Here is a 57,671-nt window from a genome sequence, read left to right on the forward strand (position 1 = left end):
GCCTTTTCCGGCACCGGCACGCCGAACGGCCAGGCCGCCAGCCCAGTCAAGGACGTCACCATCGACGGCGACGGCATTGTTTACGCCAAGTATGAAGACGGCAGCACCAAGCCGCTCTATCGCATCCCGCTGGCCAACGTCGCAAGCCCGGACAAGCTGACGCTGATGAGCGGCAACGTCTACAGCGCCAACGGCCAGTCGGGCGTCACCGTCACCGGCTTCCCGCAGACCAACGGCCTCGGCACGATCAAGTCAGGCGCTCTCGAAGGTTCGAACGTCGACCTCGCCGGCGAGCTGACCGAAATGATCGAAGCGCAACGCAGCTATACCGCCAATTCCAAGGTGTTCCAGACGGGGTCCGACATCATGGACGTCCTCGTCAACCTCAAGAGATAATCAGGGTAACGGCTAAGCCATGTCGCTCACGTCAGCACTTAATACCGCGCAGAGCATATTCAACAATACCGGCACGCAGAGCAGTGTCGTATCGAACAATATCTCGAATGCGGGCAACAAAGATTACGTGCGCCGGCAGGCGATGCTTACCACGTCCTTGAACGGCGCCCAGGTCGTCAAGATAGACCGGGCGCAGGAAGATGCCTTGCTGCGCCAGTATCTGAAGACATCCTCTCAGGACAGCGCCCAGCAGGCCTTGCTCGGAGGTCTCGAGGACCTCAAGTCGATCATGGGTGGCAACGACTACGAAACGTCGCCATCCACCTATCTCGGTGTTTTCCAGCAAAAGCTTCAGGCCTTCCGCACGACGCCGGGCAGCACGGTCGCCGCCCAGGGCGCCATCACCGCTGCACAGGATGTGGCCAACTCGCTGAACAACGCCTCGCAATCCGTTCAGGATGTCCGCGCCAGCGCCGATAAGCAGATCGCCACCGACGTTGAAACGCTGAATACGCTGCTGAGCCAGTTCGAAGAGGCCAATAATGCGGTAAAGACCGCCACGGCCTCGGGTGCGGATGCCTCCGGCGCCCTCGATGAGCGCGAGAAGGCGCTCAAGCAGATTTCGAAGATCGTCGGCGTCAGCGCGACGACGCGCGACAACAACGACATGGTGCTGAGCACGCCCGACGGGACGATCCTCTTCGAGACGGTTCCGCGCACCGTGACCTTCAAGTCTCAGGATATCTATACCGCCTCCACCGTCGGCAATTCCGTCTATATCGACGGTGTTGCGCTGCCGCTCGGCAGCGGATCGACCACGACGGGGATGGGAAGCCTTCAGTCGCTCCTGCAGGTCCGTGACGATATCGCCCCCAACTTCCAGAAGCAGCTCGACGAAATCGCCCGCGGTCTGGTCTCGATCTTCAAGGAAGATAACTCGTCAGGCACCCCGGCCTACGTGCCCGGCCTTTTTACCTGGAGCGGCGGCACGGTCGATACTGGCGGCACCGCCGTCGCCGGCATGGCGTCGACCATCACCGTCAGCAGCCGTGTGATCACCTCGCAGGGCGGAGACCCGATGCGCCTGCGCGATGGCGGCATCAACGCCACCGGCGTCGTGGTGAACACTACAGGCGAAAGCGGCTATACAGACGAACTTGATCGCCTCTATACGGCGTTGGGCTCCGATATGGATTTCGACCCGGCAACGGGAACGACTGTCGGCTTCGACGCCACGACGGGCATCGATTCGAACGTCAGCATCATGGAATACGCCACGAATTCCCTCGGCTGGCTCGAGCAGTATCGCAGCAACGCCACGACGGCGGCGGAAAATACCTCGGCGGCGCTTTCACGCTCCGACGAAGCCTATTCCAACGAGACGGGCGTCAACCTCGACGAGGAGCTGACGCTGCTCCTCGACATAGAGCAGTCCTACAAGGCGGCGACGAAGATCCTGAACGCCGTTGACGAAATGTTGAAGTCATTGCTGGATATTGCGAGTTAAGCCATGAAGAGCTCATTTATTTCAAGTTCAGCCATTCAGAACGCGATGCGCCTGACGATCCGTCAGGGGCAGAACCAGATGACCAAGGCAACGATGGAAGCGACGACGGGTGTCTATGCGGATATCGGTGTCTCTCTCGGCGGCAACGCCGCCAGGAGCGTGGACTTCACCCGCGAGACCGACAGGATAGCCTCGATCAAATCAAGCAATTCGCTTGTCGCCGCGCGCATGGAATCCTCGCAGCTCGGCCTTTCCAAGATGAAGGACGTCGGCGACGGCCTGGTTTCGAAGCTGACGGCACTCCAGGGCAGCCACGATCCCGGCAGCATCACCGTCGCCATCCAGTCGGCGACCAGTGCGCTCTCCACGATGATGGACACCGCCAACACCATGGTGAACGGCGAATATCTGTTCTCCGGCATCAATACCGATGTGCAGCCGCTGACCGATATGACCGCAACGACGAGCGCCGCCATCGTCACGGAACTGAACACTTATGCGACCGGCCTCGGCAAGGCGGTCAGCGATTTGACCGGCGCTGAAATGGAGACCTTCATAACGTCGACGGTCGAGCCGATGTTCAGCGAAGCGAACTGGACCGATGCGACGACCGGCTGGTCGCAAGCGTCGAGCCAGAACATGACGAGCCGTATCAGCAACTCGGAAGTGATCGAATCCTCGACCAACGCCAATTCCGAAGGCATGCGCTACTTCGCGCTCGCCTCGGTGATGACCTCGGCGCTTCTCGACCAGGGCCTCAGCAGCGATGCAATGAGCACGGTGTCCAAGCAGGCGATCAGCTATACGACGAAGGCGACCAGCGGCCTCGTGACCCAGGCAAGCCAGCTCGGTCTTTCCCAGGAGCGCGTCAAGAAATCCAACGACGCCCTCGACGCCCAGTCGAACATCATCAAGAACAAGCTCGTCGATCTGCAGGGTGTCGATCCCTACGAGGCCTCGACGCTCGTCAAGACTTTGGAAACGCAGCTTGAAACCGCTTACACGATCGTCTCGAAGATCCAGCAGTTGAGTCTCGTAAACTACCTTTGATGATCAAAGGCGCGCAAAGAAGGATGCATGAATGTATCAGTTCTCATATGCCGAAGTCATGCAGGACTCGGTGGCCGACGCGAAAGAGCGGGAATGGCAGGTTCTTGACCGGTCCATAGATCTGCTTTCGCAGGCGCGCGAAAAGGAAAAATACGGCCGGGAAGCCATTGAAGCCCTGTTTTATACGCGCCGGGTGTGGATCAGCTTCATCGAAGATCTGAAACATCCCGACAACCAGCTGGAGATCGAGCTCAGGGCCAACCTCATCTCGATTGCGATCTGGATATTGAAGGAATGCGACAGGATCAGAAAACGTCAGTCTAATAACTACCAGGGCATCATCGACGTTACCACCATCATCAGGGATGGACTTAAATGAAAAGTACACTTCGCATTTCTCTGAAAGCCGGAGAAAGAATCTTCATCAACGGCGCCGTCCTGCGCGTCGACCGCAAGGTCGCGCTGGAATTCCTGAATGATGTGACGTTCCTTCTCGAAAACCACGTCCTGCAGCCGGAAGGCGCCACCACGCCCCTGCGTCAGCTCTATTTCATCGCGCAGATGATCCTCATCAATCCCGAGGGCAAGGACCACTCGACGGCGATGTTCCGCAAGTCGATCACCATGCTGCTCACCTGCTTCAAGAACGAGGAAATCCTCGCCGAACTGAAGCGCATCGACGCGCTCGTGTCGACCGGCCGCGCCTTCGATGCATTGAAGGCGATCCGCGGCCTCTACGCGATCGAAGACAGCATCCTCAACAATCACGAAATGCCGCCAACGATGGTCGAGCAGATTCGCAGGGAGATTGCACCATGGCGGTAGATGCAACAACAAGCGCGACCTCAACGACCTCGACGACCTCCTCGACGAGTTCGAGCTCGAAGTCGGCGACACTGAACTACGACAACTTCCTGCAGCTGCTCATCGCGCAGATGAAGAACCAGGATCCGACCGATCCGATGGATGCCAGCGAGCAGGTGGCGCAGCTGGCAACCTTCTCGCAGGTCGAGCAGACCATCCAGACCAACACCAAGTTGGACACGCTTCTGGCAAGCTCGAGCCTCACCCAGGCCAGCAGCTACGTCGGCAAATACATGGAAAGCGCCGACGGCACCGTCAAAGGCATCATCGATTCCGTCAAGGTTTATTCCGATGGTATCATTGCGACGACCAAAGATGGCGATAAGATACTCGTGCAGACGGGAATCACTGTTGCCGACGAGGCGCCGAGCAGCAGCTCCTGATGCGAACGGCGCCAACGCGCCTGTTTGACGCCAACCAAGCGCGGTCCGGCCAAGGCGGGGCCGCTTCAAGGCGATATGAGGTTGCCTTCGGATGAATGAAGCTGATGCATTGGATCTGTTCCAGGCCGCGATCTGGACCGTGCTGATTGCCGCCGGTCCCGCGGTCATCGCCGCGATGGTGGTGGGTCTCGTGATCGCCCTGATCCAGGCGCTGACCCAGGTGCAGGAAGCGACGCTGACCTTCGTGCCGAAGATCGTCGCGGTGCTGATCACGGTCGGCGTCACCGCGCCTTTCGTCGGCTCGCAGATCTCGATTTTCACCAATCTGGTCTTCTCGCGCATCCAGTCTGGTTTCTGAGCCACCTTCGCGCAAGCTTCGCCATTTAAGTCTCGATTCGAATTGGGCGGCCTCATATCCGCCTCCTCTCATGAAGAGACGGAATCGTCATGGCGCAACCACCTGCACTCCCCATTCCAAAAGTCGCCCCGAGCCTGCGCGATGTCGGTTTTGCCCTCGGCATCGTCGGCATCATCTGCATTCTCTTCCTGCCGATCCCGCCATTCCTGATCGATATGGGCCTGGCCTTCTCGATCGCCTTCTCGGTTCTGATCCTGATGGTCGCGCTGTGGATTCAGAAGCCGCTCGATTTCTCGTCCTTCCCGACCATTTTGCTGATCGCGACGATGACCCGGTTGGCGCTGAACATCGCGACGACGCGCGTCATCCTGTCCCACGGTAATGAAGGCCACGACGCGGCCGGCGGCGTCATCGCCGGTTTCGCAAGCCTGGTCATGTCTGGCGACTTCGTCATCGGTCTGATCGTCTTCCTCATCCTCATCACCATCAACTTCATCGTCATCACCAAGGGTGCCACGCGTATCGCCGAAGTCGGCGCGCGTTTCACCCTGGACGCGATCCCCGGCAAGCAGATGTCGATCGACGCCGATCTTTCGGCCGGCATCATCGACGAAAAGGAAGCCCAGCGTCGGCGCCGGGAACTCGAGGAGGAAAGTTCCTTCTTCGGTGCGATGGACGGTGCCTCGAAGTTCGTGCGCGGCGATGCCGTCGCCGGCCTCATCATCACCGCCATCAACGTCTTCGGCGGCATCATCATCGGCTATTTCCGCCACGGCATGCCGATCGGCGAAGCGGCTGACGTCTTCGTCAAGCTCTCCGTCGGCGACGGCCTCGTCTCGCAGATGCCGGCGCTCATCGTCTCGCTCGCCGCCGGCCTTCTCGTCTCGCGCGGCGGCACCACCGGCTCCACCGACCAGGCTGTTGTCAACCAGCTGAGCGGCTATCCCCGCGCACTCTCGGTCTCGGCCGTGCTGATGTTCGTCCTGGCCTTGATGCCCGGCCTGCCGTTTGTCCCCTTCGTGATCCTCGGCAGTCTTCTTGCCTTCGGCGCCTGGTTCATCCCGCGGCAGGTCGAGGCGGAAAACAAGCTTCGCCGCGAGCAGGAGGAAAAGAAGGTCGTCCAGAGCAAGGAGCTGGAAAAGGATTCGGTCAAGTCGGTGCTGCGCACCTCCGAGATCGAGCTCGCACTCGGCAAGATGGTCTCGACGCGCCTGCTCGGCGCCCACCAGGAGCTCGCCTTCCGCGTCGGCAAGATGCGCAAGAAGTTCGCCACGCAATACGGTTTCGTCGTGCCCGAGATCAAGGTCACGGACGATATCGCCATCGCCGAGAAGTCTTACCAGATCCGCATCCACGGCACGACGGTCGCCTCCAATCTCTTGCGCGTCGGCGAAGTCCTCGTCGTCACCGGCGCCGGCCGCCGGCCGAGCATTCCCGGCGACGAAATCCGCGAACCCGCTTTCGGCATGCCGGCCGTCTCGATCCTCGAAAACTTCGCCGACGATCTGAAACGCGAGGGCTTCCAGCCGATCGACAACGTCTCGGTCGTGCTCACCCATATGAGCGAGGTCATTCGCAACAACCTGCCGCAGCTTCTGTCCTACAAGGACGTCAAGGTGCTGATCGATCGGCTCGACCCCGAATACAAGAAGCTCGCCGACGAGATCTGCTCGTCGCACATGTCCTATTCGGGCCTGCAGGCGGTGCTCAAGCTCCTGCTTGCCGAACGCGTCTCGATCCGCAACCTGCACCTCATTCTCGAAGCGGTGGCCGAGCTTGCCCCGCATGTCAGGAAGACCGAGCAGATCGTCGAGCACGTCCGCATCCGCATGGCCCAGCAGCTTTGCGGCGATCTTGCCGACAATGGCGTGCTGCGCGTGCTCAGGCTGGGCAGCAAATGGGATCTGGCCTTCCACCAGGCGCTGAAGCGCGACGCCAAGGGCGAGGTGATTGAATTCGATATTGATCCGCGCAGCCTTGAAGAGTTCAGCGAGCAGGCCACCAAAGTTATCCGTGAGTTCATGGATCGCGGCCTGCCATTCGCCCTTGTCACATCGCCCGAAACACGCTCCTATGTGCGTATGATCATCGAACGTTTGTTCGCCACGTTGCCTGTCCTGTCGCATGTCGAACTGGCCAAGGGCATCGAGATAAAGATTTTGGGCTCTATTTCATGATAACAGACCCGCAAGGGACCGTTCTGGCGCTGTTTCTGGTTTTCTGCCGGATCGGTGGCTGTGTGCTGGCTCTTCCGGGTTTCTCCTCGGCGCGCGTGCCCGAACAACTGCGCGTCTTCATTGCCGGCGCGCTGTCTATCGCCGTCATGCCGCTGCTTTGGGATACTGTCTATCCGGCCGTTCACACCGGTTCTGCAACCTATATCGGCCTGATCTTCAGCGAATCGCTGATCGGTGTGATGTATGGCATGCTGGCGAGGATCTATACGCTCGGCATGCAGTTCGCCGCCTCGATCATGGCCATGATGGTCGGCTATACCCAGCCGGGCTCCACCGACATCATCGAGGACACGTCGGAGAACAGCCTTTCGGCCTTTGTCACCTTTGCCGGCATCATGATTCTCTTCATCATGGATTTCCATCACATCGTCTTCCGCGCGCTGATCGATTCCTACACGACCATGCCATTCGGCGGCCTGATGCAGATGCGCGCGACGCTGATCTCCTTCACCGACACGCTGGAGCAGACCACCTACATCATGCTGCGGCTGTCGAGCCCGTTTTTGATCTATGGCATGATCTTCAACGTGTCGATCGGCTTCATCAACAAGCTGGCGCCGCAGATCCCGGTCTACTTCATCTCCACACCTTATCTGCTGATGGGCGGCCTCTTCCTGATCTATTTCTCGATTGCGGCGATGGTCAGCCAGTTCGGCCAGTCCTTCGGCTCGATTTATATCGGGCGATGAGGCGATGACCGAAAAGACGCGCTCCCAGAAACTCAAGCGACTGCTCTCGGTGCAGCGGCATATCGAACGGGTAGCCGAGAACGACCTGGCCGAAACCAGCCGCCAGCGCGTCGAGGTCAATGCGGCGATGGACGACGTCATCCTCGCGCTCGGCTCGATGGACCCGGTCCACCACGCCTTCTCGCAGAGCTACGCCGATCGATTCGGCAGGCTCACCATCAAGGACAAGCAACTGACCGGCATGCAGGAGGTCCACGAGATGCGGCTGGCGCGCGAGCGCGCCAAGGGCGATCGTTTCGAAGAGGGCATGAAGGAAGCCCTCGAGGCCGAGCGCCGCGAGGCCGACGACAATGCCGTCTACGATGTCATCGATCAGCAATTCGCAACGCCAGCCTCCAGCAAGCTTCAAAAACCATAGTCGTTACGATCTTAATTCAGAGGATTCTAACGTGGCTATTTCGCCCCCCAGTGATCTGGTCCTGGACGTTGTCAAAGCTGCCGACCCCATGGAGGTTCAGGCGGCCCAGGAAAAATTGAAGGCAAATCGTGCGGCCTTTGCCGCAACGAGCCTCGCCGAAAACGGCAAGGGCTTCTCCAATACGGTCGATGTTCTCGATCATATCGGCCAGAAGAGCGGCCTCGCCGACATCCAGAACCGCACCAAGGCCGAGGAAGTTCCGGAAAGCTACCGGAAGTTCGAGGCCATGGTTCTGCAGAATTTCGTCAAGTCCATGTTGCCGAGCGAAAGCGAAGACGTATACGGCAAGGGCGCGACCGGCGATATCTGGAAAGGCATGATGGCCGAGCAGCTCGGCAACACCATGGCCAAGGGTGACGGCATCGGAATCGCCAAGCAGATGTACAGCGAACAACTGCGCCGGCAGGAAGGCAAGATCGTCAATGCCTCGACCGACAACGATGACCGCAACACCGCGATCAGCATGATCGACGACTTCCAGCGTAAGACCTTTGGCACACCGACCGCCGAAGCCAAGACCGATCGAACAGGATGATTTTAGGCCCGTTGGCCTGAAATCTGAATCCTGTTCTCAATTAAAATCAGAGCATGGTGTCGTCCGAAAACCGCGCACACTTTTCGGCGCCATGCTCTAAGCGACGCATAACCGAGGGTACAATGGAAATAGTTTCGAACGAATACAGGATCAAATCCGTTCTCGGACGCCTCGAAATGATAATCGACAATGAGAACACCCGGATCGGCAGCGATCCGCAATTCGATCTCAAGGTCTCCAATGCGCATAAGAGCCGCTGCCTCTACGAGCTGTCGATGCTTTTCCGCGATACCGATCCGGCCGAGCTTGCCGCTGCCCATCTCGATCAGCTGCATGGCTTGAAGAAGAAGCTGGTTCTCAATGCCCGCCGCGTCGAGGCGCATCTCGAAGCGGTGCGTGCCGTCGCCGACCTCCTGAAGAACGCCGTTCAGGATGCCGATGCCGACGGCACCTATTCCCAGGAACAATTCGCCATGCGTGGAAACTGATGATCAAGCTCGTCCTCACCGGTGTCTGGGTTTGCGCCATCACCTTGGCATCGGTCTATTTCTCGGTGTACCTGGCGACCGCGCCGGCGCCTGCGGCAACCGATTCCAAGCAGAGCGCGCTCGAACTGGTGAAGGGCGAAACGATCACGGTACCGATCATCGGCAACGGCGCAGTCACCGGCTACTTCCTCGGCCGCGTTTCGTTCATGATGAACAAGGAGATGCTGAAGGGCGTGACGCTGCCGCTGTCCGAGATGACGACGGATGAGCTTTTCAGCCTGCTCGTCGGCAACAAGATGGTCGATATCGCCCACATCAAATCCTTCGATCCGAAGGCCTTCCGCGAAGAGATCAAGAAGGGCATGAACGAGCGCCTGGGTGGCGAATACGTCGCCGAAGTGATGCTGGAGCAGCTCGACTATCTCTCCAAGGAAGATGTCAAGGAAAGCTCCGCCGGCCAGCCGAAGAAGGTGGGCACACCCGTCAAGATTGTCGAGACCGCACCGGCCGGCGAAACGCCGGCGCCTCCTGCGCATTAGGCGACATCCGATCATTGACGACAAACGGCGCCACAGGGCGCCTTTTTTCGTTGGCGCCCATGGTTAATAAACCACTTATGCGAGCATTGAAATTCAAGGAATTTTCCTAAGGGTTGTTTGAAACCATCCTGTTATATCAGGTCTCACAGCTTGGCTTGCGCCGCCTTCCGGGATCGGGGTGACGCCGTCCCGGCGTCACGCGACCGGTTCTTTCGAGACCTCCGGTGCGGAAATATGGGCTTGTTTTCCGGGATGTCGGGCGCATGCAGCACCCTCGGCAGGAGGTAGGAATGAATCTGATTGCAAACTTCGCGGTGCTCGCATCGCGGCGGACGATTTTCGATCTGCCGGTCTGCGATCTCGGCTGGGACGACGCCCTCGTTTTCATCAACGAGCTGGCCTCCATTCCCGTCGGCCAGACCGTGGTTTGCTTCGTCAACGCCCACAACATGCTGACGGCGCTGCGCGACGACGAATATTACCGGATCATGTCGCATAATCTGGTGCTGCCGGACGGCATCGGTCTCAACATCGCATCGCAGATCGCCCATGGCGCGCCATTTCCCGCCAATCTGAACGGCACCGATTTCGTGCCGGCCTTCCTCACCTTCATGGAGGCCCCGCGCCGCATCGGTCTGATCGGCGGCACGCGCTCGGTCGTCGAGGCGGCGGCGGAAAATTTCCGCAGGCATACGCCCTGGCATGAATTCGTCGTCATTTCCGACGGTTATTTCGATAAGGTCGATTCCTCCGTCGTCACCGAGGAGCTGGAGCGCCAGAAAGTCGATATCCTGATCGTCGGCATGGGAACGCCGCTGCAGGAGAAATGGGTCCACGACAATATCCGCGCCGATCATGCGCGCCTGGTGCTGACGGTGGGCGCTCTCTTCGACTTCGTTTCCGGCGCCGTCCCGCGTGCGCCGAGGACGGTGAGGATGATGCGCCTGGAATGGGCCTATCGCCTGCTGCAGGAGCCGACGCGCCTCTGGCGCCGTTACGTCATCGGCATCCCGGTCTTCCTCTTCCATGTCCTGCGCTACCGCTTCCGCCGGCGCGAAAGGATCCTCAGCTACCCGGAAGAGCACGGCACCGCGCTGCAGCCGCGGTCGGAGCATAAGAAAGCGAGCTAGAGCGCGTCGCGCCAAAGGGCCGCGGTTTTGCCTAAAAACCAAGAGCTAAAGCGCAGGAAGCGAATCTGAAAGACGCGAAGCGCTTTTAGCTGACCCCAGTTTTTTACACGCTGCGGTTAACCATTTCTTTGCCATGAATATTTAGATTGGTTTAATCATCGGCCTCCGTGCGGATGAACGAAGCCGGCCATCATGTGCATGAGATGTGGCGCAAATGTACGATATCAGGGCCAGAAGCAGTTTTCACGATCGCGCAGCCGCTGAGCCGCGTGCCCATGACGATTCGTATCGATCGCCCCGATCGAAGCGGGCCGGTATCGCGCCGCCCGAGGCCGAACTGCTGCGCGCCATCGGCCGCGCGCTGGAAGAGCAGCGCGCCATGGCGGCGCACGCAGCACCGCTGGTCGACCGCATCGAAACCATCCTCGGCAACCGCCTCCGGGCCGCCAATGATGTCGGCCATCTGCTTTCTGAGGAGCCGGCGCGCCACGAGGAACTGGCTGCTCCGGCCGGCGAGCCGGTGCGCTCACCCGAACTGCTGGCCGTTATCCGTGAAGAACCCGCAGCGCCTCGGCCGGCCAGGCCGCGCCGTCGTCTGAGCGGCATTGGTCTTGCAATGACGATCGCCGTCCCGACGGTCGTCGGAGCGGGCCTGCCGGCGCTGATGCCGGCGTCGCCAACCCTCTACCGTGCCGAAGCGACGCTTGCGGTGAAGACAGATGCTGCAAGCCGCGCTGCCTTTACCCAGGCCGCGGCAAAGGGGCTGCTGACGGCGCGCATGGTTGCTTCGACGGTGGCCGCCCTGAAACTCGATCGCGATCCCGAATTTGCCGGCCCCGGCGCCAATGCGCTTGGCGTTGCGCTCGATCTCCTCTCGGCGACCGGTGCGGCTGCCGATCCGGCCTCGCGCGCCGAGGCGACACTGAAGCATGCGGTCGAGATCCTGCCCGATGCCGCCGCCGGCACGATCCTCCTGAGGGTGACAACAGGCGATGGCGGCAAATCCATGCGCATCGCTGCAAGGCTTGCCGAAACGGTTTCCGCAGCAGACCGACCCGGCGGCAACGGCGAAACCGACACCGCTTTGCGCAAGGCCTATGACGAGGCGAAGGCGGAGCTTGCCGCCTTCACGACCAAGAGCGGCGAGGGCAACGTCAAGGTGGCGATCGACCTTCGCCGCCAGATCGACGGGCTCGATGCCGATCTGAAACAGGCCGACCAGAACATCCTTTCCGCCAAGGCGCAGGCCGACCGGCTCAAGGCGGCGAAACTTGCCGAGGTGCTCGACGGTTCATTGCCCTCCGATATGCTCTCGCCGGCGCTGCAGGACTGGCGCGACAAATATGCCGTCGCCAGAACCGCGCTTGCCCAGCTTTCTGCCGAGCTTGGCCCGCGCCATCCGCGCCTCCTGCAGCAGCAGGCTGAAACCGATGGTCTGAAGGAGAATATGGGCAAGGAACTGACCCGTCTTGCCCAGACCGCCAATGTCGCCGCCAAGGCCGCCGTCGATGCGCGCAAGGGCCTGAATGACCGCCGCAACACGCTGATCGCCCAGAGCCGGGATACCGGCGTCGATCTTTCCCGGCTGACCGAACTCGGCGAGAAGGCCAATGCCGCGCGTTCGCGCCTGGAAGATGCGGATTCCGCATCGGCGGCAACGGCTGCCGACGGTCATATCACGCTGATGAAGCCGGCGCTGGCAACAGCGGTGTCGGCGAGGGATGGCTGGATTGGCCGCTTGCTGGCTGGCGCTGCCATGGGTCTGGCGGTCGGTCTTGCCGCGGCTTTCCTGCTGCGCCTGCGCCGGCCCATCGCTGCTGCCGCGCATGCGGAAATGCCGCTATCCCGGCCGCAGGCCTCGCCGCCGCCGGTACTTCCGCCCGTTCCCGCACCGGTCGACGAGATGGAGGTGTTGCGCTCCGAGATCGCCGGGCTGCGCGACCGGCTTCGTGTTCATGCGCTCGAAGCGCGGCAGCCGCTGCGCTGACGAACATTTCCTTGCATTTTTGATATTGCCTTGCTGCTTTCCGACAGGATAGGGCGTTAGCGGGCATTTGACGCTCGCCGACTATCCATAGATTGACGCGAAACAGGGCGGAGAGACGTGTGACGACAGTAATCGACGGCAAGAACGTAGCTGCATCGGTAATTCAGACGGTCAAGAGTGCGACGGCAGCGCTGGAAAAGAGCAGCGGCGTCACCACCGGCCTTGCGGTCGTCATCGTCGGCGACGATCCGGCAAGCCACGCCTATGTCAGCTCCAAGAGCCGCATGGCCAAGGAATGCGGCTTCAAGTCCGTCCAGCACACGCTGCCGGCCGAAACCAGGCAGGAGGAGCTGGCAGCCCTCGTCGCCACCCTCAATGCCGATCCCTCGATCCACGGCATCCTGGTGCAGCTGCCACTGCCGAAGCCGCTCGACAGCGAGCCGATCATCCAGTCGATCCTGCCCGAAAAGGATGTCGACGGCTTGAGCGTCGTCAATGCCGGCAAGCTCGCCACCGGCGACCTGAAGACCGGCCTGGTCTCCTGCACGCCGGCCGGTGCCATGGTCTTCGTCCGCCGCACCCATGGCGAGGATCTCTCCGGCCTCAACGCCGTCGTCATCGGCCGCTCCAACCTGTTCGGCAAGCCGATGGCGCAATTGCTGCTCAACGCCAATGCGACGGTGACGATCGCGCATTCCAGAACGAAGAACCTTTCCGAGGTCTGCCGCAATGCCGATATCCTGGTCGCCGCCGTCGGCCGGCCGGAAATGGTCAGGGCCGATTGGGTAAAGCCAGGTGCGACGGTCATCGACGTCGGGATCAACCGTATTCCGGCACCCGAAAGAGGTGAGGGCAAGACCCGGCTGGTCGGCGACGTCGCCTTCCAGGAAGTCTCGGCGGTCGCCAGCACCATCACCCCGGTTCCCGGCGGTGTCGGGCCGATGACCATCGCCATGCTGATGGCCAACACCGTCATCGCCGCTCATCGTACCGCGGGACAGACGCCGCCGCAGTTTTGAAGTTCGGGATGCTCTAAACCTGGGGAACAGGGCCGGTCGAGGCCCTGACGATCAGTTCGGTCTTCCAGAGCTCCTGGTCGGGGAAGGGGCCGGCTTGCTTTACCGTGCCGATCAGCCGCTGGGCGATACGGACGCCCGCAGCCCGCAACGAAGAGCGTGTCGTCGTCAGCGGCACCGAGAAGTTTTCCGGTTTCAGCAGCGGCAGCACGTCGTCATGGGCGATCAGCGAGATATCCTCCCCGAGCCGCAATCCCGCCTGGTTGACCGCGCGGATCGCGCCGAGCGCCAGCACCGTGCTGGAGCAGAGGATTGCCGTCGGGCGCTCCGGCAATTGCAGGAAATGTTCCATCGCCAGCAGGCCTTGTTCGTCCGTCATCAGCGTATGGCTCATGCTGCCCTCGTCGAGCACGAGTCCGCGTTCGGCAAGGGCTGATATGACGCCGTTCTTCCTGCGGATGGCGAAATCGAGATGCATCGGTCCGTTCATCAGCGCAAAGCGCGTATGGCCGAGCTGCAGCAACAGCCGCGTCGCATCGTAGAAGGCCGCTTCATTGTCGATATCGAGATAGGGATAGTCGGGCTCGGAACCGAAGGAGCGGCCGTGCACGACATAGGGCATGGAGAGCGATTTCAGCATGGCAAGCCGCGGGTCGTGCCCGCGCATATAGGCGACGAACATTGCATCGACATTGCCGCTGATCGCCAGGCGCCGGAGCGCGCCCACCTCGTCATCCGGATCGGCCGGCATGATGACGAAGTGGAAATCGTGGCGCACGGCCTCTTCGCCGAGCCCGGCCAGGAATTCGCCGAAATGCACGTCGGACTGGTGGCCGGGCGCCGTCGGCATGACGAGGCCGATCGAGCCTGCCTTGCCGGTCGCAAGCCGCTGCGCCGCCTTGTTCGGCCGGTATCCGGTTTCCTTGACAGCCTGGAGCACGCGCTCCCGGGTCGCCTCGTTGACCTCGGGATAACCATTGAGCGCTCGGCTCACCGTCGTCTGCGACAGCCCCAGCAATTCCGATAGCTGTTTGAGATTCACCTGTTATGCTTCCTCCGGGCCCGCCCTGCGGCCGTCTTGAAAAGGCCTGCCGCCTCCCAGCGACATTCAAAGCGCTTTCAAATATGTAGCATTTGGCGCGCTTGACTCAAGAAAAATCGCTCCATATTTCCCGAGAGGCGTCGCTGCGCTGCGATACCCCGCGTGTTCACGGCGGGTTTTCGCGAAATGACTTGACTCCATTCCACCGAAAGTGAAATGAGTTGGGTGTCAAAGCGCTTTGAAATTTCCATTTAAGGGAGTTCGGCGCAGTTGGGATTGTGATGGGAGGTTGATCACATGAAAAAGTCATTTTTGATGGGCGTTGCCGTGGCAGCGCTTTTTGCCGGTACTGCGTCTGCAGCCGATCTGAAATTTGCGCCGGGGCAGGATTCCAAGTTCAACTGGAAGAGCTATGACGAATTCAAGGCCGCTCATGCCGATCTGAAGGGGCAGCCGCTGACGATCTTCGGGCCGTGGCGCGGCGAGGACGAGGCGTTCTTCCAGAGCGTTCTTGCCTATTTCACCGAAGCCACCGGCATCGATGTCAAATACTCCTCTTCCGAAAATTACGAACAGCAGATCGTCATCGATACGCAGGCAGGCTCGCCGCCGAACATTGCCGTTCTGCCGCAGCCTGGCCTCCTGGCCGATCTCGCCAGCAAGGGCTTCCTGACACCGCTCGGCGATGACAACTCCAAGTGGATCAAGGACAATTACGGCGCCGGCGACAGCTGGGTCGGTTACGGCACCTACAAGGGCAAGGACGGCAAGGAAGCCTTCTACGCCTTCCCTTATAAGGCCGACGTGAAATCGCTCGTCTGGTATGTTCCGGAGAATTTCGAGGAAGCCGGCTACAAGATCCCGACGACTATGGAAGAGCTGCATGCCCTGACCGACCAGATCGTCAAGGATGGCGGCGTTCCCTGGTGCATCGGTCTCGGTTCCGGCGGCGCCACCGGCTGGCCGGCGACCGACTGGGTCGAAGACCTGATGCTGCGCATGCAGCCGCCCGAAGCCTACGACAAGTGGACGACCAACGAGCTGAAGTTCACCGATCCGGCCGTCGTTGCTGCGATCGACGAATTCGGCAAGTTCGCCAAGAACGAGAAATACGTCGATGGCGGCGTCGCCGCGGTGGCCTCGACCGATTTCCGCGACAGCCCGAAGGGCCTCTTCGCCGTTCCGCCGAAGTGCTACATGCACCATCAGGCCTCGTTCATCCCGTCCTTCTTCCCTGAGGGCACGAAGCTGGGCCAGGATGCCGACTTCTTCTACATGCCGACCTATGCGTCGCATCCCGAGCTTGGCAAGCCGGTTCTCGGCGCCGGCACGCTCGTCTCGATCGCCAAGGACTCGAAGACGGCCCGCGCCTTCATCGACTTCCTGAAGACCCCGATCGCGCATGAGGTCTGGATGGCGCAGTCGAGCTTCCTGACGCCATATAAGGGCGTCAGCACCGAGGCTTATGCCAACCCGCAGATGAAGAAGGAAGGCGAGATCCTGACCTCGGCCACCACCTTCCGCTTCGACGGTTCCGACCTGATGCCGGGCAAGATCGGCGCCGGCGCCTTCTGGACGGGCATGGTCGATTTCGTCGGCGGCAAGTCCGCCGAAGAGGCCGCTGGCGAAATCCAGAGCGCCTGGGACGGCATCAAGTAATCTTCAAATTATGCCGCCGGCTTGCCGGCGGCATGGCTTGCATGACTGGCCGGGCTCGAAAAGAGCCCGGCCATCGCAGGATATATTGTGATTGGGCAATACAAAGAGATTGACCATGACCGGCGTTGACCCGTCAGCATAAAAACCGGTTGGGATAAGATCAGGGGAAGCAGGGGAGGGACGAAATGCTGTCGCAGATAGTGTCCGCTTTGGGCGTCGTGGTCGTCGCCGTTTTCGCGTGCTCGGCCTATTTCTATTTTTCGAACAAGATTCTGGATCTCGCTCTGCCGGTGAAGGATGGCGACATCCGCGCCGCATCGCGCAATCTCAACCGCCGCGCGCTGATCCGGCCGTGGTTGTTCATCGGCCCGGCGCTCTTCCTGCTCATCGTCTATCTCGTCTATCCCGTCGTTGCGACCTTCATCCTCTCCTTTTACGACCGTGCAGGTCTGCAGTTCGTCGGCCTCGCCAATTACAAATGGGCGATCGGCGACCGCGAATTCCGCCAGTCGATCTTCAACAACATCCTCTGGCTCGCCGTCGTGCCGGCCGCCTGCACCTTCTTCGGCCTCGTCATCGCGGTGATGACCGATCGCATCTGGTGGGGCAATATCGCGAAAAGCATCGTCTTCATGCCGATGGCGATCTCCTTCGTCGGCGCGTCGGTCATCTGGAAATTCATCTATGAATATCGCGGCGGCAACGACGTTCAGATCGGCCTGCTGAACGCCATCGTCCAGACTTTCGGCGGCACGCCGGAGGTGTGGATCTCCATTCCCTTCTGGAACAACTTCTTCCTGATGGTCATCCTGATCTGGATCCAGACCGGTTTCGCCATGGTCATCCTGTCGGCCGCTCTGCGCGGCATCCCCGAGGAGACGATCGAGGCCGCCGTCATCGACGGCGCCAATGGCTGGCAGATCTTCTGGCGCATCATGGTGCCGCAGGTCTGGGGCTCGATCGCCGTCGTCTGGACGACGATCACCATCCTCGTCCTCAAGGTCTTCGACATCGTGCTGACCATGACCAACGGCCAGTGGCAGACGATGGTGCTGGCGAACCTGATGTTCGACTGGATGTTCCGCGGCGGCGGCGATTCCGGCCGAAGTGCGGTTATCGCCATCATCATCATGCTCGCCGTCACGCCGATCATGGTGTGGAACGTGCGCCGCGCCAATCGCGAACTGAAGGGGCACTGAGATGACCGCTGCCGGAAGCTACTTCAAGATCGGCCCCGCCCGTCTCTTCGTTCACGCCGCCGTTCTGCTGATCGTCATCATCTGGCTGATCCCGACGCTCGGCATCTTCGTCAGCGCGCTGCGCGACAAGGACCAGATCGTCGTCTCCGGTTGGTGGACGGCCTTCGTCGGCTCGACGCAGACCGTCGCCGTCCGCTTGGGCACGCCGGACCAGCAGCAGCAGGAAGGTGCGGCCTACGTCATTGCAGGCAATGTGCTGGAAGGCCAGACCGGCCGCTCGGTGAAGGCCTTCGGCAACCGGGTGCAGCAACCCGCCGCCTACAAGGCCGGCGAGACCGCCGATCTCGGCGACGGCGAAACCCTGCAGATCAACAGCGACGGCAGCTACCGCTATGTGAAGAACGCCGCCTTTTCGCCCGACCAACGCCCGCGGCGCATTTATGCATCCGTCTCGGCGCCGCCGGAATTCACCATGCAGAACTACAACACGGTTCTAACAGGCGAGGGCATCGGCCAGTCCTTCATCAACTCGCTGACCGTGACGATTCCGGCGACGATCATCCCGATCCTGATTGCCGCTTTTGCCGCCTACGCCCTGAGCTGGATGGAGTTTCCCGGCCGCGGCCTGCTGATTGCGCTCGTCGTCGGCCTCATCGTCGTGCCGCTGCAGATGTCGCTGATCCCGCTGCTGCGCCTCTACAACGAGATCGGCGGCATGCTCGGCCAGCCGTCGAAGACCTATCCCGGCATCTGGCTGGCCCACACCGCCTTCGGCATGCCGCTCGCCATTTATCTCCTGCGGGCCTATATCGCCGGCCTGCCGAAGGAGATCATCGAATCCGCCCGCGTCGACGGCGCCAGCGACTTCGAGATCTTCGTCCGCATCGTATTGCCTCTGTCCTTCCCGGCACTCGCCTCCTTCGCCATCTTCCAGTTCCTGTGGGTGTGGAACGACCTGCTCGTCGCCATGGTCTTCCTCGGCACCGACAAGGACCACCTCGTGCTCACCGGCAGCCTGAACGCGCTGCTCGGCTCGCGCGGCGGCAATTGGGAGATTTTGACGGCGTCGGCCTTCGTCACCATCATCGTGCCGCTGCTCGTCTTCTTCGGGCTGCAGCGCTACCTGGTGCGCGGTCTGCTGGCTGGCTCGGTCAAGGGAGGCTGACCATTCCCGAACGTGACTTCAAACAGGATATTCCATGAACGTGGCTTCCCAATCGATCTCGACCCCCGACAAGGACTGGTGGCGTGGGGCGGTGATCTACCAGATCTACCCGCGCTCCTACCAGGATTCGAACGGAGACGGCATCGGCGACCTGAAGGGCATCACCGCCCGCTTGCCGCATGTGGCAAGCCTCGGCGTCGATGCGATCTGGATCTCACCCTTCTTCACCTCGCCGATGCGCGATTTCGGTTATGACGTTTCCGACTACGAGAATGTCGATTCGATCTTCGGGACGCTCGTGGATTTCGACACGATGATCGCTGAGGCCCACCGCCTCGGCATCCGCGTGATGATCGACCTCGTCATCTCCCACAGCTCGGATCAGCATCCCTGGTTCGTCCAGAGCCGCTCCAGCAAGACCAATGCCAAGGCCGACTGGTATGTCTGGGCCGACGCCAAGGCGGACGGTACGCCGCCGAACAACTGGCTGTCGATCTTCGGCGGCTCGGCATGGGCGTGGGATCCGACCCGCATGCAATATTACCTGCACAATTTCCTGACCTCGCAGCCGGACATGAACCTGCATAACCCGGAAGTTCAGGACCGTCTGCTCGATGTCGTGCGCTTCTGGCTCAATCGTGGCGTCGACGGCTTCCGCCTCGATACCATCAATTTCTATTTCCACGACACGCAACTGCGCGACAATCCCGCGCTCGCTCCCGAGCGCCGCAACGCTTCGACGGCGCCGGCGGTCAATCCCTATAATTTCCAGGAGCATATCTACGACAAGAACCGCCCGGAGAACCTTGCCTTCCTGAAGCGCTTCCGCGCCGTTCTCGAGGAATTCCCGGCAATTGCCGCCGTCGGCGAAGTCGGCGACAGCCAGCGCGGCCTCGAGATCGTCGGCGAATACACTTCCGGCAACGACAAGATGCATATGTGCTACGCCTTCGAGTTCCTGGCGCCCGATCCCCTGACGCCGGAGCGCGTCGAGGAGGTGATGGAGGATTTCGAAGCTGCCGCGCCAGATGGCTGGGCCTGCTGGGCCTTCTCCAATCACGACGTCATGCGCCATGTCAGCCGTTGGGGCGGGCTGGTTGCCGATCACGACGCCTTCGCCAAGCTTTATGCCTCGTTGCTGATGACGCTGCGCGGTTCCGTCTGCCTCTATCAGGGCGAGGAACTGGCCCTGACCGAGGCCGATCTTGCCTACCAGGATCTGCAGGACCCCTATGGCATCCAGTTCTGGCCGGAATTCAAGGGCCGCGACGGCTGCCGCACGCCGATGGTCTGGGACAGCCAGGTCGCCCAGGGCGGCTTCTCCAGCGTCAAGCCTTGGCTGCCGGTGCCGGTCGAGCATATCCTGCGCGCCGTCAGCGTCCAGCAGGGCGACGAGGCTTCGGTGCTGGAGCACTATCGCCGCTTCATCGCCTTCCGCAAGCTGCACCGGGCTTTTGCCAAGGGCGAGATCGAATTCGAGGAGCAGCAGGGTGATGCCCTGGTCTTTACGCGCGAATACGGCAATGAGAAGCTGCTCTGCATCTTCAACATGAGCCCGGCCGAGGCCGCCGTCACTCTGCCGGCGGGAGAATGGCAGGCATTGACGGGCCATGGCTTTACCAGCAACAACTATGGCGACAAGATCGATATTCCGGCCTGGGGGGCGTATTTCGCCCGTCTGGCCTAAGGAACCGAACATAGGGGAGAGAAAAATGACTGGACTGACGCTGAAGGATATTCGCAAATCCTACGGTTCCGTGGACGTTCTCCACGGGATCGACCTCGACATCAAACAGGGCGAATTCATCGTCTTCGTCGGTCCGTCCGGCTGCGGCAAATCCACGCTTCTGCGCATGATCGCCGGCCTTGAGGCGATCACCGGCGGCGAGATGTATATCGACGGCCATCTCGTCAATGACGTGCCGCCCTCCAAGCGCGGCATCGCCATGGTGTTCCAGTCCTATGCGCTCTACCCGCACATGACCGTCTTCGACAACATGGCTTTCGGCATGAAGATCGCCGGCGAAAGCAAGCAGGAAATCGACCGCCGTGTCCGGGCGGCGGCCGAGAGCCTGCAGCTGACCAAATATCTCGATCGCCTGCCGAAGGCGCTTTCCGGCGGCCAGCGCCAGCGCGTGGCGATCGGCCGCGCCATCTGCCGCGATCCGAAGGTCTTCCTGTTCGACGAGCCGCTGTCCAACCTCGATGCCGCGCTGCGTGTCGCCACCCGCATCGAGATCGCCCGCCTGAACGAACAGATGGCCGATACGACGATGATCTACGTGACCCACGACCAGGTCGAGGCGATGACGCTTGCCGATCGCATCGTCGTACTCTCCGCCGGCAACATCGAACAGGTCGGTGCGCCGCTGGAGCTCTATGAGCGCCCGGCCAACCTCTTCGTCGCGAAATTCATCGGCTCGCCGGCGATGAACATCATCCCGGCGACGGTGGCCGGAACCGGAAGCCAGACGACGGTGACGTTGACCGGCGGCATGTCGGTGACGCTCGATGTGGCGACCGACGCGTCGGAAGCAGGCAAGCAGGCAAGCTTCGGCGTTCGTCCGGAGGATCTGAGGATCGCCGACGGCGCCGACTACCTTTTCGAAGGCGAGGTGTCGATCGTCGAAGCGCTCGGCGAAGTGACGTTGCTCTATATCGAAGGCCTGGTCCCGGGCGAACCGATCGTCGTCAAGTTGCCCGGCATTTACGATGTGAAGAAGGGCCAGCGGATGAGGTTTGCCGCCGACAGGCAGAAGTTGCATCTCTTTGACGCAACCGGTCATACCTACCGGAAATGAGGCGGCCATTTTTGGGGTAGTCATCCCAAGAATTGTACGAGACGGGCCAAATTCTCACTTTCTGTTAAAGATCGGCTGCTACCTTTTCCTCGTTAATTTATGAGGGGGATAAGCACGTGGCCGCTTCGAATCCGTCACAGCCAAAATCTCATTTCCTGAGCAAGGAAGAATCCTTCATGTACGACCGCGAGGCGCGGTTCAAGATGGAGGACACCATGAATGCCGCGCGCATCGAATATACGGAAAAGGGCGTCATGCACGCGGCGTCTCGCCGCTGCGACATTGTCCGGATCTCGATGAGCAGCGCGACACTCGCGATTCTGACCCAGTTTAACCTGCCGAAGCAGTTCTATCTGGATATTCCGGATGCCCGCATCACCAAGGTCGGTTGCCTGCTGATGAAGGTCAATGCCAACAATACGATCGAGGTCCGCTTCCTGCGCCTGCTGACGCAGAAGGAGCTGAATAAGATCTTCGTCTACAGCACCCATCCGGCGCACCGCGACTACGTTCTCGATATTCGCGCCTGACGGGTAGCGCAGGGACTGATACAGAAAACCCGCGGAGTGCTTCGTGCGCTCCGCGGGTTTTGTCGTCTGTGGTCGGCCACGCTCAGTGGTGGAAGAGCACGCTCGCGCCCTGGTCCGAAGCGCCGACGGCGCGGCGGAACGGCGCGAAGAGCTCGCGGCCCATGCCGAATTCATTGTCGGAGAGATCGACGGTCACTGGCTCGCGCTCGGCCAAATCAGCCGCATCGACGAGCAGTTCCAGCGTGCCCTTGATCGCGTCCAGGCGAATGATGTCGCCTTCGCGGATGCGGGCGATCGGGCCGCCGTCGACCGCTTCCGGGGTGACGTGGATGGCTGCCGGCACCTTGCCGGATGCGCCGGACATGCGCCCGTCGGTCAGGAGCGCCACGCGGAAGCCGCGGTCCTGCAGCACGCCGAGCGGTGGCGTCAGCTTGTGCAGTTCCGGCATGCCGTTCGCCTTCGGGCCCTGGAAGCGCACGACGGCGATGAAATCGCGGTTGAGCTTGCCTTCCTTGAAGGCGTCCTGCAGTTCCTGCTGGCTGTGGAAGATGATCGCCGGCGCTTCGATGATGTGACGCTCCGGCTTGACGGCCGATATCTTGATGACCGCCTTGCCGAGATTGCCGCGCAGCATCTTCAGCCCGCCATTCGCCTGGAACGGCGTTTCGATGCTGGAGAGAACCTTGGGATCGACGCTCTTGTCAGGCGAGGGTTCGCGCAGAACGCCGCCGTTTTCGCCGAGGCGGGCATCGACCGTATAGGCTGCGAGACCCTGGCCGAAGACGGTGCGCACGTCGTCATGCACCAGCCCGTGCTTCAGGAGTTCCTTGATGAGGAAGCCCATGCCGCCGGCCGCCTGGAAATGGTTCACGTCGGCAAGCCCGTTCGGGTAGACGCGGGCAAGCAGCGGCACGATTTCCGAAAGCTCGGCGATGTCCTGCCAGGTGAGATGGATGCCGCCCGCCCGCGCCATGGCGACGAGGTGCAGCGTGTGGTTGGTCGAACCGCCCGTCGCATGCAGGCCGACGACGCCGTTGACGATCGAGCGCTCGTCGATCATCTCGCCCGCCGGGGTGAATTCGTTGCCGAGCGCGGTGATCGCCAGCGCCCGCTTGGCGGCTTCGCGCGTCAGCGCTTCGCGCAGCGGCGTGCCGGGATTGATGAAGGAGGAGCCGGGCATGTGGAAGCCCATGATCTCCATCAGCATCTGGTTGGAATTGGCGGTGCCGTAGAAGGTGCAGGTGCCGGGGCCGTGATAGGATTTCGATTCCGCCTCGAGCAGCTCGGCGCGTCCGACTTTGCCCTCGGCGAAGAGCTGGCGCACGCGCGACTTTTCGTCGTTCGGCAGGCCTGTCGTCATCGGACCGGCCGGAACGAAGATCGACGGCAGGTGCCCGAAGGACAGGGCCGCGATGACGAGGCCTGGCACGATCTTGTCGCAGACGCCGAGGAAGAGGGCGGCATCGAACATGTTGTGCGACAGGCCGACGCCCGCCGACATGGCGATCAGGTCGCGCGAGAAAAGCGAGAGCTCCATGCCCGGCTGTCCCTGGGTGACGCCGTCGCACATCGCCGGCACGCCGCCGGCCACTTGCGCCACGCCGCCCGCCTCGGCGGCCGCCTCGCGGATGATCGCCGGATAGGTCTCGAACGGCTGGTGGGCCGAGAGCATGTCGTTATAGGCGGTGATGATGCCGAGATTGGCGATGCGGTCGCCGGCGAGCGCATCTTTCTCGGCGGGGGAACAGACCGCAAAGCCGTGGGCAAGGTTGGCGCAGCCGAGCACGGAGCGGGCGACACCCTTGGAAGCGGCGGCGCGCAGGCGTTCCAGGTAGCGCTCGCGGCTTGGCTTCGAGCGTTCGACAATGCGATCGGTGATCGCGGAAATGCGTGCGTGAGCGGACATGGAATATCCCTGCCTTGTTCGTTGTCTCTATCTGTTTCGGCGGCTCTGGCCTGAATCTCGGTCCGGATTGACGGCCGATCAGGGAGCCCAGTAGATCTCGACCGGGGAAGTGGCCCGGCGCAGAACGGCGCGGATCGGCATTTCTGCTTCGTCACCGCTGCCTTCCGCCTTGGCGAGAACGTCTTTTTTGCCTTCGCCCTCAATATGGAGAACCAGGAGTGCGGCATCCTCAAGACTGGAGAAGGTGAAGGTCAGGCGCGGCTCGCCGGCTCCTTCCGCTTCCATGGTGATGATGCCGCGCGGCGTCGATGGATCGAGCGCCGTGGCAAGATTGCTGCCGCCGGGAAAGAACGAGGCCGTGTGGCCGTCGCCGCCCATGCCGAGGATGACGATGTCGAAGGGTGAGCTGATCGCCCTGGTCTTCTCGGTTGCGAGCGAGGCTGCCTCCTCCACGGAGGCTGTATCCTGATAGAGCGGCAGGAAGCGTGCCGCCTTTGCCTTGTTCTGCAGCAGATTGGCATCGACCAGCAGATGGTTCGAGCGCGGATTGTCGGCCGGCACGAAACGTTCGTCGACGAGGGTGATCGTCACCTTGTTCCAGGCGATGTCGCGCGTCGACAGCGCCTGAAAGAAGGCCTTCGGGGTGGAACCGCCGGAAACGGCGATGGACGCCGTTCCACGGGCGGCAATCGCCGCCGAAAGCGTGCTCGCGACCTTGTCGGCGAGGCTGCCGGCAAGGTCCGCGGCGCCGGCGAAGGAATGCAGGGTCGATGCCATCGATGTCGTCCTAGATCTCGTCGTGCCAGGTGCGGCCGTCGCGCTCGATCAGCGCGATGGCCTGGCTCGGACCCCAAGTGCCGGCCGTATAGCCCTGCACCTGCTGGCCGGTCGTTTCCCAACCCTTGAGGATCGGATCGACCCATCTCCATGCGGCTTCGACTTCGTCGCGGCGCATGAACAATGTCTGGTTGGAGCGGACCACATCCATCAGCAGACGCTCGTAGGCGTCGGGATTGCGGACGTTGAAGGCCTGGGCGAAGCTCATGTCGAGCGACACGTTACGCAGGCGCATGCCGCCCGGACCCGGATCCTTGATCATCAGCGACTGCTTGACGCCCTCGTCCGGCTGCAGGCGGATGATCAGCTGGTTGGCGACGATGCGCCCGGCCGCCTGGTCGAAGATCGCATGCGGGATCGGCTTGAAAGTGATGACGATCTCGGACATGCGTCCGGTCAGGCGCTTGCCGGTTCTGATGTAAAAGGGAACGCCGGCCCAGCGCCAGTTGTTGATCTCGGCCTTGATGGCGACGAAGGTTTCGGTGTTCGAAACGCCGCCTTCGAGTTCTTCAAGGTAGCCCTTGACCGGGCCGCTGCCCGATGCGCCGGCGCGGTACTGGCCGCGCACCGTCGCCTGCTCGACATTCGAGGCATTGAGCGGCTTCAGCGCTCGCAGCACCTTCAGCTTCTCGTCGCGAACGGCTTCCGAATCCATCGACGAGGGCACTTCCATCGCCGTCAGGCAGAGCAGCTGCAGAATGTGGTTCTGCACCATGTCGCGCAGCGCGCCGGCCGTATCGTAATAGCCGGCGCGGCCTTCGAGGCCGACCGATTCAGCCACGGTGATCTGCACGTGGTCGATGTAGTTGGCGTTCCACAGCGGCTCATAAAGCGCGTTGGCGAAGCGCAGCGCCATCAGGTTCTGCACCGTCTCCTTGCCGAGATAGTGGTCGATACGGAAGATCTGCTCTTCTTTGAAGGCGCGGCCGATCGTGTCGTTGAGCTGCAGTGCCGAGGCGAGGTCGCGGCCGATCGGCTTCTCGACGACGATGCGGGTCGACTTGGTGATCAGCTTGTGGTCGTGGATCTTCTGCGAAATGTCGCCGAAGATGCCGGGCGCGACCGCCAGATAGAAGGCGCGCACGCGTTCCTTGCCTTCGTCGAGCAGCTTCTTCAGCTGATCCCAGCCGGCATCGGTGCGGGCGTCGACCGAGACGTAGTAGAGGCGGGCGCAGAATTTCTCGACCTCCGCCTCGTCATATTCTCCCTTCTTCAGGTGCTCCTTCAGCGCGTCCCTGGCGAATTTGCGGTATTCCTCGTGCGTCAATGGGCTGCGCGAGGCGCCGATCACGCGGGTCGGTTCGGTAAATTGGCCTTCGATTTGGCGATGATAGAGGGCGGGCAACAATTTGCGTTCGGCAAGGTCGCCGCTGCCGCCGAAGACGACGTAATCAAAGGGCTCAACGGGAATGATCTGGCTGCTCATGAGCTTGTCTCTCAATCAGGCTGGTTGGCGGCCCTTTTAATCTAATCGATTTAAAAAAGCCAGTGTGCAGTGCAATGAATCTGTCAGGCACCGGTTTTAGAGCGAATTTCCGGAAGAGGAAATCCGCAATCGGACTAAAACTTGTCGCGAAGCGCAAACCACGACAAGGCGAGGAAAAGCAACGGCGCGCGCATGCGGGCTCCGCCGGGAAAGGCGGGAATATCGAGCGATGTGAACAGGTCGAGATCGCCGGATTTCCCAAGCACCGTTTCCGCATAGAGCTTGCCACAGTAGTTTGACAGCATGACGCCATGGCCGGAATAACCGCCGATCGAGATGACCCCGGGCATGACCTCGGCCACGAAGGGCTGGCGCGGCATGGTGATGCCGACGCTGCCGCCCCAGGCATGGGTGATGTCGATGTTTTTCAGGTCAGGATAGATCTCGGCGATCTGCCGGCGAATATGCTGCGAAATGTCCCGCGGATTGTCCGCCGTATAGGCTTCGCGCCCGCCGAAGAGCAGACGGCCGTCGCCGAATTTGCGGAAGTAGCGCACGACGAAGCGCGAATCGGCCACCGCCTCGCCGCCCGGCAGCACGCTGGGATGCCCGTCGAGCGGGGCCGTGGCGCCGATGAAGGAGCGGATCGGCATGATATGGCTTGCGGTCACCGGTTCGAGGCCGTCGATATAGGCGTCGCAGGCGATCAGCGCGCGCTCGGCGGTGATCGTCCCCCTTTCGGTTTCGATCGTCACCTTGCCGCCGCCCTGGCGGATCGCCTTTGCCCTGGTCATCTCGAAAACCGCGGCACCGGCATTGGCGGCGACCCGCGCCAACCCCACCAGCAGCTTCAGCGGATGGATATGGCCGGTGCCGACATCGCGCACGCCGCAATGGAACCGCTTCGAGCCAAGCCGCTCCTGGGTTTCCTTCTCGTCCATGAAGCTGATATGCGGATAGTCGTAACGCAGTGCGGCAATCTCGGCATTTTCGTAATAGGCGCGTTTGTAGCTCGCCTTATGTGCGACGTTGAGCTGGCCGGGCACATAGTCGATCTCGATCTGATGCTCGCGGGCGAAATCGAGGAGATGGCGCTTGGCCGCCTCGGCAAGATTAAACAGCGCCTTCGAGCGTTCGTAGCCGATCGTCTCTTCGAGTTCTTCCGGCCACCAGCGCTGGCCGGTGCCGAGCTGACCGCCATTACGCCCGGATGCCCCGTCACCGAAGCGGCAGGCCTCGATCAGGACCACCGAAACGCCCGATTTGGCAAGATGGTAGGCGGCCTGCAGGCCGGTATAGCCGCCGCCGATGATGGCGACGTCCGATGTTATCGAACCGTCGAGCGCGGCATAGGTCGGCCGTTCCCCGACAGTTGCCTGATACCACGATAGCCCGGGCGCGATCGGGCTCTGCCACATCTCCTGCGATGCCATGGATGCTTTCCCTCACACGTTGAGCAGAAGGAATTCCCGCTCCCAGGGGCTAATCACCTGCATGAAGGTCTCGAACTCGCCGCGCTTGACGCCGGCATAAAGGCCGATGAACTGCTTGCCGAATATCTCCTCGAAAGCGGGCTCGTCCTCGAGCAGCGCCACGGCTTCGAGCAGGCCGCGCGGCAGGTCGATCGAACCCTCATTGGCCGAATCCTCGGTCGGCGCCGTCGGCTCGATTTCTTTCATGATGCCGAGCAGGCCGGCGGCCAGCGAGGCGGCGAGTGCCAGATAGGGATTGGCGTCCGAACTCGGCAACCGGTTTTCCACGCGCCGCGCCTGCGGATCTGAAACCGGAACGCGGAAGGCGGTCGTCCGGTTGTCGTATCCCCAGGCATTGTTGACAGGGCAGGACATATCGGGCTGCAGGCGCCGGTAGGAATTCACGTAGGGCGCCAGCATCGCCATCGCGCTCGGCACGAATTTCTGCATGCCGCCGATGAAATGGAAGAACTCCTTCGAGGCCGATCCGTCCGCATTGGAGAAGATGTTCTGGCCGGTCTCGATATTGACCACCGATTGGTGGATATGCATCGCCGAACCCGGCTGGCCCTGCATCGGCTTGGCCATGAAGGTCGCATAGATGTCGTGTTTCAGCGCCGCCTCGCGGATCGTGCGCTTGAACAGGAACACCTGGTCGGCAAGCTCGATCGGATTGCCGTGGCGCAGATTGATCTCGAGCTGCGCCGGTCCCTCCTCGTGGATCAGCGTATCGATCTCCAGCCCCTGCTTCTCCGAGAAATGGTAGACATCGTCGATCAGTTCGTCGAATTCGTTGATGCCGGCGATCGAATAACCCTGGCCGCCGAGGATCGAACGGCCGGACCGGCCTTTGGGCGGGTGCAGCGGATAATCGGGATCGTCATTCTTGGCGACGAGGTAGAATTCGATCTCGGGCGCCACGATCGGCTTCCAGCCGCGGTCATGATAGAGGCTCATGATGCGCTTCAGCACGTTGCGCGGCGTATAGGGCACTTCGCCGCCGTCCGAATCGACGATGTCGCAGATCACCTGCGCCGTCGGGTCGGTTTCCCAGGGCACGACGGACAGCGTCGAAAGGTCGGGCATCAGCTTTAGGTCGCTGTCGCGCGGCTCGTAGCGGAAGCTCTCCGTCTCGTCGGGATATTCGCCCGAAATCGTGTGCCGGTAGATCGCCGATGGCAGGGCCAGCGAGGTGTTCGAGGTGAATTTCGAGCTTGGCATCATCTTGCCGCGCGCAACGCCGGCAAGGTCCGGCGTGATGCATTCGATGTCTTCGATGCCCCTGTCCCGCAGCCACCGCGCTGCTTCCTTCCAGTTCGCAACGCCGCGCAGGGATCCGGGGTCCGGGGGAGCTTTCGTCGAGGCGGGTACGTTTCTGGCAGGCTTCAGCGTCGTCTTTTTTGGGGACATGACACACCGGTTTGCGTTGATCGTGGTGCCATCATAACCAGACTTTGCCAATTGGCGAGGGGTGCCAAACGTTGACTTTCGCCCATTGATGGAAAAGAAGACGCTGTCTTGATCGGGGAAACGGGTTTGCAGCGCAAAAGCGACGTCATCGTCATCGGCGCCGGGGCGGCGGGCATGATGGCGGCCATCCGCGCGGGAAAACGCGGCCGGTCGGCCGTGGTTCTCGATCACGCAAGGGCGCCTGGTGAGAAGATCCGCATATCGGGCGGCGGCCGCTGCAATTTCACCAATATCCATGCCGGGCCGAAGAATTTCCTCTCCGCCAATCCGCATTTCTGCAAGTCGGCGCTCGCCCGTTTCACCCCCGTCGATTTCATCGCCATGGTCGACCGCCACGGCATTGCCTGGCATGAAAAGACTCTGGGCCAGCTTTTCTGCGACGACAGCGCCAAGGACATCATCCGCATGCTGCTGGATGAGATGCGCATGGCAGGCGCAGCGCTGCACCTCGGCGCCGAGATAAGAGGCGTCGAAAGGACGGACGCGGGCTTTCGCGTCTCGACCGGCGAGGGCGCCTATGAAGCATCGTCGCTGATCGTCGCGACCGGCGGCAAGTCGATCCCGAAGATGGGCGCCACCGGCTTTGCCTATCGCCTCGCCGAACAGTTCGGCTTGGCCGTGCTCGAAACCCGACCCGGCCTGGTGCCGCTGACGCTCGATCCCGGCCTGCTCGAGAGCATTGCGCCGCTCGCCGGCATTGCCGCCCCGGCCGAAATCCGCCACGGCAGGACCGCCTTCCGCGAAGCACTGCTGTTCACCCATCGAGGCTTAAGCGGCCCCGCCATCCTGCAGATCTCTTCCTATTGGCGCGAAGGCGACGAAATCGTCGTTGCGATCGAACCGGATATCGACATTGCGGCGCATCTGAAGCGGGCAAAGCAGCTCAATGGCCGCCAGTCGCCGCAGACGGCACTCGGCGACATCCTGCCGAAGCGGCTGGCGCAATTTCTCGTCGAGCGCGAAAAGATCTCCGGCAACATGGCCGACCTGCCTGACAAGGCGCTGCTGCGCCTGGCCGCCGGTGCCCAGAGCTTGGCCGTCAAACCGTCCGGCTCGGAAGGTTACCGCACCGCCGAAGTGACGCTCGGCGGCATCGACACGGCAGCGTTGGATTCCCGCAGCATGGAGGCAAAGGCCGTGCCCGGGCTTTATTTCATCGGCGAATGTGTCGACGTCACCGGCTGGCTCGGCGGCTATAATTTCCAATGGGCCTGGGCCTCCGGATTTGCCGCCGGTGAATGCGCTTAATACATGTCGCCCAAAAGTGCCCAGCGGCTTTGGGAGAACGACTTGCATAAGACAAAGACCAAAGCCGATTCAAGACTTCTTAAGAGAGGTGCGCCATCCTGTCTCAATTGGCGGTTTGCAAAATCGTTCCTAGATAATGCTTTACCGGCAAGCCGTTTTGTTGGATTGTTGTGTCAGAGAGAAGTGAGGTTTCGCGCATGACCAGAAACACACGACGCGCCCGCGCCATCGCAATTGCCGAGGCAAAGCCGAACGCCTGGATGGTGACCCTGCGTTATCTGATGCTTGCCGCCGGCGCCACTGCCGCCAGCCTCGCGCTGCTGCTCTCGCACTTCATCTGATCCTGTCGGTAGACCTGGAAAGAACATTGCGGCATGTTGATCGCCGCGCTGCGGCGTTGCGGCTTACAATCTGCAACTATTTCACCGCCTTGGCTTAACCCGCCATAACCGCTTATCCGAAAATTAATATCTAATCTGACACAATTGCCCGCGATTATTTGGGCATCTCCAAGTTGTTTGGACATGAACTGGCAATGACTGCCGCCTGGTCTCCGGGTTCCCCAATGTAAATTTAAGAACGGCTTGATGTGTACCCGGCTGGCGCCATGTGGCTGCCTGCGGGAGGAGTGGTGTATGAAAGGCCCGGAACGCCATGTTGATTGACAAGATTCTTTCCCGCTTCAGGATCAAGACGAAGGTTTTGATCTTCGTTCTGCCCTTCGTCGTCACCATTTCGGCGGTAGGCCTGACGGGCCTCTACGCTTCCGGACTTCTGCAGGGCCGCATGGAAATATCCAACAGCGTGCTGCAGTCGCTGAGCGGCTTCAAGGATCTCTACGGTTCGATGGACGATTTCCTGCGCGTCACCAGCCCGGAGGCACGCGACAAGCTGACCGCGGAACTGAAGACCCAGCAGGGCGTGCTCGACCGGACGCTGAACCAGGTCGGTGAAGAGGCCGCCGGCCGCGACAGCCTTGCCGAGGCATCGCAACGCACCAAGGACATATCGGGCGTCGTCGACAAGCTCTGGGCCCTGCATGAGCAGGAACAGGCTTTGCATGAGCAGATCGATGCCGCACAGAAGAGCCTGATCAGCACCCGTTTCACGGTCTCCTACCAGGCCGAGGAATTGCAGACCGCGCTCCAGAACGACGAGGGCGCCGCCACCATCACGCTGCGCACCGCCGACCGCCTGCTGAAGGGCGGCGACTTCCTCGGCACCGTCGCCAGCGGCTACAGCAAGCCGCAAACGCCGCAGGACAAGATCGCCTTCATCAACGGACAGATGCCTGCGATCATCAAAGCCCAGCGGCAGATCGCCATTTCGGTTCCGACCAACCAGAAGAACGTCATCGACGCGCTGACCGCAACCATCGACAGCATCAAGGCGATCGCTCAGCTGCCCGCTCCGACCGACGAGGACATCGCCGAACTCGGCCGCCTCGTGTCGCGCTTCCGCCAGACCTCGACCTATACGCAGCTGACGGCAACGCAGAAGATGCGCGAGGCGACCCAGCGTTTCGCCGAGCTCGAGGGCCGCATCGCCCAGACCAACTCCGTCCTTCAGGATACGCGGCGGCTGGAAAACTCCGTCTATGCGCTGCAGATCGTCCTTTCCGATTTCCTCTCCAACTCCAGCAAGGATAATCTCGTACGCCTGCAGCAGCAGGCCGGCACGCTTGGCAAGGATATGCAGGTGCTGACCACCAGCGCCAAGGGCATGGGCTTTGCCGAAGGCATATCGGGCGCGATCCAGCCGGCGCTCGACGCCATTTCCGGCGGCGGCTCGAAGATCGTCGATACGATCAGCGAGCGCGTCACCGCCTATGCCGCCGCCCGCCAGGAGCTCGACCAGATCTGGACGAAGCTGACCGATTTCGCCGAGCTGCAGAAGCAGACGGCCGGCACCGAGCGCACCCAGGCAAACAGCATCTCGGTCATGACCACCGGTCTCGGCATCCTCCTGTCGATCCTCGGCGGCATCGCCCTGGTGCTGACGCTGCAGCGCCCGATCAGCCAGATCACCGCCGCCATGCGCCGCATTGCCGAAGGGGCGCTGGAAACCAGCATCTCGGGCGAGCAGCGTCACGATGAAATCGGCGACATGGCTCGCGCGCTCGGCATCTTCAAGGAAAACGCCATCTCGAAGATTCGCATCGAGGAGCAGAGCGACGAGGAGCGTGCCGCCGCCGAACATGAGCGCCAGCGCAACGACGCCGAAAAGCACGAGATGGATCGTCAGATCGAATTTGCGGTCAATGCACTTGCCGCCGGCCTCGAACGCATGTCGCAGGGCGATATCTCGACAACGATCGAAACGCCGTTCATCGGCCGTCTCGAACAGCTGCGCCAGGATTTCAACGGTTCGATGATGCGCCTGCAGGCGACGATGAGCCAGATCCGCGACAATGTCGAACTGATCCAGGGCAACGGCAACCAGATGGCCCAGTCGGCCGAGGATCTGTCCAAGCGCACCGAGCAGCAGGCTGCCTCGCTCGAAGAGACCGCGGCCGCCGTCGACGAGATCACCGTCACGGTCCGTTCGTCGGCCGAACGCGCCAAGGATGCCGACCAGATCGTCCGCCAGGCCAAGCGCAGCGCCGACGATTCCGCCGTCGTCGTCAGCAATGCGATCGACGCGATGGGCCGCATCGAGGATGCCTCGCGCCAGATCGAGCAGATCATCGGCGTCATCGACGAGATCGCCTTCCAGACCAATCTCCTGGCGCTCAACGCCGGCATCGAGGCGGCGCGCGCCGGTGAAGCCGGCAAGGGCTTCGCGGTGGTGGCGATGGAAGTCCGCGAACTGGCCCAGCGCTCCGCAGCCGCGGCGCAGGAGATCAAGGGGCTGATCAACAAGTCGACCAACGAGGTCAATTCCGGCTCGCAGTTCGTGCAGGAAACCGGCACGGTGCTTGCCAAGATCAGCGCCCAGATCGTCACGATCAGCCAGCATGTCGAGATGATCGCCCGCGCCAGCCACGACCAGTCCAACGCGTTGCAGAGCGTCAACGCGACCGTCAACCAGATGGATCAGATGACGCAGCAGAACGCCGCCATGGTGGAAGAGACGACCGCCGCCAGCCGCGAACTGGCCGACGAGGCCGATTCGCTGCGCCGGCTCATCCAGCAGTTCAAGATCGACGGCGAGGCAGCCGCCACGCCGGTCTACCGCGCCGCCTGATCGCCGGCCGACCCCGTCTTCATGCGAACGGCCTCGGACTTTCCGGGGCCGTTGCTGTTTATGCCGAGAAATCGCGCTTCGATTGAAGAGATTTGAACGGTAGGAGAATAGCCTTGAATGTCCGCCAGTCTGTCGAGCCGCCATGGTCAGAAGACGTCTAAAAACGAGACAGGTGAATATCTCCCGCAGCCCTGATTTACGGAAAATTTTCCTTAACGCTTTTGGCTTAATCTAGCCTTGGTTTATCCCGGGGGTTTTGATGCTGCGCCTTTTCTCGACGTCGATCGTACGCCAGATCGTTGCGATCACATTGTTTCTGCTGGCGATCAGCACGGCCGCTATCGTCGGCGTGACCTATTATAATTTGAGCAATCATGTCATGGGCGGGGCGATCTCCGACGCGAAAGAGGCCGCCCGCGCGATGGCCGTCCTCTACGGCGCGGCCGATCAGGGCGCAAAGATCGAGCTCAAGGACAATCAGCTCTCTGCCGTGACGGAAGACGCCATTCCGGCACTTGCCGATCATTCGCTGGTCGACCGCACGGCGCAGTCGATTGCCGGTGTCGCGACCATCTTCCAAAAGCAGGGCAGCGACTACGTCCGCATATCCACGAACGTCAAGAAGGAAAACGGCGATCGTGCCGTCGGCACCAAGCTCGCAGCCGAGCACCCTGCCCAGCCGGTTCTCGCCAAGGGCGAGGCCTATTACGGCCCGGCGGTGCTTTTCGGCCGCCAGTTCATCACCGGTTACTTTCCCATCAAGAATGCATCGAACGCCAATGTCGGCATTCTCTTCATCGGCATTCCGATGGAGGTTTATTACCAGCGCCTGAATGAGCTGCAGATCCTGGTTCTCGGCATCGGCGCCATCGTCATGCTGATCGTCGGCGTTGTCGCCTTCTACGCGATCCGCCTGTCGGTGAAGCCTTTGCAGGCGTTGACTGCGAGCGTCCATTCGATCTCCGCGGGCGATCTTGAGGGCACCATCCCTTGCGTCGCCAAGAAGAACGAGTTCGGCGACATCGGCCGGGCCCTGGCGCTTTTCCGCGACAGTGCCCGGGCGCGGCGCGATCTGGAAACCCAGGCTGCCGAACAGCGCGCTCTGAGCGATGCCGAACGCGCCAAGAACGATGCCGACAAGCGCTCCCTTGACGGCCAGATCGACTTTGCCGTCAACCAGCTTGCCGCCGGCCTGGGGCGCCTGTCGCAGGGCGATGTCTCGCAGACGATCGGCACGCCCTTCGTCGGCCGGCTGGAGCAGCTGCGCGTCGATTTCAACGCCTCACTCCTGCGGCTTCAGGATACGCTCTCCGGTATCCGCGACAGCGCCTCGACGATCCAGCGCAACAGCAGCGCCGTCTCCGTCTCTGCCAGCGAGCTCTCGAAGCGCACCGAGGCGCAGGCGGCAAACCTCGAAGAGACCGCGGCCGCGGTGGAAGAAATCACCATCACGGTTCGGTCTTCCGCCGAGCGTGCCCGTGAAGCCAACAATGTCGTGGCTGCGACCAAGAGGACGGCCGACAATTCCGGCGCCGTGGTCGGCGATGCCGTCGCCGCGATGGAGCGCATCGAAGAGGCCTCGCAGCGCATCGAGCAGATCATCGAGGTGATCGACGACATCGCCTTCCAGACCAATCTTCTGGCGTTGAATGCCGGCATCGAGGCGGCGCGCGCCGGCGAGGCGGGCAAGGGTTTTGCCGTCGTCGCCCAGGAGGTCCGCGAACTCGCCCAACGTTCGGCCGATGCGGCGCGCGAGATCAAGTCGCTGATCGAGACATCGAGCCGGGAAGTCACGGCAGGTTCCGAATTGGTCCAGAAGACCGGCAGCGTCCTTGCCTCGATCAGCCAGGAGATTATCGCCATCAGCGGCCATGTCGAGACCATCGCCACTGCGAGCCGGGATCAGTCGGCGGCGCTGCAGGAGGTCAACGGTTCCGTCAACGCCATGGACCAGATGACCCAGAAGAACGCGTCGATGGTGGCCGAGACGACGCAGGCAAGCCGCCTGCTCGCCGGCGAGGCCGATACGCTGATGGCGCTGATCGAGCGGTTCCGCATCGTCGCAGAAACCGCACCTGCTCATCTCGGGGCAAGAAGGGTCGCCTGAACCGTACGGTCGCAGCTGCCGCAGGATTGCACTGCGGCCTTGCGGGGCTTTCTCAGATAGAGATCAAGCGACGTCAGCCAACCGCCGAAACGAATGAGGCTGTTGTCTCCGAACTCGGCATAGAATCTGTCCTCGTCTGCCCTGGAGTCGCATCGTCTGCCGGAATGTCGGTATCCCATAGTGCCTGCGATGGTCATCATGTCGATCATGGCAATGTCCTTTCCTATGTCAGACATCACCTGATCTAGGCATCGAATTTCTCTTTATAAACGGGGAAAATCCCGCTATGTTTTTCACCAATGAAAAACGCAAGTTGGGATTCCTATCAGCTTTTCCTGCAGGTCGCCCGGCTCGGCGGCTTGACCGGGGCAAGCACCGCAAGTGGACTGAGCCCGGCAACCGTCGGCCGTCGCATGCTCGATCTCGAACAGGAGATCGGCCGCGCATTGTTTTCGCGCAGCCAGACCGGATATCGTCTGACACACGATGGCCAGGCGCTGCTCGATCACCTTCAGGAGATGGAGGCCGCCGCCCGCAAGGTGGCGGCGTGGCGGCAATCCGGCGACGGCGGCACGACCGTCAGGGTCGCCGCCGGCACCTGGCTCGCTTGGCTGCTGACCGAGAATTTTGCCGCAATCCGCATGCCGGGCGATGCCTTCGCCATTTCGCTGACCATCGGCGAGGCGCGGGCAAGCCTTGCCTATCGCGAGAGCGATATCGGTATTCGGGCCTTCGAGCCCGAGGAGGCCAATCTCGCCGCACGTCAGCTCGGGGAGGTGGCCTATGCCGTCTATATCAGACGCAACACTGCCGAGACCGACGAGCGCTGGATTGCGGTTGCCGAGGAGGAGGCGATATCGGCCTATCTGCGCTGGCCGCACGCCCATGCCGCGACAGGGATCGTCGCCACCGTCAATCGGCCGCGTTCGCTGCCGGATCTGGTGCGCGCCGGCGCCGGCAAGACCGTACTTCCCTGTTTCGTCGGCGATCTCCATCCTGAATTGCAGCGGCAGGGCGGCGAGTTGCCGGAATTGCGCCACCGGCAATGGATCGTCATGAATGCCGAGGACCGCCATCGCCCGGAGATCCGCACGGTCGCCGACCGCATGACCAAACTCATCAGAAGTTATGCCGATCTCTTCGCCGGAAAACGACCGAGCCGAGGTTAGATAATTCTTACGGCATCAGCCGGCGCACCAGCGCCACCTGGCTGTTCACCCCAAGCTTGGAATAGATGCTCTTGAGATGCGAGCGGGCGGTCTCATAGCTGACATCATGGGTCGTGGCGGCTTCACGCAGGGAAAGCCCGTCGGCGATCGCCGAGGCGATCCGCATCTCGGCCGCCGTCAGCTGATTGCCGCTCGCCAGCGCCTCGTTGATATCGCTTCTCAGCGCCATGCCTGTGCGCTCGATGATCAGCGCGATCGTCGGGCCTTCCAGGAAGGCGGTGATGAAATCCGATTGCAGCCTGACGAGCGTGCATCTGAGACTGCCGGCTTTGGTCTTGACGAGCGTCGTCGATGGCGGCGGGCTTATGGCCGGATGATGATGGCGGCTCAGCATGTCGAGCCGGGCGCCCAGCGCCGGATCGTCGATGACGAGGCGTCCCGATGGGCCGGTGCCGATGCCGCCGCCTTCGGCGAGCAGCCGTTCGGCCGCCCTGTTGAGCGAACGGATCTGCTGGTTCTCGCCGAGATAGACGATGCCGGCGCCGATCGCATCGAAGAGCGCCAGCCCGTTTTCATCATTCTCGGGATCGCGGCGATCGCGCCTGATGAAATCGAAGGCGCGTCTGAGATGCGGGGCGAGATCGCTCAGCAGGTCGGCATTCACCCGGTTGTTGTCGGGATCGGCCGAAGAGGTCAGCGTCGACAAATTGAAGGAGCGACCATTCTCCCGCATGATGGTGACGCCAACACTGCTTTCGCAGCCGATGCTGCGGACGAAGTCATTGTAGAATTCGGTCTTGATGAGATCGCTCCTCGGCAGCATCTGCTCGGCGATGACGCCGAGGCCGACCGGCCGGACAGCGGCCTTGGGCATCCACGGATTGATCCTGGCATAATAATGGTTATAGGCCTCGGCTTCCGCATCCTGAATGCCTGAGGCAAGCGATAGGCCGCCGGTGCGGGCGATGGCATCGTGGAAGAACAGCGTGGATTTCGCATCCGGCATCGTCTCGTTCAAAACGTCGAGAAACGTCTGCCACGTCGTCTCGCCGAACAGGGCGGCGTAGATCAGATCGGTCAAGGCTTCGAGTTTGGGGTGCGGCGCGCCGGGCATGGGCAGTTCCGTTCGAAGATGCGCCATTATGACCCGACCAGGCGGCGGTGACAATTGCGTCAAATTGCGAAAGCCGGAGACCGCTGCGTCGTGCGGCTGGCAATAAGCCCGAAATCGGGTTCGGTTTCGGAAAGAATGATTCACAGATTCAAAATGATAAAGCGCCCACGCATCTCTTGGACGCGTGGGCGCTGCGATTGAGCAATGCGGGCCGGCACCGCCGGCCCGCCCCGGCAGGTTTCGTCAATGCCGGTTGGTGACGACGACCGGAATCAGCAGGTCGCCCCAGTTGCCGTCGCCGCCGTGATGACGGGCCGAGCGCACCAGTTCGACCGAGACGCCGGCCTCGACGGCTTTCATGACCGATTGGTTCAGCCGGTGCAGGTCGTTGGCGAGCATGCGGATCGTCGTCTGCTGATCCTCGCTCATGCTGGTCGTCTGCTCTTCGGCCCGTTCCCGGACGCGTGTGATGGATGCCATGATATTCTCCTCCTCTTCGGGTTATTCCGCAGCCGGCTTGAACTGCGCATGTTCAGTTGAATCGTGCATCGCGGTGGTCGAAGACCGACCGCCGGTGATGGCGAGCGACACGGCGTCGAAATAGCCGGTGCCGACCTCGCGCTGATGTTTGGTGGCGGTATAGCCGTTGACCTCGGCGGCGAATTCCGCCTGTTGCAGCTCGGAATAGGCCGACATCTGCCGCTGCCGGTAGCCGCGCGCCAGTTCGTACATGCCGAAGTTCAGCTGGTGGAAGCCGGCGAGCGTGATGAACTGGAACTTGTAGCCCATTGCGCCGAGTTCGCGCTGGAACCGTGCGATCGTCGCCTCGTCGAGGTTCTTCTTCCAGTTGAAGGAGGGCGAGCAATTATAGGCGAGCAGCTTGCCGGGGTAGACCTTGTGCACGCCTTCGGCAAAGCGCCGCGCCTGCTCGAGGTCCGGCTTCGAGGTTTCGCACCAGATGAGATCGCAATGCGGCGCATAGGCGACGGCGCGCGCGATGCAGGGCTCGATTCCGTTTCTGACCTGATAGAAGCCTTCGACCGTGCGGCCGGCATCATAGTCGACGAAGGGCTGGTCGCGCTCGTCGATGTCTGAGGTCAGCAGCTTTGCCGCCTCCGCGTCGGTGCGGGCGATGACCAGCGTCGCAACGCCCATGACGTCGGCGGCAAGCCGAGCGGCATCGAGATTGCGGATATGAGCGGCCGTCGGGATCAGCACCTTGCCGCCGAGATGGCCGCATTTCTTCTCCGAAGCGAGCTGGTCCTCGAAATGAACGCCGGCGGCACCCGCCTCGATATAGGCCTTCATGATTTCGAAGGCGTTGAGCGGTCCGCCGAAGCCCGCTTCCGCATCGGCAACGATCGGGGCGAACCAGGTCTCGACGGAAAGTCCCTGGGCTTCCGCGGTCTCGATCTGATCGGCGCGCTGCAGCGTGCGGTTGATGCGCTTGGCAAGCTCCGGACCGGCATTGGCCGGATAGAGGGACTGGTCGGGATACATCGCCGATGCCGTATTGGCGTCGGCCGCCACCTGCCAGCCGGAGAGATAGATCGCCTTCAGCCCGGCGCGCACCATCTGCATGGCCTGATTGCCGGAAAGTGCGCCGAGCGCATTGACGAAATCCGCCTGGTGAATGAGCCGCCACAACCGGTCCGCCCCCATTTCGGCCAGCGTATGGCGCAGCGCCACCGAGCCCCTGAGCCGCTGCACGTCGTCGGCCGAGTAGGGTCTCTCAATGCCGTCGAAACGATTAGCTGATGCGTTTGGGACAAGTTTGTAAAAATCGGTCATGCTGCTCTCCTCACTAAAAGCCGATAAAGGGTGGTCATGACAAGATTGACAATATCAGCCGTTATGACCAGAAAAACCTTTGATTTCCTGCTCGGAAAGAGGTTAAGATGACGAGGATTGACAGATTGGTGCTGTGAATTTGTAAAATTTTGTAAATACAGCGCTCCTAGCTTGTCAAAGGGTGTGACATGGCGGAACGGAAGATATTCGCAGGCCCGAAAGTCAGGCGCATCCGCAATGCGCTGGCGCTGACGCAGACCGCCATGGCCGAGGCGCTGGAAATATCGCCGTCCTACCTGAACCTGATCGAGCGCAACCAGCGGCCGTTGACGGTGCAACTCCTTCTCAAGCTTGCAAGCGTCTACAGGGTCGATCTGGAGGAATTGCGGGGGCAGACCGGCGGCAGTCTCGACCAGCTCAAGGAGATCTTTGCCGATCCGCTGCTGTCGGGCGAGCTGCCGGGTGATCAGGAATTGGTGGAGGTGGCCGAGGCAGCACCCAATGCCGCGAGCGGCATGATCAAGCTCTACCGCGCCTATCGCGAGCAGGCGGCAAGGCTATCCGATCTGACGGCGCTTATGGCCGCCGAGGGGCATGCGCCGGTCGCCGCCGGCCGGTTGCCGCTAGACGAGGTGCGCGAGACGCTGGAGCGCAGGTCCGGCTATTTCGGACGGATCGAGACGGCGGCAGAAGCCTTTGCCGCAACGCTCCCCGGTGGCCTCGATCTTGCCGCCGGGCTGAAGGATTGGTTGCGTTCCGAGCGCGGCATCGCGGTGCGCGTCCTTCCCGTCCACGTCATGCCGGATCTGCGCCGCCGTTTCGATCGCCATTCGATGCGGCTTTTCATCTCCGAGCGGCTGTCGCCGGCTGACCGGGCGCATGAGATATCAATCGAGGCGGCAACTCTGGCACTGCTGCCGGCAATCGATGCCGAGCTCGACGATATCCCGCTCTCCTCCGCCGAGGCGCGCCGCATCGCCCGCTTCGAGCTTGCCCGCATCGCGGCCTTAGCGTTGGCAATGCCCTACGAGGCTTTCCTTTCGGCGGCGAAGGCGACGCGTTACGATATCGATATTCTGCGCGCACGCTTCGGCGTCTCCTTCGGTCATGCCGCCGCGCGCCTTGCCATGCTGCAGCGCCCCGGGGCGGCGGCCATTCCCTTCTTCCTGATCGAGATCGACGCCGCAGGCCACCGGCTGCGCCGGGCGGGCGCCCAGGGCTTTCCGCAGGCCCGGTTCGGCGGCGGCTGTCCGAAGCTCAATATCCACGCCGCCTTCCTGCAGCCGGGCCAGATCCTCGCCGAAACCGTGGTCATGCCGGATGGCGCATCCTTCTTGACGGTCGCCCGCACTCTGGAGGGACCGAGTGTCGAATTCGGCGAAAGGCTAAGGCGCACCGCGATCCTGATCGGCTGCGACGCTGCCCTTGGCGGAGGTGTGGTCTACGGGCAGGCGATGGCGCTCGATCCGGTCGAAATCGGTCCGGCCTGTCGCCTTTGCGAGCGACGCGGCTGCCTTTCCCGGGCTGAGCCGCCGGTGACCAGACCGCTCGGGCTCGACGAGATGGTGGCAGGGCTCAGCGCCTTCGACTTCCAGTGATGTGAAATCGTTGAGGGCGCTGGATTTTGCGCTTGTGGGCTGTGAAATTCCTTCTTAGTCTGCGTGGAAAACCAGAGGGAAAAGATGTCCGGTGATGCGGAATCTTTGAACAAACAGGAGAAGTTATGAGGTCAACCATCCTATGCGTGACGGCCGCCGCCGTTACCGCACTCCTTGCTGCCGCTCCGGCCTTTTCGCAGGAGCGCGTGGTCAACGTCTACAACTGGTCGGATTATATCGACAGTTCCATCCTCGAGGATTTCACCAAGGAAACCGGCATCAAGGTCGTCTACGACACTTTCGATTCTAACGAGACGCTGGAAACCAAGCTCTTGGCTGGTGGTTCGGGTTATGACGTCGTCGTCCCCACCGTATCCTTCATGCAGCGCCAGATCGCCGCCGGCGTCTACCAGAAACTCGACAAGTCGAAGCTGCCGAACCTGGTCAACATGTGGGACGTCATCATGAAGGGCGTGGCGTCCTTCGACCCCGGCAATGAATACAGCGTCGACTACATGTGGGGCACGACGGGCATCGGCTATAATGTCGACAAGGTCAAAGCCGCCCTCGGCACCGACGAAAAGCCCAATTGGGACGCGTTGTTCGATCCGGCGAAAGCGGCCAAACTCAAGGATTGCGGCATCTATATGCTGGATTCCCCAACCGACGTCGTGCCCTCGGCGCTCGCCTATCTCGGGCTAAATCCGAACAGTACCGATCCCGCCGATCTCAAGAAGGCGCAGGAGGTTCTCACGGCCGTCCGCCCGTTCGTCCGCAAGTTCCATTCTTCCGAATATATCAGCGCGCTGGCGAACGGCGATATCTGCATTGCGCTCGGTTATTCCGGCGATATGTTCCAGGCCCGCGACCGTGCTAAGGAAGCCAATGCCGGCGTGAAGGTCGACTACTCGGTCCCGTCGCAAGGCGCCCAGATCTTCTTCGACGTCTTCGGCATTCCGAAGGATGCGCCGCATGTCGCCGAAGCCCATGAATTCATCAACTACATGATGAAGCCGGAGGTGATCGCCAAGGCCTCGAACTTCGTCTTCTACGCCAACGGCAACAAGGCGTCGCAGCAGTTCCTCGACAAGGAGGTCCTCGACGATACGGCGATCTACCCGACGCCGGAGGTAATGGCGAAACTCTTCACCGTTCCGCCGCTCGATCCGAAGACGCAGCGGATCGTGACGCGGCTATGGACCACCGTGGTCACCGGCCAATGATAGAATAACGGCCCGGACGGAAACGTCCGGGCCTTTTTTTGACGATCCCGGCCGGGTGAAACCGGGAGCAAAAGCCAAGAATAAAAGCAAAGAATGCATTTTCGGGGAACAATATGAAGTCTCTAGGCAATATTCGCCGCTCGTTCGCACCTTGGACCGATCCGTCCGCCAAGCCCTTCATATCCATCAAGAACGTCACCAAGCGTTTCGGTGATTTCACCGCCGTCGATAACCTGTCGCTCGATATTTATCACCGCGAGTTCTTCGCGCTGCTCGGCGCTTCCGGCTGCGGCAAGTCGACGCTTCTGCGCATGCTCGCCGGCTTCGAGCAGCCGACCTCGGGCGAAATCGTCCTCGATGGCACCGATATGGCCGGTACGCCGCCCTATCGGCGCCCCGTCAATATGATGTTCCAGTCCTATGCGCTTTTCCCGCACATGACGGTCGAGAAGAACATCGCCTTCGGCCTGAAACAGGATGGCATGGCGAAGGACGAGATGACTGACCGCGTCTTGCAGATGTTGAAGCTCGTCAAGCTGGAGCAGTTTGCCTCCCGCAAACCGAACCAGCTTTCCGGTGGCCAGCGCCAGCGCGTGGCGCTGGCCCGCTCGCTCGCCAAGCGTCCCAAGGTGCTGCTGCTCGACGAACCGCTCGGCGCGCTCGACAAGAAGCTGCGCGAGGAAACCCAGTTCGAGCTGATGGACCTGCAGCAGAATCTTGGACTTACCTTCGTCGTCGTCACCCACGACCAGGAAGAGGCGATGACCATGGCAGACCGTATCGCCGTCATGAGCCACGGCAAGGTGGTGCAGGTGGCGACGCCGGCCGAGATCTACGAAGCGCCGAATTGCCGTTTCGTCGCAGATTTCATCGGCGACGTGAACATTTTCGACGGCAAGGTCGCCTCATCGGGCAACGGCACCGTCGAGATATCAGTCGACAGCGGCTTCAGCGTGCGTGTCGCCGCTTCCGAAACACCTTCTGCAGGCAGCGCCGTCGGCTTCGCCATCCGGCCGGAGAAGATGCGGGTCGGGCGCACGGCTCCCGCCAACGCGTCCGTCAACGCCGCCAAAGGCGAACTCTGGGATATCGCCTATCTCGGCGACATGACCGTCTTCCATGTGAAATTGCAGAGCGGCAATATCGTCAAGGCCTCGTCCCTCAATGCGCAGCGCTCCGTCGACGACCCCTTCACCTACGATCAGGAAGTCTGGGTCTCCTTCGACGAGAATGCCGGCGTCCTGCTGAAGGATTGACGTTATGGGCAAGCTCACCTCCGGCCTCTACAATCGCCTCGTCATCGTCATCCCTTACGCCTGGCTGCTGCTCTTCTTCCTGGCGCCCTTCTTCATCGTCTTCCGCATTTCGATGTCGACGACGGCGATCGCCATGCCGCCCTATGAGCCTGTCTTCTCCTTGGCCGACGGCTGGGCCGGCCTCTTAAGTAAGATCGGCGAATTCTCCTTCGACAATTACACCTACCTGACCGACGACCCGCTCTATTTCAACGCCTATGTGTCGAGTGTGGTGATCGCCGCGATCTCCACCCTCCTGACGCTGCTGATCGCCTATCCGATCGCCTACGGCATGGCGCAGGCGCCACGTGGCCTGCGGCCGACGCTGGTCATGCTTGTCATCCTGCCCTTCTGGACGAGCTTCCTGATCCGCGTCTACGCCTGGATCGCCATCCTCAAGCCGGAGGGCCTGTTCAACCAGCTGCTGCTGTCGCTGCACCTGATCGATGCGCCGCTGATCATCCTCAACACCAATACCGCCGTCTATATCGGCATCGTCTATTCCTATCTCCCCTTCATGGTGCTGCCGCTTTATTCGGCGCTCGAGAAGATGGACGGCACGCTGATCGAGGCAGCGCAGGATCTCGGCTGCCCGCCGATCACCGCCTTCTGGCGCGTCACCTTCCCGCTGTCGATCCCCGGCGTGGTGGCCGGCTGCATGCTGGTCTTCATCCCGGCCGTCGGCGAATTCGTCATCCCCGATCTGCTCGGCGGGTCGCAGACGCTGATGATCGGCAAGACGCTGTGGAACGAGTTCAATTCCAATCGCGACTGGCCGGTCTCCTCGGCGGTGGCGACCATCCTGTTGCTGATCCTGGTCATCCCGATCGTCTTCTTCCAGAATGTCCAGGCCAAAGCCGAAGAGCGGGGGAAATAAACCATGCTGAAATGGACCCGTTTCAATATCGTCTCCGTCACGCTCGGCTTTGCCTTCCTCTATCTGCCGATCGTGCTTCTCGTCATTTTCTCCTTCAACGAATCCAAACTCGTAACCGTCTGGGGCGGCTTCTCGACGAAATGGTATGTCTCGTTGATGAGCAATCAGGCCTTGCTCGACGCTGCCTGGGTGACGCTGCGCGTCGGACTGCTGTCGGCAACATTTGCAACCATCCTCGGCACGATGGCGGCGCTGACATTGGTGCGTTACACCCGCTTTCGCGGCCGCATGCTTTTTTCGGGCATGGTCTATGCACCGCTCGTCATGCCGGAGGTCATCACCGGCCTGTCATTGCTGCTGCTCTTTGTGGCGATCGGTCTCGACCGTGGCTTCTGGACGATCACGCTCGCACATACGACGCTGACCATGTGCTTTGTCGCCGTCGTCGTCCAGTCGCGCCTGCTGAGTTTCGATCATTCGATCGAGGAAGCGGCGCAGGATCTCGGCGCGCCGCCGGTGCGCACTTTCTTCGAGATCACCCTGCCGATCATCGCGCCCGCCGTGCTCTCCGGCTGGATCCTTGCCTTCACCCTGTCGCTCGACGATCTGGTGATTGCGAGCTTCACCTCGGGGCCGGGCGCCACCACGCTGCCGATGAGGATTTACAGCCAGGTCCGCCTCGGTGTGACGCCCGAGATCAATGCGGTGTGCACGATCCTGATCGGCGTCGTCGCCTTCGGCGTCATCTGCGCCTCGATCATCACCAAGCGCCGCGAAACACAGCGCCAGAGGGATGAGCGTGCCGCTGCGGCCGGCGCGTGAGCTGAAATTGCGTGAAACAAAAAATGAAGCGCTTCCGTTTTTCGAAGAAAACGGAAATGCTCTATTGCGCGTGCGGCGTATTGCCGAAAAGCGGCACTGGCGAGATCACCGGGTTGGGCCATGAACCGCCGACGAAGAACGGCAGCAGCGGCAGCTCTGCCGCCTTGGCCGGATCGGTTGCCTCCAGCGATCCGGAAAGCGCCAGCCCGTTCGACTGATAGGTAATGACGCCGGAAAGCGTCAGCGTCTCCGTGGCGCCGGCAATATGGGCGTCGTGCATCTCGGCGGTGCCGTTGGCGAAATCGGCCTGCAGGTTCAGCTGGTTGAAGGTGAAGGCGCCGCCTGCCGCCGCGCTCAGCGGAAAGAACGGCTTTTCGGCTGCCTGCGTGCGGAGCGCTGCGGCATCGATGCCGGGGATCGTGCCTTGCTTCGTCCAGAAGCGCAGCTTGCCGGTGACGTCGGCAAGGCCGGTCGTCCATATCGCCTTCGGCGACCGGAGGTCGAGATCGAGCGATCCTGTCGCCAGCGGCAGCGGACCTTTCAGCTGCAGGCGCTCGGCAAGAGCTGCGAAGTCGGCATCGCGGATCGACAGCTGCAGCTTGCCGCCACCGTCGAAGTCGCGCTGCGTCGCTTCCAGATGCGCGGTCATCTCGCCGCCTTCGAACTGGCTGTCGCCAATATCGAATTTCGCCTCGCCGCCGGCCACGATCATGCTGGCGCCGACATCGGAAAGCTCGAAGAGACCCATTTGCGCGCGCCGTGCCGAAAGCCTGACGTCGACATCGAGCATCTGCAGCGGCCCAGTGATGCCGGCGGAGATTTCTTCTGCCTCTCCGGCGGCGAGCCTGAGCGCGAAGGCATCGAGGAAGGGCTTGAGGTTCATCTGGTCGAAAGCGAGCGTGCCGCCGATCTTCGGCCGTTTGCCGGGCTGGGTAAAGAGATCCATCACCCCGGTGGCGCTCGCTTCGTTCAGGGAGAGGCTGAGATTGTTGAAGCGCAGCCCGCTGCCCGACGACATGATGTCGGATTCCAGCGAGGCGCTCTTCAGCGTCCCGATGCCCGGGACAGATTCGCCCGACCATGCCAGAAGGGCCGGCACATCGGGGATGCTGGCGGTGACATTGCCGGAAAGGGCCGAAAGGTTGGCGATGCTGGCAACGCCCTGGAAATGCGCCGTCAGCAGGTTTGACGTGAGCGACGTCCGTGCCTCGGCATTCCGGCCGGCAAAGGCGAGCAGCGGCTGGCGCGAGGCGAAATCGATCTTCAGGTCCTGGCCGTTGATGCGGGCGATGATGACCGCCGAGATCGCGCCGGACAGTCTCGGCCAGGCGATATCTGCGGTGACGCTGTCGAAATGAAAGGCCTTGGCGCTCTTGATGTCGGTGACCACAAGCGTGCCATCCTCGACGGTCACCGCGCCGATCTCGGCATCGAGATCGGGATCGAGCACCTCCGCTCCGTTCTCGTAGCGCACGCCGCTGATCGCGCGTGCGAGCAGGCCGGCATAACTCCAGTCGATCAGCCCCTTCTCGTCGCGCGTGAGCGCCAGGCTGGGGCGCAGCAGGTGGAATTCGTGGAAGCTCGTCCGCCCGCGGAGGGCGTCGATGAGGCTGAAATCGGCCGACAGGCTTTCAATGCTGCCGAGCAGCTTGTCGCCGCTTTCGCGCGGCTGGCGGATGGTGACCTGGTTCAGCGTGATGCGCGGCGTCGGCCAGAATTCGAGAACCGGACTGCCCTTGATCTCGGCATGGTAGCCCGTCCATTTCGACAGCGCGTCCTCGATGCCGGAGCGCACGAAGCCGGTGGAAATGAGATAGGGGGCGGCGACCCGCAGCGCCACGAAAAGCGCCAGCGCAATCAGCAGGAATACCGTCGATACACGGGCGAAGGCCGGAAGCCAGCGCGAAACGGGTCCGATCTTCCTGCGCCACCTGCGATGTCTTGACGTGCTCATGATCTCCGCCGGCAATGCAGCCGGTCATCCCGTTATGCGCTGGTTTCGGCGGATATAGGAAATATCGGGCATATGCAAATCCCATACAATGCCGCGCGTCTTTTCAAAAGGCGCAAAAGACGATGCGATAGGCGACGGATCACGTCGGTTCCGCACTTTATAATGCAATGCAGCATGATATAAAGACGGCATTGGGGAGGAGGATTGAATGCAGGATAACAGACCACTTTGGGTACCTTCGGACGCCGCCGTTGCCGGAAGCCCGATCCATGCCTTCATCGAGCGTTGCAATGCCGATTTCGGGCTTTCTCTTTCGGGCTTTGAGGATCTGCATGCATGGTCGGTGGCCGAGCGGGAGAATTTCTGGTCGACCGTCTGGGATTTCTGCGGCGTGAAGGGAGAACGCGGCGCAGAGGTGCTTGCCAATGGCGACCGCATGCTGGAGGCCCGCTTCTTTCCCGATGCGACGCTGAACTTCGCCGAAAATCTGTTGTCGTGCCGCGGTGAAGGCGAGGCCATCATCTTCCGCGGCGAGGACAAGGCTGAGGATCGCTGGTCGTGGGACCGGCTGCGCGCGCTGGTCTCGAAGCTGCAGCAGGCCTTCGCGGCCCGCGGCATCGGCAAGGGCGACCGCATCGCCGCGATGATGCCGAACATGCCGGAGACCGTCGCCGCCATGCTCGCTGCCGCCTCGATCGGCGCCATATGGTCGTCCTGCTCTCCCGATTTCGGCGAGCAGGGCGTGCTCGACCGCTTCGGCCAGATCGGCCCCAAGCTCTTCATCGCCTGCGATGCCTATTGGTATTCCGGCAAGCTGCAGGATGTCGGCGCCAAGGTCGCCACGGTTGCCAAAAGCCTGGATGTCCCGACGGTCATCGTCCACTACGCCGGCGATGCGGAGGCGGTGGCGGGCAAGACGCCGGGGGCTTCGACGCTCGAGGCCTTTGTCGCGCCCTATGAGGCAAGGGAGGTCGAGTTTACGCCGCTTGCCTTCGCGCATCCGCTCTACATCCTGTTTTCTTCAGGCACGACAGGCGTGCCGAAATGCATCGTGCATTCGGCCGGCGGCACGCTGCTGCAGCACCTCAAGGAGCAGCGGCTGCATTGCGGCCTGGAAGCGGGGGAGAAGCTGTTCTACTTCACCACCTGCGGCTGGATGATGTGGAACTGGCTGGTCAGCGGCCTTGCCAGCGGCGCAACGCTCTGCCTGTTCGACGGCTCGCCCTTCGCGCCCGATGGCAACGTGCTGTTCGACTATGCCGAGGCCGAAAAATTCGCGATCTTCGGCACTTCGGCGAAATATATCGATGCGGTGCGCAAGGGCGGGCTGACGCCGCGCGCAAGCCACGATCTCTCCAGCCTGCGGCTGATGACCTCCACCGGCTCGCCGCTGTCGCCTGAGGGGTTCACCTTCGTCTATGAGGGCATCAAGGCGGATGTCCAGCTCGCCTCGATTTCTGGCGGCACCGACATCGTCTCTTGCTTCGTGCTCGGCAATCCGCTGCAGCCGGTCTGGCGCGGCGAGATCCAGGGGGCCGGCCTCGGTCTTGCAGTCGATGTCTGGAACGATGACGGCAAGCCGGTGCGCGGGGAGAAGGGTGAACTCGTCTGCACCAAGGCCTTCCCTTCGATGCCGGTGATGTTCTGGAACGATCCCGATGGCGCCAAGTATCGCGCCGCCTATTTTGACCGGTTCGACAATGTCTGGTGCCACGGCGATTTCGCCGAATGGACGGAGCATGGCGGCCTGATCATCCACGGCCGTTCGGATGCGACGCTCAATCCCGGCGGCGTGCGCATCGGCACGGCCGAGATCTACAATCAGGTGGAGCAGATGGAGGAGGTGGCCGAGGCGCTGTGCATCGGCCAGGAGTGGGATGACGACGTGCGCGTCATCCTCTTCGTGCGCCTTGCTTCCGGTGTGACGCTGACCGAGGATCTCGTCAAGGCGATCAAGACGCGGGTCCGCACCGGCGCCTCGCCGCGGCATGTGCCGGCAAAGATCATTGCGGTTGCCGATATTCCCCGCACCAAATCCGGCAAGATCGTCGAACTTGCTGTGCGCGAGGTCGTGCACAACAGGCCGGTCAAAAATCAGGAAGCGCTCGCCAATCCCGAGGCGCTGCGGCTCTTCGCCGGTTTGAGCGAACTGAAGGATTGATGGCGATCGCAAGCTACAAGCTTTCACCCTCCATCAATCGCCTGTCATGGAAACCTTTCGTTAAGAAAGGTTTGTCAAATGTAAAGCTAACTTAGGGGTCGCACATGAACGAGGCGGCCTGAAGCCCCAGGGCTTACAACAACATGACGTTGATCGACTGAGCTCTTGTTGAACAGCACCAATTTTCAAGGCAGCCTCCGGGCTGCCTTTTCTTTATGGTGATCGCTTTCCTTTTGCGCTGATCAGCCCGCCAGCACCCGCTGCGACGGGAAGGTGATCTCGACGAGGGTGCCCTCGTTCGGCGCCGAATTGATCGAGAACACCGCCCGGTTGGCATCGACCATCGCCTTGGTCAGCGGCAGGCCGAGCCCGGTGCCGTCGCCGCGGTGGCGCGACTGGGTCGAGGAGACCTGCCGGAACGGCTTCATCGCCTGGTCGAGTTCACTGCGCGTCATGCCGATGCCGGTATCGCGGACCCTCAAGACAACGCTGCCATTGGCCTCGTAGGAGGTGGAAACGACGATCTGCCCGCCCGACGGGGTGAAGCGGATGGCGTTCGACAGGATGTTGAGTGCGATCTGCTTGATCGAGCGCAGATCCGCCACGACTTCGGGCACCGCATGCGACAGCGCCGTGCGGATGATGACGCGCTGGCCGTTCGCCTGCGGCTGCACCAGCGCCACGGCTTCGGAAACCGCCTCGTTGAGGCCGACAGCGGCAAAATCGAGGTCCATCTCGCCCGCCTCGATCTTCGAAATGTCGAGCAGATCGTTGACGATATCGAGGACGTGCCGGCCGGAGCGGCCGATGTCGTTGGCATATTCGATATAACGGGGATGGCCGATCGGCCCGAAGCGCTCGCCCGCCATCATATCGGAAAAGCCGATAATCGCATTGAGCGGCGTGCGGATCTCGTGGCTGACGCGGGCGAGGAAATCGGTCTTGTGGGCGTTGGCGGTTTCGGCCGCACCCTTGGCGTTGCGCAACTCGTCTTCGGTGCGCTTCCACTGGGTGATATCGCGGATGACGGCGCAGTAGCCATTGGAGGAGGTGAGCTGGCCCATGGTCATGAACAGCGGCACGAAGCCGCCGGCCGCCTCGCGGCCGATCACTTCGCGTCCGTCGTTCAGCACGCTGGCCACACCATGGCCGGAGAGGCCGTTCAGATAGTCGAGGACCGCCTTCTGGCTCTCATGGGCAAACAGCATGACGAAGGGTTTGCCGCGCGTCTCCTGCTCGTCGTAATTGAAAAGCGCGCTCGCCGACCGGTTCATCGAGCGGATGTCGCCCTCCGTGCCGATGACGACGACGCCGTCGGTCGCCGTTTCCAGGATCGAGCGCAATTCCTCCACTTCGACCTGAAGCTTGGCGACCTTCTCGACCATCCGCTCGGGACGGGCTTCGAAACGGCCCTCGGAGCGGCTTGCTTCACTGCGGCTGTCATCCTTGCCTTCGACCGGCATCAGCGCCAGCATCAACGCGTTGGCATCTTCCCAGCGCACCGATTGCAGCCGGGCGGTCACCGGCGCCAGCGTGTCATCGGCCTTGACCAGCATCATGGTGCTGGAGCCGGCCGCCTTCTCCTCGAGTTCGCGGCGCTGCAGCAGGGCTTCGATGCCGCCCACCTCGCGCAATGCGTCGAGCGAAGCATAGCCCGTCAGCCGCATGAATTCCGGATTGGCATGGATCAGCGCATCGCCGATATGGATGAGCACGGCGACAGGCAGTTGGTCGACCGTTCCCACCGAAAGCCCGTCGGTCATCTTGACGCGCGGCGGGATGAAGCTTGTGAGAACCTCGATCTGGCTGACCGTCTCCTCAAGTCCTTCCGTCGCCTCGTCTTCGGCGATAACAGCCGGCTCCTCGGCGACGACATCGTCTTCGCGCTCGGCCTCGACGGCATTCTCGAAGATCGCCTCTTGCGGCGCGATGTCCTCGGGCGAGGCGATGCCAGCCTTGTCGCCGGGAGTTTCGGCCTCGGACTCTTCATGTCCAGAGGCCCCTTCGAAGCTCGCCATTTCCGCGACGGCGGATTCCACCGCCGCCGTCACGGTAGGTGCCGCCGACGCCGGGGCTGCGGGTTCCATCGGCGCTGGAGCGGCGGGCTCTTCCTTGCGCGTGCCGAAGGCTTCCAGGCGCTTGGCAATCTCACGGAAATTCGCCTGTTCGGCGGCCGTCAGCCCGGCGCTGGTATTGTGGAGCTGAACGATCTTATCGGAGAAACGGCGATTGGGCGTCTCGGCAATGCGAAGCGCCGGCGGCTCGTCCGAAAGATCCGCTGCCGGCTCGGCGGCAGGTGCTTCGTCGGCGCCCGTCGCCTGTTCTTCTACTGTATTCTCCGGCGCTGACGTCTCGGCGATCGCCTCTTCGGCCGTGATCTTTTCCGATCCCGTCTCTTCGGTCTCCGGTGTCTCTGGCTCGGCTGCCGCAAACGCCTGGACGTCGATCTCTTCCGACACGATGGTTTCGGCCGGGACCTCCTCGGACGCGGCTTCCGCTTCATCGGCCACGTCGGCAACCGGCTCGAGGCTTGCTGCATCATGGCCGATACCATCGGGGCCAAGCGTCAGGCCGAGCGCCAGCGGATCTTCCTGCGCATCCGAAAGCCGGACGACGCCGAAGCCGCGAAAGCCGTCGAAGTCGCGGTTGCGGGTATAGGTCGGCAGTGCTGCCAGATCGACCGGAACGACGAGGCTGGTGCCTTCGACCGGCCAGAGGATCGTCTTGCCCGACCATGTGTCGCGGCGCGCGAGCGCCTCGGAAAGCTTGCCGTCCGGATCGAGATTGAAAAGGGCGGCGACATCGCCGAAGGCCGAGCCGATGATGTGGGATGCATGTGGACCGACGGCCTCGGCAAATTCGTGGCTGACCTCGGTGAAGCAGCCATCGGCGTCGATCTTCCAGACGAAGCGCGTGGCGCGGCTGTTCGGCCTGAAGACGAAGCCGGGCTCAGCCGCAAGCTCAGGGGCAGGGGCAGCGTCGGGGACCACAGGCGTTGCGATGGCGAACTCTTCATGAACCGCTTCCGGCGCATCTTCGATAGGCGTTTCGCGGGTTTCGGCAGACGGCTCCGCCACGGCCGTTTCCACCGTCTCGGTGAGGGAGGCAAGGTCGTCCTCGATGGTCGCGGCAGGCTTGTCGGCCTCATCCGCGCTGCTGTCGATCACACCGACGTCACTCTCCAACTCGGCATGTCCGGGGAGACCTGCCTCCTCGACTGCCTCGTCTGCGGATGCCGCTGCTGTCTCGGCCGGCTGTTCGCTTTCGCCGGTGATGTCCTCGAGCGTCTCCTCGACCTCTTCGATCCCCGAGACCGCGTCGATAATCTCGGTAAAGCCGGTGGCGACGGCAGGCTCGTCCTGAAGCAGTTCGGCGGGCGGCACGCTTTCTTCCTGCGCGGGCGCATCGAACGGGTCGAGCGCGGGGGCATCGATCGGGTCGAGATCGCCGATCGCGGCCTCCACGGCAAAAAGCAGATGGAGCGCCGGCTCGTCGCTGAGCTTGCCGAAGGCGGCCGGAAGATTGCCTCTGGTGGTGGCGACGGGACGCTTCACCAGCCGGTCGGGATGGGCGCCGGCAAGATTGATCAAGGTCTTTGCGGTCTGCTCTGATATGCCGAGCGACGCAAAACCCGGCGAAGCGGCGATGACTTCGCCATTGGCGCCGATCACCGCCATATGCGTATCGGGATCATCAAGCCCTTGCAGCATCTGCGCCGCCGAGGCGCCGGCCGCCAATGGCTTGGCCGAGACCGGCACCGAAAACAGGATGGCCTTTTCGCCTGAGGAGAGCCGGATCAGTTCGGCCGCCGCCTGCACTTGGGCGCGCTGGAAGCCCTTGGCGACGCGGATCATCAGGCTTCTGTTGTCACCGATATCGGAAAGCTGGCGCGCGGCCGTTTCCAGCTGGCGGAAGGTAATGTCGCCCCGGTCGACGCCCTGGTCGAGCAGGTCATAGACCGCCGAATGGCCGAAAAGCTCCGCACCTGCGCCGTTTGCCCAGAGCAGGCGGGCAAGATCGGCCGAAAACAGCACCATCGCCTCGCCGCGTGAAAAGCGTTCCCGCACCCGTGCATGCACGGCGATATCGATGAACGGATATTGGACTGCGGGCATGTTCGAACCTTGTCGCTGTCGGCCTTCTTAAATTAACGGCTTATTAATAACTGCGGGTGGCATGCCGGTCCAGAAGAGCAGGGTGTTTTCGGCCGGAAAGGTTAACGTCTTGTGCATTGCACAATAATTGTTGCAATGCACAATGATATGTCTTATATAAGCATCATCCCAACTATCGAAGGCAGCGACTGCCTCAGCCCAAAGGATGCGACCCATGGCTACCATAAAGACCGATGACGTTTTTTCAATTGCTTCTTTCGACCCGTCCAAGTTCGCCGAATCCTTCCGTGATTTCGCCGAAAAGGGCGCCCAGCAGTCGAAGGATGCCTATGCCAAGCTGAAGACCGCTGGCGAGGAAGCCGGCAAGACGCTCGAAGCCACCGTCCAGACGGCTCAGGCCGGCAGCGTTGAGATCGGCCTGAAGGCGATCGACATCCTGCGCGTCAATTCCGAGAACTCGCTGTCGCACTTCGAAGCGCTGCTCGGCGTCAAGTCCGCCGCCGAATTCTTCGAACTGCAGACCTCCTTCATCCGCAAGCAGGCCGAACTCACTGTCGAGCAGGCGAAGTCGATCCAGGAAACCACCAAGCAGGTGGCCGAAAAGCTCGCAAAGCCTTCCAAGGACGCCGCCGAAAAGGCCCTGGCTTCCTTCAAGGTCGCCTGATCGGTCTTTTACCGATCGCAGACAAAAGGCTGGACCTCGCGTCCAGCCTTTTTGTATATTGACGAGGAATGGGGCTTGAATTCATCGCCAAGTCCTCGTATGTGACCCCCATCGCGCCGAGCGAGATTTATGCGGTTGTAGCTCAGTTGGTTAGAGCGCAGGTTTGTGGCACCTGAGGTCGGAGGTTCGAGACCCCCCAACCGTACCATCTTTCCTTTTGTCCATACCGGAGACATAGGTAACAAACCGTACCTAACACATGGGTGACAACCTCGTGCCGAACGGGCCGTCGATCGTTCCCAAAGTCTTTTGTTTGACGGCACGCGCATTTCTCTGGCCAAGCGCTTGATCAGCACTTCACTGACCTTTCTGGCACTCAATGCGGCTTTCTTTCAGAGGTGATCATCACCTCGACCGGCTCTGGTAGGTGGATTATGTTACCGGTCCGTGCCCGAGATGCCGAATTCCATCACGCAGTTGGTCAACCGCATGACAGCGAATCTCGTTTGGTTATGTCGCTCCCAAGCATTCCGTTAAGCATGTCCAGGTGTCCTTTGCAAACCGTCTCGACCAGTTCGATTAGTAACGCAGTTTGCACTGCGAGCCAGCCGAGCGCCTCCTCGCTGATTTCGAAATGTTTCGAATAGCGCGCCTTAACATAGGCCTCATTCAACGTATTGAACCACGCGCGTTCCTTGTGTTGATCACGCGGAAAGGCTTCTGCCAGACGGCGATCCTGCTCTTCTGCGAGTGAGCGCAGGAACTTGATGTTATGCGACGGTGGGCCGTAATTGGTCAGAGTGAGCAGAACACAGGAATAGGCTTGTTCGAGTGCTTGATGCAAGCTGAATGCGGACAGGTTTGACCAGGCGTCCCCGGTCCTTATCGACTTGCCGAGTTGAAATTCAGCTGTTCTCAGAAAGGCGCTGGCTTCGGCAAACCTTTGCTCAAAATGCTCCTTCGCGACGCGAAGCCGATCCTCGGTCGAAAGTGGCTCGGGCTCGGCCAGCGCCTCATCGTCCAGTTCGTAGAGAACGATGCCTTCCTTGCGAATGTCGGAGAAGAAGTATTGCCCCTCCTTCAGGTGGGTGTTCACCTCGCGCCTGGAATGGACGATGAAGCTCACCGGCGTTTCGATCGAGGTCTCGTGGATCAACCGGTCGGCGGCCTTGTACCAGTACTCGGCGAATTCGCAGAGTTTGCGATTGTTGACGATGATCAAGAGATCAAAATCGGAGCGATACCCCTTCATGGTGAAGGGTTCATCGACCCAGCCGCCCTTGGCGTAGGAGCCGAACAGGATAATCTTCAGGATCCGGCCGCGCTTCTTGAAATCGGCCGTGCCTTCTTTTAACGCGTCCTCGAATTCCTCGTGGAGGATTTCAAGGACCCGGCCGAGTTCTCGTTGCTTGCGAAGCGGCATATGATCGAGCGACGATTTCATAAGCCATCGATAGGCGAAAGATCCAATATCGTCTACTGGCAAATTTAGCACCGCTCAACTGCCGTTTTGCCCTTATCTCCCATCAAGTTGCCAAACCGCGTTGGCGATTAAGAAAAAAATCAATCATTTAGGAACAGGCATCGTCTGAATGTGGCGTAGTTGGAACACCGTGCGTCAGGGCGAACAAAGCAGGAAACAATTTCTGCTTTTACTATCTTGTATAAGTCAGTTAAATCGCTTATTTGTCGCGGTGATATGGACCCGCGCGAAAGAGACCGGAGACACGCGCGGAGGGCGTTTGTCGTTCGGTATAACTGTCTGTGACAGAGCGATGTCGCTCGTTGGTGCAACTGCTCCGAATATGCGAGGACAATCATGGCGATCATGTTCGTCAGAGCGCAGGTCATCAGCAGGGGAGCGGGACGCAACATCGTCTCGGCCGCCGCCTATCGTCATCGCACTAGGATGATGGACGAACAGGCCGGCACGTCGTTCAGCTATCGGGGCGGCGCGTCGGAGCTGGTGCACGAGGAACTGGCGCTGCCGGATCAAACGCCGGATTGGCTGCAGTCCGCGGTCGAGGGGTATTCCGTTGCCGGCGCCAGCGAAGTGCTGTGGAATGCGGTTGAAGCTTTCGAGAAACTGGCAAACGCGCGGCTGGCGCGCGAGCTGATCATCGCGCTGCCGGAGGAACTGACGCGGGCCGAGAACATCGCGCTGGTGCGCGAATTCGTGCGGGATAATTTCACAAGAGCGGGAATGGTCGCCGACTGGGTCTACCACGATAAAGACGGCAATCCGCATATCCATCTGCTGACGACCGTGAGACCGCTGACGGAGGAGGGCTTCGGGCCAAAACATGCTCCGATCTTGGGAGAAAATGGCGAGCCATTGCGATTTGTCACGCCTGGGCGGCTAACGGGTCGGATTGTGTATAAGTCCTGGGGCGGCGACAAGGAGACCTTGCAGGCGTGGAAGATTGCCTGGGCGGAGACGGCCAGCCGGCATCTGGCGCTCGCCGGCCATGACATCCGTCTTGACGGCCGCTCTTATGCCGAGCAGGGCCTCGATGGTATCGCACAAAGACATCTGGGCCCGGAGAAGGCAGCACTCTCCCGCGGGGGTGTCGAGATGTATTTTGCACCGGCCGATCTTGCCCGTCGCCAGGAGATGGCCGACCGGCTGCTCGCCGAGCCGGAGCTCCTGCTGAAGCAGTTGAGCAATGAGCGCTCCACCTTCGACGAGCGCGATATCGCCAAGGGGCTGCATCGCTATGTCGACGATCCCGCAGACTTCGCCAATATCCGGGCGCGGTTGATGGCGTCGGACGATCTCATCATGCTGAAGCCGCAGCAGGTCGATGCCGAAACGGGGAAGGCAGTGGAACCCGCCGTTTTCACCACGCGCGAGATCCTTCGCATCGAATATGACATGGCGCAGTCGGCGCAGGTTCTGGTGGAACGTCGCGGTTTTGCCGTTTCCGACCGGGCGGTCGCCGCTGCGATCAGAAACGTCGAAACTCAAGACCCGGAAAAGTCCTTCCGGCTCGACCCGGAGCAGGTGGACGCCGTCCATCATGTCACGCGGGACAATGGTATTGCCGCCGTGGTCGGTCTTGCCGGCGCCGGTAAGTCGACCTTGCTTGCCGCGGCACGGCTCGCCTGGGAAAGTCAAGGCCGCCAGGTCATTGGTGCGGCCCTTGCGGGCAAAGCCGCCGAGGGTCTGGAAGACAGCTCCGG

At 61.6% G+C, this 57,671-nt stretch carries 48 protein-coding genes and 1 tRNA gene (2 of these 49 cut by a window edge); 36 read left to right on the forward strand and 13 right to left on the reverse strand.

The window, feature by feature from the left end:
• From FHX10_RS21445 to folD, 16 genes are all read left to right on the forward strand, one after another.
• On the forward strand, nucleotides 1-396 hold the 3' portion of the coding sequence (locus tag FHX10_RS21445; protein WP_029868222.1) for a flagellar hook protein FlgE. Its footprint begins 906 nt before the window's first position; only the last 396 of its 1,302 coding nucleotides appear in the window; the start codon falls outside the window, past its left edge; the stop codon is at nucleotides 394-396.
• Nucleotides 397-415: 19 nt separating this feature from the next.
• A complete protein-coding gene (gene flgK, locus FHX10_RS21450) occupies nucleotides 416-1,903 on the forward strand; it encodes a flagellar hook-associated protein FlgK (protein ID WP_063476336.1) in 1,488 nt (495 codons plus the stop codon).
• 3 nt (nucleotides 1,904-1,906) lie between these two features.
• Nucleotides 1,907-2,953 carry a flagellar hook-associated family protein gene (locus FHX10_RS21455; RefSeq protein WP_029868220.1) on the forward strand — a complete coding sequence of 349 codons (1,047 nt, stop codon included), beginning with the start codon at nucleotides 1,907-1,909 and terminating at the stop codon, nucleotides 2,951-2,953.
• A 31-nt stretch (nucleotides 2,954-2,984) separates the two neighbouring features.
• Nucleotides 2,985-3,332, forward strand: coding sequence for a flagellar biosynthesis regulator FlaF (gene flaF, locus FHX10_RS21460; protein ID WP_029868219.1), 348 nt, complete (start codon nucleotides 2,985-2,987; stop codon nucleotides 3,330-3,332).
• A complete protein-coding gene (gene flbT / locus FHX10_RS21465) occupies nucleotides 3,329-3,778 on the forward strand; it encodes a flagellar biosynthesis repressor FlbT (RefSeq protein ID WP_029868218.1) in 450 nt (149 codons plus the stop codon). Before flaF ends, flbT begins: the two co-directional genes overlap by 4 nt.
• Nucleotides 3,769-4,200 carry a flagellar hook assembly protein FlgD gene (gene flgD, locus FHX10_RS21470; RefSeq protein ID WP_029868217.1) on the forward strand — a complete coding sequence of 144 codons (432 nt, stop codon included), beginning with the start codon at nucleotides 3,769-3,771 and terminating at the stop codon, nucleotides 4,198-4,200. The genes flbT and flgD overlap by 10 nt, the downstream gene beginning before the upstream one ends.
• Before the next feature lie 91 nt (nucleotides 4,201-4,291).
• Complete coding sequence (gene fliQ / locus FHX10_RS21475; RefSeq protein WP_009992823.1) at nucleotides 4,292-4,558, forward strand: flagellar biosynthesis protein FliQ; 267 nt, start codon at nucleotides 4,292-4,294, stop codon at nucleotides 4,556-4,558.
• A gap of 89 nt (nucleotides 4,559-4,647) precedes the next feature.
• A complete protein-coding gene (gene flhA / locus FHX10_RS21480) occupies nucleotides 4,648-6,735 on the forward strand; it encodes a flagellar biosynthesis protein FlhA (RefSeq protein WP_047613614.1) in 2,088 nt (695 codons plus the stop codon).
• The gene (gene fliR / locus FHX10_RS21485; protein ID WP_047613616.1) at nucleotides 6,732-7,484 is read left to right on the forward strand and encodes a flagellar biosynthetic protein FliR; all 753 of its coding nucleotides are present in this window, start codon (nucleotides 6,732-6,734) and stop codon (nucleotides 7,482-7,484) included. The genes flhA and fliR overlap by 4 nt, the downstream gene beginning before the upstream one ends.
• Nucleotides 7,485-7,488: 4 nt before the next feature.
• On the forward strand, nucleotides 7,489-7,902 hold the full coding sequence (locus tag FHX10_RS21490; protein ID WP_047613619.1) for a hypothetical protein: 414 nt from the start codon (nucleotides 7,489-7,491) through the stop codon (nucleotides 7,900-7,902).
• A 31-nt stretch (nucleotides 7,903-7,933) separates the two neighbouring features.
• Nucleotides 7,934-8,497 (forward strand): rod-binding protein, encoded by a 564-nt coding sequence (locus tag FHX10_RS21495; protein WP_047613620.1) that lies wholly within the window; start codon nucleotides 7,934-7,936, stop codon nucleotides 8,495-8,497.
• A 122-nt stretch (nucleotides 8,498-8,619) separates the two neighbouring features.
• Complete coding sequence (locus FHX10_RS21500) at nucleotides 8,620-8,985, forward strand: hypothetical protein (RefSeq protein WP_047613621.1); 366 nt, start codon at nucleotides 8,620-8,622, stop codon at nucleotides 8,983-8,985.
• A complete protein-coding gene (locus FHX10_RS21505; RefSeq protein WP_047613623.1) occupies nucleotides 8,985-9,524 on the forward strand; it encodes a membrane protein in 540 nt (179 codons plus the stop codon). The genes FHX10_RS21500 and FHX10_RS21505 overlap by 1 nt, the downstream gene beginning before the upstream one ends.
• Nucleotides 9,525-9,814: 290 nt before the next feature.
• Nucleotides 9,815-10,654: a WecB/TagA/CpsF family glycosyltransferase gene (locus FHX10_RS21510; RefSeq protein ID WP_097595979.1), complete on the forward strand. Its 840-nt coding sequence runs from the start codon at nucleotides 9,815-9,817 to the stop codon at nucleotides 10,652-10,654.
• A 214-nt stretch (nucleotides 10,655-10,868) separates the two neighbouring features.
• Nucleotides 10,869-12,641, forward strand: a complete 1,773-nt coding sequence (locus tag FHX10_RS21515) for a succinoglycan biosynthesis protein exop (protein ID WP_184390178.1) — start codon at nucleotides 10,869-10,871, stop codon at nucleotides 12,639-12,641.
• Nucleotides 12,642-12,760: 119 nt separating this feature from the next.
• Nucleotides 12,761-13,660 (forward strand): bifunctional methylenetetrahydrofolate dehydrogenase/methenyltetrahydrofolate cyclohydrolase FolD, encoded by a 900-nt coding sequence (gene folD, locus FHX10_RS21520; RefSeq protein ID WP_029868027.1) that lies wholly within the window; start codon nucleotides 12,761-12,763, stop codon nucleotides 13,658-13,660.
• Between the two features lie 13 nt (nucleotides 13,661-13,673).
• Here folD and FHX10_RS21525 read toward each other — a convergent pair whose 3' ends face one another.
• Nucleotides 13,674-14,699 carry a LacI family DNA-binding transcriptional regulator gene (locus FHX10_RS21525; RefSeq protein WP_063476339.1) on the reverse strand — a complete coding sequence of 342 codons (1,026 nt, stop codon included), beginning with the start codon at nucleotides 14,697-14,699 and terminating at the stop codon, nucleotides 13,674-13,676.
• Between the two features lie 297 nt (nucleotides 14,700-14,996).
• Between FHX10_RS21525 and FHX10_RS21530 the strand changes: the two genes are divergently transcribed.
• From FHX10_RS21530 to FHX10_RS21555, 6 genes are all read left to right on the forward strand, one after another.
• The gene (locus FHX10_RS21530) at nucleotides 14,997-16,358 is read left to right on the forward strand and encodes an ABC transporter substrate-binding protein (protein WP_063476340.1); all 1,362 of its coding nucleotides are present in this window, start codon (nucleotides 14,997-14,999) and stop codon (nucleotides 16,356-16,358) included.
• A gap of 185 nt (nucleotides 16,359-16,543) precedes the next feature.
• A complete protein-coding gene (locus FHX10_RS21535) occupies nucleotides 16,544-17,557 on the forward strand; it encodes a carbohydrate ABC transporter permease (protein WP_029868023.1) in 1,014 nt (337 codons plus the stop codon).
• A 1-nt stretch (nucleotide 17,558) separates the two neighbouring features.
• Nucleotides 17,559-18,722, forward strand: a complete 1,164-nt coding sequence (locus tag FHX10_RS21540) for a carbohydrate ABC transporter permease (protein ID WP_029868022.1) — start codon at nucleotides 17,559-17,561, stop codon at nucleotides 18,720-18,722.
• A 34-nt stretch (nucleotides 18,723-18,756) separates the two neighbouring features.
• A complete protein-coding gene (locus tag FHX10_RS21545; protein ID WP_184390180.1) occupies nucleotides 18,757-20,409 on the forward strand; it encodes an alpha-glucosidase in 1,653 nt (550 codons plus the stop codon).
• A 25-nt stretch (nucleotides 20,410-20,434) separates the two neighbouring features.
• The gene (locus FHX10_RS21550) at nucleotides 20,435-21,523 is read left to right on the forward strand and encodes an ABC transporter ATP-binding protein (RefSeq protein WP_029868020.1); all 1,089 of its coding nucleotides are present in this window, start codon (nucleotides 20,435-20,437) and stop codon (nucleotides 21,521-21,523) included.
• Between the two features lie 176 nt (nucleotides 21,524-21,699).
• Nucleotides 21,700-22,053 (forward strand): hypothetical protein, encoded by a 354-nt coding sequence (locus FHX10_RS21555; protein WP_047613630.1) that lies wholly within the window; start codon nucleotides 21,700-21,702, stop codon nucleotides 22,051-22,053.
• An 82-nt stretch (nucleotides 22,054-22,135) separates the two neighbouring features.
• Here the strand turns inward: FHX10_RS21555 and edd are convergent, their stop codons facing one another.
• The 5 genes from edd to FHX10_RS21580 all read right to left on the reverse strand — a co-directional run bounded on the left by edd (nucleotide 22,136) and on the right by FHX10_RS21580 (nucleotide 29,104).
• Complete coding sequence (gene edd / locus FHX10_RS21560) at nucleotides 22,136-23,959, reverse strand: phosphogluconate dehydratase (RefSeq protein ID WP_097595976.1); 1,824 nt, start codon at nucleotides 23,957-23,959, stop codon at nucleotides 22,136-22,138.
• Between the two features lie 78 nt (nucleotides 23,960-24,037).
• Nucleotides 24,038-24,736 carry a 6-phosphogluconolactonase gene (gene pgl, locus FHX10_RS21565; protein WP_097595975.1) on the reverse strand — a complete coding sequence of 233 codons (699 nt, stop codon included), beginning with the start codon at nucleotides 24,734-24,736 and terminating at the stop codon, nucleotides 24,038-24,040.
• A 10-nt stretch (nucleotides 24,737-24,746) separates the two neighbouring features.
• Nucleotides 24,747-26,222, reverse strand: coding sequence for a glucose-6-phosphate dehydrogenase (zwf, locus tag FHX10_RS21570; protein ID WP_029868016.1), 1,476 nt, complete (start codon nucleotides 26,220-26,222; stop codon nucleotides 24,747-24,749).
• A 134-nt stretch (nucleotides 26,223-26,356) separates the two neighbouring features.
• The gene (locus FHX10_RS21575) at nucleotides 26,357-27,655 is read right to left on the reverse strand and encodes an NAD(P)/FAD-dependent oxidoreductase (protein ID WP_097595974.1); all 1,299 of its coding nucleotides are present in this window, start codon (nucleotides 27,653-27,655) and stop codon (nucleotides 26,357-26,359) included.
• 12 nt (nucleotides 27,656-27,667) lie between these two features.
• A complete protein-coding gene (locus FHX10_RS21580) occupies nucleotides 27,668-29,104 on the reverse strand; it encodes a glutamine synthetase family protein (RefSeq protein WP_047613636.1) in 1,437 nt (478 codons plus the stop codon).
• A gap of 108 nt (nucleotides 29,105-29,212) precedes the next feature.
• On the opposite strand from FHX10_RS21580, the gene FHX10_RS21585 reads away from it, so the two are divergent.
• The 4 genes from FHX10_RS21585 (at nucleotide 29,213) to FHX10_RS21600 (ending at nucleotide 35,705) form a co-directional block, all read left to right on the forward strand.
• Nucleotides 29,213-30,412, forward strand: a complete 1,200-nt coding sequence (locus tag FHX10_RS21585) for an NAD(P)/FAD-dependent oxidoreductase (protein ID WP_097595973.1) — start codon at nucleotides 29,213-29,215, stop codon at nucleotides 30,410-30,412.
• A 197-nt stretch (nucleotides 30,413-30,609) separates the two neighbouring features.
• Complete coding sequence (locus tag FHX10_RS21590) at nucleotides 30,610-30,753, forward strand: hypothetical protein (RefSeq protein ID WP_176707413.1); 144 nt, start codon at nucleotides 30,610-30,612, stop codon at nucleotides 30,751-30,753.
• A gap of 313 nt (nucleotides 30,754-31,066) precedes the next feature.
• On the forward strand, nucleotides 31,067-33,598 hold the full coding sequence (locus FHX10_RS21595; RefSeq protein WP_097595972.1) for a methyl-accepting chemotaxis protein: 2,532 nt from the start codon (nucleotides 31,067-31,069) through the stop codon (nucleotides 33,596-33,598).
• Nucleotides 33,599-33,857: 259 nt separating this feature from the next.
• On the forward strand, nucleotides 33,858-35,705 hold the full coding sequence (locus FHX10_RS21600) for a methyl-accepting chemotaxis protein (protein ID WP_184390183.1): 1,848 nt from the start codon (nucleotides 33,858-33,860) through the stop codon (nucleotides 35,703-35,705).
• On the opposite strand, the gene FHX10_RS21605 is transcribed toward FHX10_RS21600, so the two are convergent.
• Nucleotides 35,678-35,914: a hypothetical protein gene (locus FHX10_RS21605; RefSeq protein WP_097595970.1), complete on the reverse strand. Its 237-nt coding sequence runs from the start codon at nucleotides 35,912-35,914 to the stop codon at nucleotides 35,678-35,680. The genes FHX10_RS21600 and FHX10_RS21605 overlap by 28 nt on opposite strands.
• A 90-nt stretch (nucleotides 35,915-36,004) precedes the next feature.
• Between FHX10_RS21605 and FHX10_RS21610 the strand changes: the two genes are divergently transcribed.
• Nucleotides 36,005-36,874, forward strand: a complete 870-nt coding sequence (locus FHX10_RS21610; protein WP_047613645.1) for a LysR family transcriptional regulator — start codon at nucleotides 36,005-36,007, stop codon at nucleotides 36,872-36,874.
• Between the two features lie 7 nt (nucleotides 36,875-36,881).
• On the opposite strand, the gene FHX10_RS21615 is transcribed toward FHX10_RS21610, so the two are convergent.
• The 3 genes from FHX10_RS21615 to aceA form a co-directional block, all read right to left on the reverse strand.
• Nucleotides 36,882-37,988 carry a helix-turn-helix transcriptional regulator gene (locus tag FHX10_RS21615; RefSeq protein WP_184390186.1) on the reverse strand — a complete coding sequence of 369 codons (1,107 nt, stop codon included), beginning with the start codon at nucleotides 37,986-37,988 and terminating at the stop codon, nucleotides 36,882-36,884.
• A gap of 243 nt (nucleotides 37,989-38,231) precedes the next feature.
• On the reverse strand, nucleotides 38,232-38,468 hold the full coding sequence (locus tag FHX10_RS21620) for a hypothetical protein (RefSeq protein ID WP_029868006.1): 237 nt from the start codon (nucleotides 38,466-38,468) through the stop codon (nucleotides 38,232-38,234).
• Nucleotides 38,469-38,489: 21 nt separating this feature from the next.
• Nucleotides 38,490-39,779: an isocitrate lyase gene (gene aceA, locus FHX10_RS21625; protein WP_184390189.1), complete on the reverse strand. Its 1,290-nt coding sequence runs from the start codon at nucleotides 39,777-39,779 to the stop codon at nucleotides 38,490-38,492.
• Between the two features lie 188 nt (nucleotides 39,780-39,967).
• Between aceA and FHX10_RS21630 the strand changes: the two genes are divergently transcribed.
• From FHX10_RS21630 to FHX10_RS21650, 5 genes are all read left to right on the forward strand, one after another.
• On the forward strand, nucleotides 39,968-41,377 hold the full coding sequence (locus FHX10_RS21630; RefSeq protein WP_097595968.1) for a short-chain fatty acyl-CoA regulator family protein: 1,410 nt from the start codon (nucleotides 39,968-39,970) through the stop codon (nucleotides 41,375-41,377).
• A 125-nt stretch (nucleotides 41,378-41,502) separates the two neighbouring features.
• Nucleotides 41,503-42,600, forward strand: a complete 1,098-nt coding sequence (locus FHX10_RS21635) for a polyamine ABC transporter substrate-binding protein (RefSeq protein ID WP_029868003.1) — start codon at nucleotides 41,503-41,505, stop codon at nucleotides 42,598-42,600.
• A 113-nt stretch (nucleotides 42,601-42,713) separates the two neighbouring features.
• A complete protein-coding gene (locus tag FHX10_RS21640; protein ID WP_029868002.1) occupies nucleotides 42,714-43,856 on the forward strand; it encodes an ABC transporter ATP-binding protein in 1,143 nt (380 codons plus the stop codon).
• Nucleotides 43,857-43,860: 4 nt separating this feature from the next.
• Nucleotides 43,861-44,772: an ABC transporter permease subunit gene (locus FHX10_RS21645; RefSeq protein ID WP_047613649.1), complete on the forward strand. Its 912-nt coding sequence runs from the start codon at nucleotides 43,861-43,863 to the stop codon at nucleotides 44,770-44,772.
• Between the two features lie 3 nt (nucleotides 44,773-44,775).
• Nucleotides 44,776-45,594 (forward strand): ABC transporter permease, encoded by an 819-nt coding sequence (locus FHX10_RS21650; RefSeq protein ID WP_018244860.1) that lies wholly within the window; start codon nucleotides 44,776-44,778, stop codon nucleotides 45,592-45,594.
• 61 nt (nucleotides 45,595-45,655) lie between these two features.
• Here FHX10_RS21650 and FHX10_RS21655 read toward each other — a convergent pair whose 3' ends face one another.
• The gene (locus tag FHX10_RS21655; protein ID WP_097595967.1) at nucleotides 45,656-47,548 is read right to left on the reverse strand and encodes an AsmA-like C-terminal region-containing protein; all 1,893 of its coding nucleotides are present in this window, start codon (nucleotides 47,546-47,548) and stop codon (nucleotides 45,656-45,658) included.
• Nucleotides 47,549-47,756: 208 nt separating this feature from the next.
• Between FHX10_RS21655 and FHX10_RS21660 the strand changes: the two genes are divergently transcribed.
• The gene (locus tag FHX10_RS21660) at nucleotides 47,757-49,709 is read left to right on the forward strand and encodes an acetoacetate--CoA ligase (RefSeq protein WP_132575713.1); all 1,953 of its coding nucleotides are present in this window, start codon (nucleotides 47,757-47,759) and stop codon (nucleotides 49,707-49,709) included.
• Nucleotides 49,710-49,951: 242 nt separating this feature from the next.
• Here FHX10_RS21660 and FHX10_RS21665 read toward each other — a convergent pair whose 3' ends face one another.
• Nucleotides 49,952-53,824: an ATP-binding protein gene (locus FHX10_RS21665; protein ID WP_132575711.1), complete on the reverse strand. Its 3,873-nt coding sequence runs from the start codon at nucleotides 53,822-53,824 to the stop codon at nucleotides 49,952-49,954.
• A 214-nt stretch (nucleotides 53,825-54,038) separates the two neighbouring features.
• Between FHX10_RS21665 and FHX10_RS21670 the strand changes: the two genes are divergently transcribed.
• Both FHX10_RS21670 and FHX10_RS21675 read left to right on the forward strand, forming a co-directional pair.
• The gene (locus FHX10_RS21670; protein WP_063476357.1) at nucleotides 54,039-54,488 is read left to right on the forward strand and encodes a phasin; all 450 of its coding nucleotides are present in this window, start codon (nucleotides 54,039-54,041) and stop codon (nucleotides 54,486-54,488) included.
• A gap of 131 nt (nucleotides 54,489-54,619) precedes the next feature.
• Nucleotides 54,620-54,696, forward strand: a tRNA-His gene (locus tag FHX10_RS21675).
• Nucleotides 54,697-54,969: 273 nt separating this feature from the next.
• Here FHX10_RS21675 and FHX10_RS21680 read toward each other — a convergent pair.
• The gene (locus tag FHX10_RS21680) at nucleotides 54,970-55,983 is read right to left on the reverse strand and encodes a nucleotidyltransferase and HEPN domain-containing protein (protein ID WP_132575709.1); all 1,014 of its coding nucleotides are present in this window, start codon (nucleotides 55,981-55,983) and stop codon (nucleotides 54,970-54,972) included.
• Between the two features lie 324 nt (nucleotides 55,984-56,307).
• On the opposite strand from FHX10_RS21680, the gene traA reads away from it, so the two are divergent.
• Nucleotides 56,308-57,671, forward strand: the 5' end (the start) of a protein-coding gene (gene traA / locus FHX10_RS21685; protein ID WP_184390192.1) for a Ti-type conjugative transfer relaxase TraA. Its footprint extends 3,259 nt past the window's final position; the window shows 1,364 of its 4,623 coding nt (coding positions 1-1,364); its start codon is at nucleotides 56,308-56,310; the stop codon falls past the right edge of the window.

It is taken from the genome of Rhizobium sp. BK591, from assembly GCF_014195045.1.
Lineage (GTDB): Bacteria > Pseudomonadota > Alphaproteobacteria > Rhizobiales > Rhizobiaceae > Rhizobium > Rhizobium anhuiense.

Coding starts and splice junctions, on each gene's coding strand:
- flgK (WP_063476336.1), top strand. CDS start 416: ATGTCGCTCACGTCAGCACTTAATACCGCGCAGAGCATATTCAACAAT.
- FHX10_RS21455 (WP_029868220.1), top strand. CDS start 1,907: ATGAAGAGCTCATTTATTTCAAGTTCAGCCATTCAGAACGCGATGCGC.
- flaF (WP_029868219.1), top strand. CDS start 2,985: ATGTATCAGTTCTCATATGCCGAAGTCATGCAGGACTCGGTGGCCGAC.
- flbT (WP_029868218.1), top strand. CDS start 3,329: ATGAAAAGTACACTTCGCATTTCTCTGAAAGCCGGAGAAAGAATCTTC.
- flgD (WP_029868217.1), top strand. CDS start 3,769: ATGGCGGTAGATGCAACAACAAGCGCGACCTCAACGACCTCGACGACC.
- fliQ (WP_009992823.1), top strand. CDS start 4,292: ATGAATGAAGCTGATGCATTGGATCTGTTCCAGGCCGCGATCTGGACC.
- flhA (WP_047613614.1), top strand. CDS start 4,648: ATGGCGCAACCACCTGCACTCCCCATTCCAAAAGTCGCCCCGAGCCTG.
- fliR (WP_047613616.1), top strand. CDS start 6,732: ATGATAACAGACCCGCAAGGGACCGTTCTGGCGCTGTTTCTGGTTTTC.
- FHX10_RS21490 (WP_047613619.1), top strand. CDS start 7,489: ATGACCGAAAAGACGCGCTCCCAGAAACTCAAGCGACTGCTCTCGGTG.
- FHX10_RS21500 (WP_047613621.1), top strand. CDS start 8,620: ATGGAAATAGTTTCGAACGAATACAGGATCAAATCCGTTCTCGGACGC.
- FHX10_RS21505 (WP_047613623.1), top strand. CDS start 8,985: ATGATCAAGCTCGTCCTCACCGGTGTCTGGGTTTGCGCCATCACCTTG.
- FHX10_RS21510 (WP_097595979.1), top strand. CDS start 9,815: ATGAATCTGATTGCAAACTTCGCGGTGCTCGCATCGCGGCGGACGATT.
- FHX10_RS21515 (WP_184390178.1), top strand. CDS start 10,869: ATGTACGATATCAGGGCCAGAAGCAGTTTTCACGATCGCGCAGCCGCT.
- FHX10_RS21530 (WP_063476340.1), top strand. CDS start 14,997: ATGAAAAAGTCATTTTTGATGGGCGTTGCCGTGGCAGCGCTTTTTGCC.
- FHX10_RS21535 (WP_029868023.1), top strand. CDS start 16,544: ATGCTGTCGCAGATAGTGTCCGCTTTGGGCGTCGTGGTCGTCGCCGTT.
- FHX10_RS21540 (WP_029868022.1), top strand. CDS start 17,559: ATGACCGCTGCCGGAAGCTACTTCAAGATCGGCCCCGCCCGTCTCTTC.
- FHX10_RS21545 (WP_184390180.1), top strand. CDS start 18,757: ATGAACGTGGCTTCCCAATCGATCTCGACCCCCGACAAGGACTGGTGG.
- FHX10_RS21550 (WP_029868020.1), top strand. CDS start 20,435: ATGACTGGACTGACGCTGAAGGATATTCGCAAATCCTACGGTTCCGTG.
- FHX10_RS21555 (WP_047613630.1), top strand. CDS start 21,700: ATGTACGACCGCGAGGCGCGGTTCAAGATGGAGGACACCATGAATGCC.
- edd (WP_097595976.1), bottom strand. CDS start 23,959: ATGTCCGCTCACGCACGCATTTCCGCGATCACCGATCGCATTGTCGAA.
- pgl (WP_097595975.1), bottom strand. CDS start 24,736: ATGGCATCGACCCTGCATTCCTTCGCCGGCGCCGCGGACCTTGCCGGC.
- zwf (WP_029868016.1), bottom strand. CDS start 26,222: ATGAGCAGCCAGATCATTCCCGTTGAGCCCTTTGATTACGTCGTCTTC.
- FHX10_RS21575 (WP_097595974.1), bottom strand. CDS start 27,655: ATGGCATCGCAGGAGATGTGGCAGAGCCCGATCGCGCCCGGGCTATCG.
- FHX10_RS21580 (WP_047613636.1), bottom strand. CDS start 29,104: ATGTCCCCAAAAAAGACGACGCTGAAGCCTGCCAGAAACGTACCCGCC.
- FHX10_RS21590 (WP_176707413.1), top strand. CDS start 30,610: ATGACCAGAAACACACGACGCGCCCGCGCCATCGCAATTGCCGAGGCA.
- FHX10_RS21595 (WP_097595972.1), top strand. CDS start 31,067: ATGTTGATTGACAAGATTCTTTCCCGCTTCAGGATCAAGACGAAGGTT.
- FHX10_RS21600 (WP_184390183.1), top strand. CDS start 33,858: ATGCTGCGCCTTTTCTCGACGTCGATCGTACGCCAGATCGTTGCGATC.
- FHX10_RS21605 (WP_097595970.1), bottom strand. CDS start 35,914: ATGATCGACATGATGACCATCGCAGGCACTATGGGATACCGACATTCC.
- FHX10_RS21610 (WP_047613645.1), top strand. CDS start 36,005: ATGAAAAACGCAAGTTGGGATTCCTATCAGCTTTTCCTGCAGGTCGCC.
- FHX10_RS21615 (WP_184390186.1), bottom strand. CDS start 37,988: ATGCCCGGCGCGCCGCACCCCAAACTCGAAGCCTTGACCGATCTGATC.
- FHX10_RS21620 (WP_029868006.1), bottom strand. CDS start 38,468: ATGGCATCCATCACACGCGTCCGGGAACGGGCCGAAGAGCAGACGACC.
- aceA (WP_184390189.1), bottom strand. CDS start 39,779: ATGACCGATTTTTACAAACTTGTCCCAAACGCATCAGCTAATCGTTTC.
- FHX10_RS21630 (WP_097595968.1), top strand. CDS start 39,968: ATGGCGGAACGGAAGATATTCGCAGGCCCGAAAGTCAGGCGCATCCGC.
- FHX10_RS21635 (WP_029868003.1), top strand. CDS start 41,503: ATGAGGTCAACCATCCTATGCGTGACGGCCGCCGCCGTTACCGCACTC.
- FHX10_RS21640 (WP_029868002.1), top strand. CDS start 42,714: ATGAAGTCTCTAGGCAATATTCGCCGCTCGTTCGCACCTTGGACCGAT.
- FHX10_RS21645 (WP_047613649.1), top strand. CDS start 43,861: ATGGGCAAGCTCACCTCCGGCCTCTACAATCGCCTCGTCATCGTCATC.
- FHX10_RS21650 (WP_018244860.1), top strand. CDS start 44,776: ATGCTGAAATGGACCCGTTTCAATATCGTCTCCGTCACGCTCGGCTTT.
- FHX10_RS21655 (WP_097595967.1), bottom strand. CDS start 47,548: ATGAGCACGTCAAGACATCGCAGGTGGCGCAGGAAGATCGGACCCGTT.
- FHX10_RS21660 (WP_132575713.1), top strand. CDS start 47,757: ATGCAGGATAACAGACCACTTTGGGTACCTTCGGACGCCGCCGTTGCC.
- FHX10_RS21665 (WP_132575711.1), bottom strand. CDS start 53,824: ATGCCCGCAGTCCAATATCCGTTCATCGATATCGCCGTGCATGCACGG.
- FHX10_RS21670 (WP_063476357.1), top strand. CDS start 54,039: ATGGCTACCATAAAGACCGATGACGTTTTTTCAATTGCTTCTTTCGAC.